General features: G+C 48.9%; 39 protein-coding genes and 1 pseudogene (2 of these 40 running past the window's edge). 26 read left to right on the forward strand and 14 right to left on the reverse strand.

Annotation, left to right across the window (positions count from 1 at the left end):
• Window positions 1–106 carry the 5' portion of a M20 peptidase aminoacylase family protein gene (locus tag ACWJJX_RS15280; RefSeq protein WP_146283839.1) on the reverse strand. The gene continues 1,016 nt to the left of window position 1, outside the view, so the window shows 106 of its 1,122 coding nt (coding positions 1–106); its start codon is at window positions 104–106; its stop codon lies off the left edge, out of view.
• Window positions 107–240: 134 nt separating this feature from the next.
• Between ACWJJX_RS15280 and ACWJJX_RS15285 the strand changes: the two genes are divergently transcribed.
• The 4 genes from ACWJJX_RS15285 (at window position 241) to ACWJJX_RS15300 (ending at window position 5,687) form a co-directional block, all read left to right on the forward strand.
• On the forward strand, window positions 241–1,674 hold the full coding sequence (locus ACWJJX_RS15285) for a YfcC family protein (protein WP_003156632.1): 1,434 nt from the start codon (window positions 241–243) through the stop codon (window positions 1,672–1,674).
• Between the two features lie 91 nt (window positions 1,675–1,765).
• A complete protein-coding gene (locus ACWJJX_RS15290; RefSeq protein ID WP_454023097.1) occupies window positions 1,766–2,254 on the forward strand; it encodes a DUF6773 family protein in 489 nt (162 codons plus the stop codon).
• 229 nt (window positions 2,255–2,483) lie between these two features.
• On the forward strand, window positions 2,484–4,463 hold the full coding sequence (gene amyE, locus ACWJJX_RS15295; RefSeq protein ID WP_146283838.1) for an alpha-amylase: 1,980 nt from the start codon (window positions 2,484–2,486) through the stop codon (window positions 4,461–4,463).
• Between the two features lie 270 nt (window positions 4,464–4,733).
• Entirely contained in the window at window positions 4,734–5,687 is a 954-nt protein-coding gene (locus ACWJJX_RS15300; protein ID WP_014416851.1) for an L-lactate dehydrogenase, read from the forward strand.
• 41 nt (window positions 5,688–5,728) lie between these two features.
• On the opposite strand, the gene ACWJJX_RS15305 is transcribed toward ACWJJX_RS15300, so the two are convergent.
• A complete protein-coding gene (locus ACWJJX_RS15305; protein WP_101562682.1) occupies window positions 5,729–7,261 on the reverse strand; it encodes an MDR family MFS transporter in 1,533 nt (510 codons plus the stop codon).
• 114 nt (window positions 7,262–7,375) lie between these two features.
• Between ACWJJX_RS15305 and ACWJJX_RS15310 the strand changes: the two genes are divergently transcribed.
• The 3 genes from ACWJJX_RS15310 (at window position 7,376) to ACWJJX_RS15320 (ending at window position 9,359) form a co-directional block, all read left to right on the forward strand.
• The gene (locus ACWJJX_RS15310) at window positions 7,376–7,837 is read left to right on the forward strand and encodes a MarR family transcriptional regulator (protein WP_017419364.1); all 462 of its coding nucleotides are present in this window, start codon (window positions 7,376–7,378) and stop codon (window positions 7,835–7,837) included.
• 63 nt (window positions 7,838–7,900) lie between these two features.
• Window positions 7,901–8,530, forward strand: coding sequence for a LysE family translocator (locus ACWJJX_RS15315; RefSeq protein ID WP_007409057.1), 630 nt, complete (start codon window positions 7,901–7,903; stop codon window positions 8,528–8,530).
• Window positions 8,531–8,597: 67 nt separating this feature from the next.
• Window positions 8,598–9,359, forward strand: coding sequence for a YqcI/YcgG family protein (locus tag ACWJJX_RS15320; RefSeq protein WP_003156624.1), 762 nt, complete (start codon window positions 8,598–8,600; stop codon window positions 9,357–9,359).
• Window position 9,360: 1 nt separating this feature from the next.
• Here ACWJJX_RS15320 and ACWJJX_RS15325 read toward each other — a convergent pair whose 3' ends face one another.
• A complete protein-coding gene (locus tag ACWJJX_RS15325; RefSeq protein WP_032857841.1) occupies window positions 9,361–10,689 on the reverse strand; it encodes an amino acid permease in 1,329 nt (442 codons plus the stop codon).
• Between the two features lie 124 nt (window positions 10,690–10,813).
• Here ACWJJX_RS15325 and ACWJJX_RS15330 point away from each other — a divergent pair, with 124 nt between their 5' ends.
• A complete protein-coding gene (locus tag ACWJJX_RS15330) occupies window positions 10,814–11,410 on the forward strand; it encodes a DUF1989 domain-containing protein (protein WP_003156621.1) in 597 nt (198 codons plus the stop codon).
• A gap of 134 nt (window positions 11,411–11,544) precedes the next feature.
• The gene (gene nadE, locus ACWJJX_RS15335; RefSeq protein ID WP_007409061.1) at window positions 11,545–12,363 is read left to right on the forward strand and encodes an ammonia-dependent NAD(+) synthetase; all 819 of its coding nucleotides are present in this window, start codon (window positions 11,545–11,547) and stop codon (window positions 12,361–12,363) included.
• 50 nt (window positions 12,364–12,413) lie between these two features.
• Here the strand turns inward: nadE and ACWJJX_RS15340 are convergent, their stop codons facing one another.
• The 3 genes from ACWJJX_RS15340 to ACWJJX_RS15350 all read right to left on the reverse strand — a co-directional run bounded on the left by ACWJJX_RS15340 (window position 12,414) and on the right by ACWJJX_RS15350 (window position 14,313).
• Window positions 12,414–12,698 carry an antimicrobial peptide LCI gene (locus tag ACWJJX_RS15340; RefSeq protein ID WP_057080011.1) on the reverse strand — a complete coding sequence of 95 codons (285 nt, stop codon included), beginning with the start codon at window positions 12,696–12,698 and terminating at the stop codon, window positions 12,414–12,416.
• Window positions 12,699–12,876: 178 nt separating this feature from the next.
• Window positions 12,877–13,470: a tunicamycin resistance ATP-binding TmrB gene (tmrB, locus tag ACWJJX_RS15345; protein ID WP_454023127.1), complete on the reverse strand. Its 594-nt coding sequence runs from the start codon at window positions 13,468–13,470 to the stop codon at window positions 12,877–12,879.
• Window positions 13,471–13,524: 54 nt separating this feature from the next.
• Window positions 13,525–14,313 (reverse strand): sugar phosphate isomerase/epimerase family protein, encoded by a 789-nt coding sequence (locus ACWJJX_RS15350; RefSeq protein WP_046559330.1) that lies wholly within the window; start codon window positions 14,311–14,313, stop codon window positions 13,525–13,527.
• Between the two features lie 203 nt (window positions 14,314–14,516).
• Here ACWJJX_RS15350 and ACWJJX_RS15355 point away from each other — a divergent pair, with 203 nt between their 5' ends.
• The 9 genes from ACWJJX_RS15355 (at window position 14,517) to ACWJJX_RS15395 (ending at window position 25,278) form a co-directional block, all read left to right on the forward strand.
• Window positions 14,517–15,827 (forward strand): MFS transporter, encoded by a 1,311-nt coding sequence (locus ACWJJX_RS15355; RefSeq protein WP_454023098.1) that lies wholly within the window; start codon window positions 14,517–14,519, stop codon window positions 15,825–15,827.
• 125 nt (window positions 15,828–15,952) lie between these two features.
• Window positions 15,953–16,513, forward strand: coding sequence for a shikimate kinase (locus ACWJJX_RS15360; RefSeq protein ID WP_003156609.1), 561 nt, complete (start codon window positions 15,953–15,955; stop codon window positions 16,511–16,513).
• A gap of 144 nt (window positions 16,514–16,657) precedes the next feature.
• Entirely contained in the window at window positions 16,658–17,614 is a 957-nt protein-coding gene (gene cah, locus ACWJJX_RS15365) for a cephalosporin C deacetylase (RefSeq protein ID WP_003156607.1), read from the forward strand.
• Window positions 17,615–17,680: 66 nt separating this feature from the next.
• The gene (locus tag ACWJJX_RS15370) at window positions 17,681–18,466 is read left to right on the forward strand and encodes a nucleotidyltransferase domain-containing protein (protein WP_003156605.1); all 786 of its coding nucleotides are present in this window, start codon (window positions 17,681–17,683) and stop codon (window positions 18,464–18,466) included.
• 187 nt (window positions 18,467–18,653) lie between these two features.
• Complete coding sequence (locus tag ACWJJX_RS15375; protein WP_088037528.1) at window positions 18,654–19,565, forward strand: proline dehydrogenase family protein; 912 nt, start codon at window positions 18,654–18,656, stop codon at window positions 19,563–19,565.
• Window positions 19,566–19,582: 17 nt separating this feature from the next.
• Window positions 19,583–21,130 carry an L-glutamate gamma-semialdehyde dehydrogenase gene (pruA, locus tag ACWJJX_RS15380; protein ID WP_003156602.1) on the forward strand — a complete coding sequence of 516 codons (1,548 nt, stop codon included), beginning with the start codon at window positions 19,583–19,585 and terminating at the stop codon, window positions 21,128–21,130.
• 91 nt (window positions 21,131–21,221) lie between these two features.
• Window positions 21,222–22,676, forward strand: coding sequence for a sodium/proline symporter PutP (gene putP, locus ACWJJX_RS15385; protein ID WP_003156601.1), 1,455 nt, complete (start codon window positions 21,222–21,224; stop codon window positions 22,674–22,676).
• A gap of 157 nt (window positions 22,677–22,833) precedes the next feature.
• A complete protein-coding gene (locus ACWJJX_RS15390; RefSeq protein ID WP_003156600.1) occupies window positions 22,834–24,069 on the forward strand; it encodes a PucR family transcriptional regulator in 1,236 nt (411 codons plus the stop codon).
• 198 nt (window positions 24,070–24,267) lie between these two features.
• Complete coding sequence (locus ACWJJX_RS15395) at window positions 24,268–25,278, forward strand: NAD(P)/FAD-dependent oxidoreductase (protein ID WP_121984612.1); 1,011 nt, start codon at window positions 24,268–24,270, stop codon at window positions 25,276–25,278.
• 54 nt (window positions 25,279–25,332) lie between these two features.
• On the opposite strand, the gene cobA is transcribed toward ACWJJX_RS15395, so the two are convergent.
• The 4 genes from cobA to ACWJJX_RS15415 all read right to left on the reverse strand — a co-directional run bounded on the left by cobA (window position 25,333) and on the right by ACWJJX_RS15415 (window position 29,880).
• Window positions 25,333–26,772, reverse strand: coding sequence for a uroporphyrinogen-III C-methyltransferase (gene cobA / locus ACWJJX_RS15400; protein ID WP_454023099.1), 1,440 nt, complete (start codon window positions 26,770–26,772; stop codon window positions 25,333–25,335).
• Between the two features lie 66 nt (window positions 26,773–26,838).
• Window positions 26,839–27,159, reverse strand: a complete 321-nt coding sequence (nirD, locus tag ACWJJX_RS15405; RefSeq protein WP_076851415.1) for a nitrite reductase small subunit NirD — start codon at window positions 27,157–27,159, stop codon at window positions 26,839–26,841.
• Window positions 27,160–27,179: 20 nt separating this feature from the next.
• Window positions 27,180–29,597, reverse strand: coding sequence for an NADPH-nitrite reductase (nasD, locus tag ACWJJX_RS15410; protein WP_454023100.1), 2,418 nt, complete (start codon window positions 29,595–29,597; stop codon window positions 27,180–27,182).
• Between the two features lie 118 nt (window positions 29,598–29,715).
• Window positions 29,716–29,880 (reverse strand): molybdopterin dinucleotide binding domain-containing protein, encoded by a 165-nt coding sequence (locus tag ACWJJX_RS15415; protein WP_411859373.1) that lies wholly within the window; start codon window positions 29,878–29,880, stop codon window positions 29,716–29,718.
• Between the two features lie 113 nt (window positions 29,881–29,993).
• Between ACWJJX_RS15415 and ACWJJX_RS15420 the strand changes: the two genes are divergently transcribed.
• From ACWJJX_RS15420 to ACWJJX_RS15440, 5 genes and pseudogenes are all read left to right on the forward strand, one after another.
• Complete coding sequence (locus ACWJJX_RS15420; RefSeq protein ID WP_070081342.1) at window positions 29,994–31,196, forward strand: GTP-binding protein; 1,203 nt, start codon at window positions 29,994–29,996, stop codon at window positions 31,194–31,196.
• Between the two features lie 64 nt (window positions 31,197–31,260).
• A complete protein-coding gene (locus tag ACWJJX_RS15425; RefSeq protein ID WP_454023101.1) occupies window positions 31,261–32,397 on the forward strand; it encodes a zinc-dependent alcohol dehydrogenase in 1,137 nt (378 codons plus the stop codon).
• Window positions 32,398–32,411: 14 nt separating this feature from the next.
• The gene (locus ACWJJX_RS15430) at window positions 32,412–32,846 is read left to right on the forward strand and encodes an RDD family protein (protein WP_021494203.1); all 435 of its coding nucleotides are present in this window, start codon (window positions 32,412–32,414) and stop codon (window positions 32,844–32,846) included.
• 117 nt (window positions 32,847–32,963) lie between these two features.
• On the forward strand, window positions 32,964–33,239 hold the full coding sequence (locus ACWJJX_RS15435; RefSeq protein ID WP_369719109.1) for a YckD family protein: 276 nt from the start codon (window positions 32,964–32,966) through the stop codon (window positions 33,237–33,239).
• Between the two features lie 213 nt (window positions 33,240–33,452).
• A pseudogene (locus ACWJJX_RS15440) lies at window positions 33,453–33,683 on the forward strand (family 1 glycosylhydrolase); the annotation flags it as partial.
• Window positions 33,684–33,701: 18 nt separating this feature from the next.
• On the opposite strand, the gene comJ reads toward ACWJJX_RS15440, so the two are convergent.
• The 4 genes from comJ to hxlA form a co-directional block, all read right to left on the reverse strand.
• Window positions 33,702–34,100, reverse strand: a complete 399-nt coding sequence (gene comJ / locus ACWJJX_RS15445; RefSeq protein ID WP_077721770.1) for a competence protein ComJ — start codon at window positions 34,098–34,100, stop codon at window positions 33,702–33,704.
• A 21-nt stretch (window positions 34,101–34,121) separates the two neighbouring features.
• Window positions 34,122–34,559, reverse strand: a complete 438-nt coding sequence (locus ACWJJX_RS15450) for a NucA/NucB deoxyribonuclease domain-containing protein (protein WP_003156588.1) — start codon at window positions 34,557–34,559, stop codon at window positions 34,122–34,124.
• Between the two features lie 360 nt (window positions 34,560–34,919).
• On the reverse strand, window positions 34,920–35,477 hold the full coding sequence (hxlB, locus tag ACWJJX_RS15455; protein ID WP_077721772.1) for a 6-phospho-3-hexuloisomerase: 558 nt from the start codon (window positions 35,475–35,477) through the stop codon (window positions 34,920–34,922).
• Window positions 35,474–36,109: a 3-hexulose-6-phosphate synthase gene (gene hxlA / locus ACWJJX_RS15460; RefSeq protein WP_369614626.1), complete on the reverse strand. Its 636-nt coding sequence runs from the start codon at window positions 36,107–36,109 to the stop codon at window positions 35,474–35,476. Before hxlA ends, hxlB begins: the two co-directional genes overlap by 4 nt.
• Before the next feature lie 231 nt (window positions 36,110–36,340).
• Here hxlA and ACWJJX_RS15465 point away from each other — a divergent pair, with 231 nt between their 5' ends.
• The 3 genes from ACWJJX_RS15465 to srfAB all read left to right on the forward strand — a co-directional run.
• Window positions 36,341–36,703, forward strand: a complete 363-nt coding sequence (locus ACWJJX_RS15465; RefSeq protein WP_016936795.1) for a winged helix-turn-helix transcriptional regulator — start codon at window positions 36,341–36,343, stop codon at window positions 36,701–36,703.
• A gap of 588 nt (window positions 36,704–37,291) precedes the next feature.
• Window positions 37,292–48,046, forward strand: coding sequence for a surfactin non-ribosomal peptide synthetase SrfAA (srfAA, locus tag ACWJJX_RS15470; RefSeq protein ID WP_454023102.1), 10,755 nt, complete (start codon window positions 37,292–37,294; stop codon window positions 48,044–48,046).
• A 21-nt stretch (window positions 48,047–48,067) separates the two neighbouring features.
• A protein-coding gene (gene srfAB, locus ACWJJX_RS15475) for a surfactin non-ribosomal peptide synthetase SrfAB (protein WP_454023103.1) crosses the window boundary here: on the forward strand, window positions 48,068–57,671 show its 5' portion. The gene runs 1,160 nt beyond the window's last position; only the first 9,604 of its 10,764 coding nucleotides appear in the window; its start codon is at window positions 48,068–48,070; the stop codon falls past the right edge of the window.

The raw sequence follows: 57,671 nt of genomic DNA on the forward strand, positions 1-57,671 counted from the left end.
GATATTCAGTTGTTTGATATTCTTTCCAGCTTACTTCGGGATTGGCGTGCAGGTGGTCAAAAATGTCCATAATGACTTGCTTTTCATGCTCTGTGAGTCTGTTCATGCCGTAAGTCCTCCTTCAAAAGCTGTCTGTTTTTTATTTTTTGATATTGAAAACAGGCAATCGGTCTGTATATAATATAGCACATATCTGTATTTTCTGAATAGTTTATAAATTTAAAGCGGGATGGTGATGTTATGGCTGTGCCGAAGGCCGAACCTGTATTGAAAAAGAAGAAATTGTTTGTGATGCCTGATGCTTATGTGCTGCTGTTCATTGTCGCTTTACTATGCGCGATAGCATCGTACATCGTTCCCGCGGGGGAATTTGACAGGGTGACAAAGGGCAGTGTGACGTCCGCCGTCCCGGGAAGTTATCATTCTTTAGACCAGTCTCCTGTCAGCCCGATCGCTTTTTTTACCGCGATTCAGGAAGGGATGACAAGTTCCGCGCCGATTATTTTTTTAATCCTGTTTACGGGCGGAACCATTGCGATTTTGGAGAAAACGGGTGCCATCAATGGATTGATCAGTAATGTCATCAGTACGTTCCGCACCAAACAGCTGCTGTTTATTGCGATTGTCGGATCTCTATTTTCGATCCTCGGCACAACCGGCATCGTCGTTAATTCCGTGATCGGTTTTATTCCGATCGGCCTGATCGTCGCCCGTTCGCTGAAATGGGACGCCGTGGCCGGAGCGGCCGTCATTTATATCGGCTGTTATGCCGGGTTTAACGCGACGATTTTATCACCTTCACCGCTCGGGTTATCACAAAGCATTGCGGAGCTGCCGCTGTTTTCCGGCATCGGCCTGCGGATTGCCGTCTACATTTGTTTTCTGCTATCATCTATTTTATATATTTATCGGTATACGAGAAGGCTCAGAAAAGCAAAGGACGCCAGTCTGCTGGGGAACGATTGGTTTCCGGCGGCAGGTTCAATCCCGCAGGCTTCCGATCCGGAGGACAAGCCAGTCCCGTTTACCGTCCGCCACAAATTGATTCTGGCTGTCGCGGCTTTGTCGCTTGCCGGCTTTTTATACGGCGCGCTTACTCTTGGCTGGTCTGATTCAGAGATGGCCGCCGTGTTCATTTTTATCTCAATCGTGTCAGGCCTGATTGCGGGAATGGCGGCAAATGATATCGCAAAAACGTTTATTACAGGCTGTCAGGGCCTCGTTTACGGCGCGCTGATCGTCGGAATGGCGAGAAGCATTTCCGTTATTCTGGAACACGGAAAGCTGCTTGATACGGTAGTCAATGGACTTGCGTCACTGCTGCACGGTTTCAGCCCGATGGCAGGCGCAATCGGAATGTATATTTCCAGCGCCCTGCTTCATTTTCTGATATCATCGGGCTCAGGGGAGGCGGTCGTATTTATTCCGATCTTGGCGCCGCTTGCCGATCTGATGGGCATCACGAGACAGGTCGCGGTTGAAGCGGTCATGCTTGGAGAAGGCGTCGTAAACTGTGTCAATCCGACTTCCGGCGTGCTGATGGCCGTACTGGCTGCCAGCGGCATTCCGTACGTAAAGTGGCTTCGCTTCATGATTCCGCTGGCGCTGATTTGGTTTGTCATCGGCCTCGTGTTTATCTGCATAGGCGTCCTGATCAATTGGGGTCCTTATTAAACATTTTGTCAATGATATTTCGGTTTATCATTATGAATCAGCAAGATATAATGGGAGTTGTAAGCCATTCTTAATAGTACGGGAGGAAGTCATGAATCAGCGTCGGAACGGACTTTCAAACGTGAATGGAAAGAGTGAGAGTGTGAAAGAGAAAGAACGAATGATTTGGTCAGAAGTCGGAATGCTTGTGGGCACACTGTCTTTGCTTGACATCATCGTACGCGGACTTGTTCTGAACTGTCCATTTAGGGAATGGGCCGGAAGCTTGGCGGTTTTCTTCATTATAATTGTTTATTATTGCATCAGGGCGGGAGCGTCGGGAATGCTCATGCCGAGAATAGACACCAAAGAAGAACTGAAAAAGCGGGTGAAGCAGCAGCGGATAGATTCAATTGCGGTCACTTTTGCGGTGGCGGCACTTACGATGTACGGCAGGGGGTTTCCCCATACATTCTTTGCTTGGCTGAAAATGATCTTTCTTTTTATCGTCTGCGGAGGCGTTCTGTTTTTGCTTCGGTATGTCATTGTGAAGCTGTCTTACAGAAGAGCGATAAAAGAAATAAAAAAGAAATCATCCTGACAGGTGGTTTCTTTTTTTGTTTGAAAGCGGGAAGTCTTTTTAATTGATAGGAATATAGATTTGAATTCACTCTGTCACGTTGCTTTGATAGAGAGAGTGTGATAAGTTGAAATGTAAGCGTTAACAGAATTCTCCAGTCTTCACAACAGTTGAAAGGAGCTGAAGAAAGAGTAAGAGGAATTTTTGACTCCGCAGTCAGTCTTCAAAAATGAAATAAGGAGTGTCAAAAATGTTTGAAAAACGATTCAAAACCTCTTTACTGCCGTTATTCGCCGGATTTTTATTGCTGTTTCATTTGGTTTTGTCAGGCCCGGCGGCTGCAAACGCTGAAACTGCAAACAAATCGAATGAGGCGGCCGCGTCATCGGTCAAAAACGGGACCATCCTTCATGCCTGGAATTGGTCGTTCAATACGTTAACACAAAATATGAAAGATATTCGTGATGCGGGCTATGCAGCTATTCAGACGTCTCCGATTAACCAAGTAAAGGAAGGGAACCAAGGAGATAAAAGCATGAGGAACTGGTACTGGCTGTATCAGCCGACATCGTACCAAATCGGCAACCGTTACTTAGGCACTGAACAAGAATTTAAGGACATGTGTGCAGCCGCGGAAAAGTATGGCGTAAAAGTCATTGTCGATGCGGTTATCAATCATACCACCAGCGATTACGCCGCGATTTCTGACGAGATTAAGCGTATTCCAAACTGGACCCATGGAAACACACAAATTAAAAATTGGTCGGACAGGTGGGACGTCACTCAAAATTCATTGCTTGGGCTGTATGATTGGAATACACAGAATACTGAGGTGCAGGCCTATCTGAAACGTTTCTTGGAAAGAGCATTGAATGACGGAGCAGACGGGTTCCGCTATGATGCCGCCAAGCATATAGAGCTTCCGGATGATGGGAATTACGGCAGCCGATTTTGGCCGAATATCACAAATACATCGGCGGAGTTCCAATACGGAGAAATCCTGCAAGACAGCGCTTCCAGAGATACTGCTTATGCGAATTATATGAATGTGACGGCTTCTAACTATGGGCATTCCATCAGATCCGCTTTAAAGAACCGTAATCTGAGTGTGTCGAATATCTCCCATTATGCATCTGACGTGTCTGCGGACAAGTTAGTCACATGGGTGGAATCACATGATACGTATGCCAATGATGAGGAAGAGTCCACATGGATGAGTGATGACGATATCCGTTTAGGCTGGGCAGTGATTGGTTCCCGCTCAGGAAGCACGCCTCTTTTCTTTTCCAGACCTGAGGGCGGAGGAAATGGTGTAAGATTTCCCGGAAAAAGTCAAATAGGAGATCGCGGGAGCGCCTTATTTAAAGATCAGGCGATCACCGCGGTCAATCAATTTCACAATGTAATGGCCGGGCAGCCTGAGGAACTCTCGAATCCGAATGGGAACAATCAAATATTTATGAATCAGCGCGGCTCAAAAGGCGTTGTGCTGGCTAATGCAGGATCGTCTTCTGTCACCGTCAATACTTCAACGAAATTGCCTGACGGCAGGTATGATAATAGGGCCGGCGCCGGTTCATTTCAAGTAGCGAACGGCAAACTGACAGGTACGATCAATGCCAGATCCGCGGCTGTTCTTTATCCCGATGATATTGGAAATGCGCCTCAGGTCTTTCTTGAGAATTACCAAACGGGGGCAGTCCATTCTTTCAATGATCAGCTGACGGTCACCCTGCGTGCAAATGCGAAAACAGCAAAAGCCGTTTACCAAATCAATAATGGGCAGCAGACAGCATTTAAGGATGGAGACCGATTAACGATCGGGAAAGGAGATCCAATCGGCACGACATACAACATCAAGTTAACCGGAACGAACGGCAAGGGTGCAGAGAGAACCCAAGAATACACGTTTGTCAAAAAAGACCCGGCCCAAACCAACATCATTGGCTATCAAAATCCGGATCATTGGGGCCAGGTAAATGCTTATATTTACAAACATGATGGAGGCAGGGCCATAGAATTAACCGGATCGTGGCCGGGGAAAGCAATGACTAAGAATGCAAATGGAATTTACACGCTGACGCTGCCTGCGAATGCGGATACGGCTAATGCCAAAGTGATTTTTAACAATGGCAGCGCCCAAGTGCCCGGACAGAACCAGCCCGGATTTGATTATGTGCAGAATGGTTTGTATAACAACTCCGGTTTAAACGGTTATCTTCCGCATTAATGGATAGGGCTATCATTACATCAGCGTGCCGGCAAACCCTTGCTTCTGGGAAAAGGACAGCGCATCTTCAATCACGCTGAAAAGATGACAACATCCTAAAACGGTTCCGTTTTAGGATGTTGTCAACAATCTGGAAACCATCACCGATATTTTTTTGTCCAAAAATCAAACTTTTCTCTTGCAAAAGTTTGTGAAGTATTGCACAATATAAATGTGAAATACTTCACAAGTTAAAAACAGACACCACGAAACACTGGAGGATGAGCATACATGATGAACGAACGAGTGAACAAAGTAGCATTAATCGGAGCAGGTTTTGTTGGAAGCAGTTATGCATTTGCGTTAATTAACCAAGGGATCACAGATGAGCTTGTGATCATTGATGTAAATAGAGAAAAAGCCATGGGCGATGTCATGGATTTAAATCACGGAAAGGCATTTGCGCCTCATCCGGTCAAAACGTCTTACGGCACATATGAGGATTGCAAGGATGCCGATATCGTGTGCATCTGTGCCGGGGCCAATCAAAAACCGGGCGAAACGAGACTTGAGCTGGTCGAAAAAAATCTCGCCATTTTTAAAAGCATTGTCGGTGAAGTAATGGCAAGCGGATTTGACGGCATCTTCCTCGTTGCCACAAACCCGGTCGACATTCTCACTTATGCGACATGGACATTCAGCGGCCTGCCGAAAGAACGCGTCATCGGCAGCGGCACGACACTGGATTCTGCGCGATTCCGTTATATGCTGAGTGAATACTTCGGCGCCGCTCCGCAAAACGTACACGCCCACATTATCGGTGAGCACGGCGATACCGAGCTTCCTGTATGGAGTCACGCCAATATCGGCGGAGTGCCGGTACAGCAATTGCTGGAGAAAAATGCAGCTTACAAACAGGACGAGCTGGATCAGATCGTTGACGATGTGAAAAACGCGGCCTACCATATTATCGAGAAAAAAGGCGCGACATATTACGGAGTGGCGATGAGCCTCGCCCGCATCACAAAAGCGATTTTGCGTAATGAAAACAGCATTTTAACCGTCAGCACATATCTGGACGGCCAATACGGTGTAAACGACGTCTTTATCGGCGTTCCGGCCGTCGTCAATCGGAACGGCATCGCAGGTGTGACGGAACTTGAGCTGAATGAAACAGAACAGGCTCAATTCAGCCGCAGCGCAAACGTGCTGAAAGATATTCTCGCTCCGCATTTCGCAGAGTAAACAAAAAAGCAGTACATGACAAACGCCATGTACTGCTTTTTTTAATTCGCTTTTTTCGCCATTTCCTGAGAGGTTTTTACTCTCGCTTTTCCCATAAACAAAATGGTAACGGCCGCAATGACGATCGGCGCCAGCGCAAGCGTAAATACATATGTGATGCTTTGCGACATGGCGTCAATAATGCGATCCAGAATGTGCGGCGGAATATGAGCGCGCGTGCCGGCCTGGAAAATGTCCTGCGGATTTCCGATGTTCTGCATCGCGCCGCCCGCTCCTTTCATGCCGCTGAATGAATCTGTGAGCTTGTTGGTAAACACATTCGTCTGGATGGTTCCGAAAATCGTCACACCGAGCGTCATACCGAATGATCTCAAAAACGAGTTTGTTGAGTTGGCGCTTCCGCGGTAACGCGGCTCCAGATCGTTCATGGACGCAGCCGGCAGCAGTGAGAAGTTGAAGCCGACGCCGAATCCTGAGATCAGCATGAATACCGTCAGCATCGTACGCGCCGTATCCGGTGTCATATTGGAAAGCAGCAGCATTCCGATAAAGAAAGCGACCACGGAAATCAGCATTAAATTGCGGAACCGCACTTTCGTCTGGAAAATTCCGCCGATCATACTTCCGATAACAGAACCGATCATCATCGGCGTCAAAATAAAGCCCGCGCTTGTCGCGGTGCTTCCGTACACAGCCTGAACGAAGATCGGGATAAACACCGCTAAAATGACGAACGTGGCTCCGTAAAGGAACGCCAGAATCTGTGCCGTAGCAAATAAACGGTTTTTAAACATCCAAAATGAGATAATCGGTTCTTCCGCTTTTCTTTCCACGATAAAAAAGGCGATAAAGAACACGGCGAACACAGCGAACAGACCGATGATCTGCACGGAGTTCCAATCATACGTTTTTCCGCCGAGCTCAAGAGCGAACATCAGACCGACAATGGAAACCACCAGCGTAATCGCGCCGGCCCAGTCGATTTTCTGCTTCTTATGTTCAAGGGATTCTTTATAGTAACGAAGAATGAAAAACAATGATAAAATACCGATCGGCACGTTGATGTAAAACACCCAGTGCCAGCTGATGGAGTCGGTAATGAGCGCGCCTAAAAGCGGCCCGAGAACGCTGGAAAGGCCGAAAACGGCACCGAACATGCCCGACATTTTTCCGCGTTTTTCCGGCGGAAATAAATCAAAAATGATCGTGAAGGCGATCGGCATCAGCGCGCCTCCGCCGATTCCCTGAATGACGCGGTAAATAATGAGCTGATCCATTGTTTGGGCGATCCCGCATAATGCAGATCCGATTAAGAAAAGAATAAGACCGAATAAAAAGAAACGCTTACGTCCGTACATATCGGACAGTTTTCCGTAAATCGGCATACCGGCCATAACGGCTACCATGTATGATGCCGTCACCCACGCGAACTTATCGAAACTTCCGAGGTCCGCCACGATATTTCCCATCGCAGTGGCAACGATTGTATTATCCATAGCCGACATTAAAATGCCCAGCAAAAGACCGATGACGACAAACTTTGTCGTGGCGTCCTTCGCGGCTGTTTGTTCCATGCTTTTTTCCTCCCATACTTACTTTTGATCATTAAATTTGCTATGATCATATTAGATTTGCCGAAAATTATCTTGATCGTCAAGATAAATTGATTTTATAGGGAGGCCTGTCAGTTGTCAACAAGAAATACAAGAAGCGAGACGGAGGAAACCGCCATACAGTTATTCCGGAAGATGGCCACAAGGACGATCCTTTTTCATCAGGCGGCCGCTCAATCTCTCGGTCTGTTTCCGACCGATTTGAAATCAGCTGATATCTTAAATGAAGCAGGCCCGATGACCGCAGGCGAGCTTGGGAAAAAAACCGGCCTCAGCACAGGTTCGGTAACGGCGCTCATTGACCGGCTCGAAAAAGCGGGATATGTCATGAGGAAAAAAGACCCCGAAGACAAACGGCGGGTGATCATCGTGCCGCTGACAGCCGGAAAAGCGAATGTGAAGCAATTGTTCAGCTCCTTATCCCAGTCCACGATCAGCCTTTGCCGGCAATATAAAGAAGAAGAACTGCGGCTGATATTCGATTTTTTAGGAAAAGTGACGGACATAATGGAAGACGAGCTTGAGAAATTAAAATAAAATATCATAGCACGGCCCATTCATGAATAACTTGTACAAGTTGCATGAATGAGGGGGAAGCCAATGAACATCTTTTTAAGCTACATCGTTCTCGGGCTGTCATTGTCAGCACCTGTCGGACCGGTCAATGCGGCGCAAATTGACAAAGGCATCAAAAATGGCTTTTGGCATGCATGGATTTTCGGTCTCGGCGCTATGGCCGCGGACGGGCTGTATATGATTCTGATCTATTTCGGGCTGTCTCAATTTTTGACCGCTCCTTTTGTAAAAACGTTTTTGTGGCTCTTCGGTTTTTTCGTGCTGACCTACACGGGAGTCGAAACGTTAAAAAATATCAGGGAAGCCATGAATGTCAGAAGCGGAAAAGGAAAACCGGCTTTTTACAAAACTTTCGGCGCGGGGTTTTTTATTTCTCTTTCCAATCCGCTGAGCATTTTATTCTGGCTCGGCATATACGGGAGCATTCTCGCCAAAACCGCTGAATCCTTCGATGCAAATCAGCTTTTGATTTACAGCTCCGGCATTCTTCTCGGCATTTTGATCTGGGATTTCTGCATGGCGGTCGCCGCGAGCACTTTCAGAAATCTCCTTCATGAAAAAGCGCTCCGCTGGCTGACGGGAGCGGCGGGTGTGTCTTTGATCGTTTTCGGGTTTTATTTCGGATGGCAGGGGATTCAAATGCTCATCTCATAAATAGAAGGACTGTCACCCATCGCCTGTCTCCGTCATAACGTATCATGACGATACTGGAGGTGGGCCGATGGCAAGCGGGCTGTACACAAAAAGTTGCCTTGAGGAAAAGTTATTGGATCTGCCAAATTGGCAGAGAATCGCTTTTGAGCTTCTATCAGAAAAAGTAGGCGATAAAGCGGATACGTTTCCGTGCATTCCCGGACGTCAGGGATTTTTGACAGATCAGCTCCGGATATCCTTTGCGGGTGATCCCCGCGAAGAGGGAACCCCGGAGGAAGTGGGGATGCTGCTGTCCGAGTACGGAAAGATCTCAAGGAATACCGGAAAATACGCGTCGCTGCTTGTGATTTTTGATACGCCTGAGGATTTAGCTGAGCATTATTCCGTTGAGGCGTATGAAGAGCTGTTCTGGTCTTTTTTAAACCGGCTGAGCGGCTGCGACCCGAAAGACTGGCCGGAAGACATACCGGAAGACCCTGAACATTATAAATGGGAGTTCTGCTTTGACGGCGAGCCGTATTTTATTCTGTGCGCGACGCCTGCGCATGAAGCGAGACAAAGCAGAAGCTTCCCGTTTTTTATGCTCGCGTTTCAGCCGAGATGGGTTTTCGAAGGATTAAATGATTCAACCGCGTTCGGACGAAACATGAGCCGGCTGATCAGAAAACGCTTAGAGGCTTATGATGAAGCCCCTCTTCATCCCCGATTGGGGTGGTACGGAGGAAAAGACAATTTAGAATGGAAGCAATATTTCCTCCGTGATGATGAGACCCAAGTGTCAAAGTGTCCCTTTTCTTATTTGAAGAGACTGTTTAAACCGACGAAATAAGCTATGATCCGGCAGGGCTGTGTCCCTGCTTTTTTTGTACGATCCATGTCACGATCGCAATGACGGCGAGAAAACAAAGGCTGACCAGAAAACCGGGCCGGCTCGATTTCTCAAACAGCGTCCCGGAGACGGCCGCGACAATCAGCACAAGGGCGATAACAATCTGTACGGTTCCCATCTTTGTCGTTTCGAGCAGTTTCTTGCCCGAGAACAAAATGAACAGCCACGTATAAAGAAGCATCAGTCCCGCCGCGGTTGTCATGTGTTCATATATGTTTTTCGGCAGCACCAATGACAGGATGATGGAGACGATGAGTCCGGCAAACGTCAATCCGAGCGCAGGCCAGCAGATTTTTTTGTTTTCCTTTAATCTGAAGCATTTCGGCGCATCTCCGTCATCTGCCATCGTACAAAGCAATGTCGTCACGGCAAACAGCGAGGCGACGAGCGTGGAAAATCCCGCAATAATAAAAATCCCGTTAAAAATATCAAGAATGATATCTAAATGAAAACCCTTCAGCGATGTAATAAACGGGCTGTCCTGTTCGGTGAATTTGCCCAGCGGCACTAACAGCAGCGCCAGGCCGAGAGAAATGACGTAAATCACCGCAAGAACGGCAAGCATCAGCCGGCCTGATTTTGAGGCTTCCTCCGGCTTTTTCAAATGCACGGTCATCAGCCCCAAGACTTCAATTCCTCCGAAGGCGTAAAACGCATAAATCAGTCCCGTCCATAGCCCCATCGCTCCGTGCGGGAACAAATCCTTTGATTCGTTCGGCACCTGCACATCCGGTTTATGAGAAAATATACCGCACAGCGCCAATATGGCGATCACGATAAACATAAAAATCGCCGCCGTCTTGACAACAGCGAGCACATTTTCCGTTTTTTGAAAAACGGACAGCCCCGTAAATATAATCAAAAGACCGAGCACCGCATAGATGGAGGCGAAAATCCACAGCGGCACATTCGGAAACCAATGCTTCGTAAACAGCGAGATCGCTGTCAGCTGGCTTCCCGTGATCAGCATCTCGGACGACCAGTACACCCATCCGTTGCTGAAACCGGCCCAAGTGCCGAAAGCCTTTCTCGCATAAGCGCAAAAAGACCCCTTTTCGGGCTGTTTGGCGGAGAGCTTCGCGAGCTGCTCAAAGACAAAATAGGTGCCAAGCCCGGCAATAAGAAATGAGATCAGCGCGGAATATCCGCTTTTGACAATAGCGATGCTGGACCCGAGAAAAAAGCCCGTCCCGATTGTGCAGCCGACGCCGATTAAGGAGAGCTGCCACCAAGCGAGATTCCCTTTAGGCTGGTCCTGTGATTTACTCATGAAGTTCAACCCCTTTATCAAAGCTTAGATTGCGGCCGTCAGAAGGGGAATATACATCCAATAAATTGCTTTACATGAAACAAACGGCCGGAGTTCATAATAGAAGAAAAAAAGGAGCAGTCTGATGACACAGCAATTTATCGTACCGCCGAAAAAAGGGCTAGGCCTGAGGGTTCACAAAGGGCAGATTATAAAAGTTGTCGATGTGGAAGGACAGCAGGTGGCTGATTTTACGGCGTATCATGCCAAGGACTTTTATGAACATCTTGATCAGGGCGCGACGATCGATGCCAACCAGTCCATTCATGTAAAAACGGGTGATCATATTTATTCGAATTTATACAAGCCGATGCTGACGCTGATTGAGGATACAGTCGGCAAGCACGACTTGCTGCTTCCCGCCTGCCGTCCGGATATGAACAGGCTTTTATACGGAAAGCATAAAGACGAGCTCCAGGATACGTGCTATGACAATATGAGCGGGGCGCTTGAACCGTTCGGGGTGCCGCGGCCGCATATGCATTATCCATTTGCCATCTTTATGAACACGGTGCTCGATGAGAAGGGGAACTTATCAGTCGAAACCCCTCTTTCTGACGCAGGTGATTATGTACGGCTCCGTGCGGAAATGGATCTCGTCGTCGCGTTTTCATCTTGTCCGATCGAAAAAGGAAAATGCAACGGAGACAGCATCACGGCGCTGCGGGTGGAAATCAGCTGATCCCGGTGTATTTGATTCACTTAAAAACTGCACCTGTGCTATATTTAACAAAGAGTCGTACATAGTGGCATGATTCATTTTCAGCATGAACGGGAAATGAATCATAAAGAAACAATGCAGGAGGAGTGATTGGGATGAGCATCCAGAAACAAATTATGAATGATCTCCATGTAAAACCCTCAATTGATCCGAAACAAGAAATTGAGGACAGAGTGAACTTTCTGAAACAATATTTGAAAAAAACAGGTGCCAAAGGCTTTGTGCTCGGCATCAGCGGGGGGCAGGATTCCACGCTTGCGGGACGCCTCGCCCAATTGGCGGCTGAAAGCATCAGAGAAGAAGGCGGAAACGCGGAATTTATCGCCGTCCGTCTTCCGCACGGCACACAGCAGGATGAGGATGACGCCCAATTGGCGCTCAAATTCATTAAACCTGATAAATCGTGGACGTTTGATATTAAGTCCGCTGTCAGCGCGTTCGCTGATCAGTACAAAAAAGACACGGGCGATCAGCTGTCTGACTTTAACAAAGGAAATGTAAAAGCCAGAATGAGAATGATCGCTCAATATGCCATCGGCGGACAAGAGGGGCTGCTTGTCATCGGAACCGACCATGCGGCCGAGGCTGTGACCGGTTTCTTCACGAAATACGGTGACGGCGGAGCTGATCTGCTGCCGCTGACCGGATTAACGAAACGCCAGGGCAGACGTTTATTAGAAGAACTCGGCGCGCCGGAACGCCTGTATTTGAAATTACCGACGGCCGATCTGCTCGATGAAAAACCGCAGCAGACGGATGAGACCGAGCTCGGCATCACATACAATGACATTGATGATTATTTAGAAGGCAAGGATGTTTCTTCCGAAGTGATTGAAGCGCTGGAAAAACGCTACCTCAGTACGGAGCACAAGCGCCAGGTGCCGGCATCGATGTTTGATGATTGGTGGAAATAGAATGAAAAAAACCTCCCTTTTGAAAGGGAGGTTTTTTGTTTATTTCATTTTTATTTATCTACACTTTCATAAATCCCTACCCAATACCCTTTGCTGCTGTCATAGTATTTGTATTTAAAAATCCATGTTGTACCATTCAGTTCGAAAGAAGCAGCGAAAATACCGTTAGGGCTTGGAACGGGCTTGATGGCATTAATGCCGGCATCTGCTTTCGTTGAGATTGGGCTATTTTCCACGGATGGGGATGCTGTTGGTGATGCGGCAAAGGCAGGAGCGGCAGACATCAGTAAGGCAAGAGACAGCGCAGAACCGGTTAACACTTTTTTGAATTTCATTTCGAACACTCCCTTTTCAAATGAAATGTATTACAGTGTTAATAATTAGACGGTTATCCATATAATTCCTTCTATGTTTCTAAATTTTTTTCTTAATTTGAAAAAACATCCCTTCGGAGGGACTTTTTATTTATTGATCCATTTGCATGGATCAGGGACATGTTTTCAAAACGCTTTTTTATTTGATACGGATATGATTCAGCTTCACCATTAATTTGTCGGTAAATCTTCGAAGGCTGCCTCTCGAATCAGGCTTAAGAGGCAGATTTGCATGGGCAGCGATCGTTTCTGCGGCCTGCTGAATAGACATTTGGTCTGTATGGAGATGTTCTGTGAAGAGGCTATCAGACAGGCTGTTGATGCAGCGGTCGATTTGTTTTGCGGCCCAGGAGCTTTTTCCTTCCGCTCTGGTGCGCAGGCGTTTCAGCAATGTTTCCTTTGAAGCCAGCAGGGTAAAGTGGTGAATGGTCCGGCCATCCTGTCTCAGCCTGCTGATAATGTCATGGAAGTATTGATCGTTCGTAATGGTCATGGGCACAATGATGATGTCCTGATATGTATCTGACAAATAGGAAAGCATGCTGTAATTGAATTCCCGCCACAGAGGGTAGCTTTGAAAGTCATCTTCAGCGATATCCGGCGGTATCATCGAACGCATCGCAAACCCCATCTTTTCAGGATCATATACGTAAGACGGTTTCAGTCTTCTGTGCAGTTCAAACGCTGTTTGTGTTTTTCCGGAACCGAAAGCCCCATTTATCCAAATGATCATCATGATATCCCCCTTTTTCTATATGATACAAAAAAAGACCCTTCGATCGAAGAGTCAGCGGGAAAAAACAGACGTATATTCCCGGAGCGATTCCTTTATATGCGTAAAGGCATGTTCTCCAAAATACTCAAGAGAAACAAAACCGTCATATTGTCTGTTCATCAGCTCTTTTAAAAATGCTTTTTGATCGAGATCTCCTTGAAAAATCGGAGTTGGCTTGCTGAGATACCAGTTGTCAAAATTCCAGTGATAGTTTTTCAGATGAATATGGCTGACGGTATGATACAGCTTTTCTAAAGCGGACATTTGGTCAACGTGATTGACGTGTAGGTTGGAGCCGTCAAAAATGGTGCGGACCCGCGGATGTCCGACATCCTCCAAAAATGCCAGTACCGCCTCCGGTGTATCCGCGTACGTATCGTAATGAATCTCAAGCCCGATATCGACTTCATAGTCATCTGCGAGCCGTGCCGCCTGCTGAAATTGATCAACCGCACGTTGCCACTTTTCCGGTGACGTCCGATGCGAAGGAAGATTGCCGGCAAAGACTCTGATCAAGGGGCTGTGCAGCTGTCGTGCCGCGCTTAATGCCCCTTGAACATCCTTTAATGCCTGCCTTTCATCCTGAGCGGCGAAGTCAGTGTACAAACTGACGGCAGGCACCCCGAGGCCTTCCTCCTGAAGCTGCTGATCAAGCCTGTCGAGCGGGCCGATTTCCTCTATATATTGTTTAGCGTGTCCGTACCACAGTTCGATTCCGTCAAAGGAGTGCTCCTTCGCGAAAGAAATGATGTCGAAAATATGCTTTTTTTTAAATCCTGTCGTGCAAAAACTCAGTTTCATCGGTAATCCTCCCGTAACTGTCTATCATATGTGTACTTTTCCCCGGGTGAGATACGGATAAACAGGTGAAAAGGGCAGACACTTTTATAAGCGGAGTGTCAGTGCGGCGCACAAATTGTTTAGCGCTTTTTTGCGTCAAAGTATTAAATAATTGACCGAAGTGTTGTACAATTAATTTCATTCGAGTAAGGGGGGAGAAGCCATTGAAAAATGAAACGGAGCTGACGGACTTCAGTCCCGTCCGCAATAAACCGACTCGCGCTCGTTATGTGATACTGTTTCTTTTGTTTTTTATCACTGCGATTAATTATATAGACCGTGCCAGTGTATCCATCGCCGCCCCGTCCATTCAGACATCGCTGAACATAAGCCCCGCGCTTTTGGGCGTCGTCTTTTCCGCATTCAGCTGGACCTATACGGGTATGCAGATTCCCGGCGGGCTCATTTTGGACAAATTCGGGTCAAAACGGACGTACGGCGTTTCTTTAATGATCTGGTCTGTTTTCACCGGAGTGCAGGCTTTTGCAGCCAGTTTCGGATTTTTATTCGGCTGCCGCCTGATTATCGGGCTGGCTGAATCGCCTGCGTTTCCGGCAAACAATCGGATTGTCACGACATGGTTTCCAAGGCGGGAACGCGCCTTTGCCACGGGTGTTTATACGGCGGGGGAATATGTGGGACTGGCGTTCGCCACACCGGTTTTATTCTGGGTGTTAACGGCATTTGACTGGCGCGCCGTCTTTATTTCCTCAGGGGTGCTCGGGCTTGTTTTCTCCGTTTTCTGGTTCAAAATGTATCACGAGCCGAATCGGTACCGGAAAGTGAACCGGGAAGAGCTTGATTATATTAGAGAAGGCGGCGGACTGACAGAGGTGTCTGAATCAGCCGGCAGGATCACGTGGCGGGATTTCGTCCAGCTTCTTAAATACCGCAAGCTTGTCGGCTTGTATATCGGCCAATTCGCCGTAGCCTCCACGCTGTTCTTCTTTTTGACATGGTTTCCGACTTATCTGGCGGAGGCAAAGCACATGGCATTCTTAAAAGTCGGCTTCGCCGCATCAATCCCGTATATCGCCGCCTTTTTCGGCGTATTGTTCGGCGGATATTGGTCTGACGGAATGGTGAAACGGGGCGTGTCGGTGAACGTTGCCCGGAAAACCCCCGTCATCCTCGGTCTTCTGCTGACAGGCTCCATCGTGCTCGCGAATGTTACGGATTCTGCTCCTGCGGTTTTGACGATCTTATCCATTGCTTCTTTTGCGCAGGGCATGTCCAATATATCCTGGACGATGCTGAGTGAGGTGGCGCCAAGCGAAACAATCGGATTGGCAGGAGGCGTGTTTAACTTTTTCGCCAATATGGCCGGCATTATCACCCCGCTTATCATCGGGTTTATCGTTTCTGCGACCGGTTCATATAACGGAGCGATTCTGTTTGTCGGCGCTGTCGCATTTATCGGGGCATTTTCTTATATTTTCATTGTCGGAAAGGTGGAACGCATTACGCTCCGATAGAAAGAAAAACTCATCTCTTCTTATAAAGGATGGGTTTTCTTTCATTGCATTATCTCTATATTTCAATATTGGGTTATCATATAATAAACATAACTTTTTCATTTCTTAGGAGGATTTCGCCGAAGATGAACGCAAAACGTGCCATTCCCGTAAGAGAAAGAAACATCGTACTGATCGGATTCATGGGTGTCGGAAAGACAACAATCGGCCAGCTGGTCGCTAAGAAATTATACAGAGACTTCATTGATATTGATTTGCAGATTGAGAAAGATTTCAATATGTCCATCCCTGAAATGTTTGAGAAAAAAGGTGAAGCCTTTTTCCGTCAGACTGAAAAGGACTATATATTAGATATCTGCCGCAATACGAAATTCAAGATCGTGTCACTTGGGGGCGGTTCGTTTAAACAAGAGGAAATCAGACAGTGCTGCCTTGAAAACTGTCTCGTGCTCCATCTTGATTTATCATGGGAGAATTGGAAGCAGCGGGCTGACCTGCTGATTGAAAGCCGTCCCGTTCTGCATAACCGTTCCATGGATGAAATGCAGCAGCTCTTTAACGAGCGCCAAAGCATCTATGATAAACATAATTCAAAAGTGGCGACGGATAATCTGGAACCAGAAGAAATCGCCGATTATATCGTAGAAACGTTAAAAATCGGCTGGGATCTGTATCAGCCGATGTAAAAAGAGCCGTGACGCTGTGAGCGTACGGCTTTTTTGTTTTCTTTTAAACAAACGTTTATTAAAATGTTTAGAAAATGAGTGTAAAATCGTGTTAAGATAGAGTCAGAAAATTAAATCTTATAAAACAAAGGAGAATAATCGGATATGCAATTATACGACTTGCCGCTCGACCAACTGCAAACCTATAAACCAAATAAAACCGCTCCTCATGACTTTTCGGATTTTTGGGCATCATCATTACATGAGCTTGCAAAGGTAGAGGCAAAGCCTGAATTGACGGCTGAAAGCTACCCGGCTGACGGCGTGAAAGTATTCCGGCTGACATACCGAAGCTTCGGCAAGGCGGAAATTGAGGGATGGTACGCCGTTCCCGACCGGCAAGGACCGCATCCGGCCATCGTGAAATATCACGGCTATAACGCGAGCTATGACGGGGATATACATGACATCGTAAATTGGGCGCTTCACGGATATGCCGCGTTCGGCATGCTTGTCCGCGGTCAGCACAGCAGCACAGATACAAGCGTCTCACCGCACGGACACGTTCCCGGCTGGATGACGAAAGGGATTTTAGATAAAGATACATATTATTACCGCGGCGTGTACTTAGACGCCGTCCGGGCTTTGGAAGTCATCAGCGGCTTTGATGAAGTGGATGAGACGAGAATCGCCGTCATCGGGGGGAGCCAGGGAGGCGGACTTTCAATCGCCGCGGCGGCACTATCTGACATTCCGAGAGCGGTTGCGGCCGATTATCCTTATTTAAGCAATTTTGAGCGGGCCATTGATGTCGCTCTTGATGAGCCGTATCTTGAAATTAACTCCTTTTTCAGAAAGAACGGCAGCCCTGAAACGGAGAAGGCCGCGATGAATACACTGGCCTATTTTGATATCATGAATCTGGCGGACCGCGTAAAAGTTCCGGTGCTCATGTCCATCGGGCTGATTGACCGCGTGACTCCGCCGTCGACGGTGTTTGCCGCTTACAATCATCTGGAAACGGAAAAAGAATTGAAGGTGTACCGATATTTCGGACATGAATACATACCTTCTTTCCATACGGAAAAGCTGGCCTTTCTGAAAGCGCATCTGAAAGGCTGACCGACAGCGAAAAGCCCAAGTACTTGGGCTTTTTTCAGGAATGATCACGGAAAAGGACGGATACAGATGAAACAAAGGATCATCGAAGAATTAAAACGAATTGAAGCACAGCACGGCGTCAAGGTGCTTTACGCCGTAGAATCAGGGAGCCGCGCATGGGGATTTCCGTCAAGCGACAGCGACTACGATGTGCGGTTTCTCTATGTGCCGAAAAAAGAATGGTACTTTTCGATCGAACCGCATAGGGATGTCATAGAAGAGCCGATTCATGACATGCTTGACATCAGCGGCTGGGAACTGAGAAAAGCGCTGCGGCTTTTTAAAAAATCAAATCCGCCTCTTTTGGAATGGCTCTCTTCTGAGATGATCTATTATGAAGCTTTCTCAGCGGCTGAAAAGCTTCGAAAACTGAAAATCCGCGCCTTTTCGCCTGAAGCCGGCATTTATCATTATCTCAATATGGCAAAACGGAATGAAAAAACGGAATTGCAGGGCAGTGAAGTGAAGATTAAAAAGTATTTTTATGTTTTGCGTCCTCTCCTTGCCTGCAGATGGATTGAAACGTTCGGCTCCGTACCGCCGATGTCATTTCCCGTACTGGCCGATGCCTTATTGACGGATGAAGCGCTCATTTCTGAAATCAATACACTGCTTACAAGGAAAAAAAGCGGTCAGGAGCTGGCTCCGGAACCGAGAAATACGATCATTCACGGTTTTATAGAAGAAGAAATAGAACGCATCGGGCACTATGTCAAAACGATCAAAACACCGAAACCTGACATAACGGAGGAACTGAATCAGCTATTGATTCAGACCGTCGAAGAGGCGTGGGGGGAAAAAGGCGGAAATTGACGATTGCCGTCATTTCCGTCCGCCTTTTTTCGGCATAATCCGCCTGCTATCTAAGAAGCTGATTGTGGTAAAACCACAAAAATTTATCAGAATCTTTGTATTTTTAGAATATTGTGAGAGGATGTTTTGTCCATTTACAATAGACTCATACAAATACTTCTTAGATTGCGGGGTGTTAAGGTTGGAAGTGATTACAAGAGATTTTTTCTTATTTTTATCCAAGAGCAGCTTTCTCAATAAGATGGCGCGAAGCTGGGGAAGCCGTGTGGCAGCCGGCAAAATCATCGGAGGAATGGATTTCCGCAGTTCTATCCCGACAATCCGACATTTGAACAGCCAGGGGCTGTCAGTTACTGTCGATCATTTGGGGGAATTTGTCAACAGCGGTGACGTTGCGAAAGAACGCACCGAGGAGTGCATGCAGACCATCGCCTTAATTGCTGATGAACAGCTGAATTCCCAAGTGTCATTAAAAATGACGTCTTTAGGTCTTGATATAGATCTCGATCTCGTCTATGAAAATATGACGAAAATCCTCCAGACGGCTGAAAAACATAAAGTCATGGTGACGATTGACATGGAAGATGAAACGAGATGCCAGAAAACGCTGGATATCTTTAAAGACTTCCGGAGCCGGTATGAATATGTAAGCACCGTGGTGCAGGCTTATCTGTACAGAACGGAGAAGGATCTTGATGACCTCAGCCCGCTGAATCCGTTTCTGCGGCTTGTCAAAGGAGCCTATAAAGAATCGGAAAAGGTGGCCTATCCTGAAAAAAGCGACGTCGATGAAAATTATAAAAGACTCATCCGCAAACAGCTTTTAAAAGGACATTATACGGCAGTCGCCACGCATGATGACAAAATGATCGAGTTTACAAAACAGCTTGCCGAAGAGCACGGCATTCCAAACGACCGTTTTGAGTTTCAGATGCTGTACGGCATGCGCTCGCAAACCCAGCTCAGCCTGGTGGAAGAAGGATACCGCATGAGAGTCTACCTGCCTTACGGGGATGACTGGTACGGCTATTTCATGAGACGGCTCGCCGAACGCCCCTCAAACATCGCATTCGCCTTTAAAGGAATGACTAAGAAGTAAAAAAGGGAGAGATGACAATGACTACACCTTATAAACACGAACCATTCACGAATTTCCAAGATCAATCGAACGTTGAAGAATTTAAGAAAGCGCTTGCGACGGTAAATGAGTATCTGGGAAAAGATTATCCGCTCGTCATCAACGGTGAAAAGGTAGAGACGGAAGCGAAAATCGTATCCATTAACCCTGCAGACAAAGAAGAAGTCGTCGGAAAAGTGTCAAAGGCGTCCCAGGAGCACGCTGAGCAGGCGATTGAAGCGGCTGCGAAAGCGTTCGAAGAGTGGAGATACACATCCCCTGAAGAAAGAGCGGCCGTTTTGTTCCGCGCGGCTGCCAAAGTCCGCCGCAGAAAGCACGAATTCTCCGCCCTGCTCGTCAAGGAAGCCGGAAAACCTTGGAATGAAGCTGATGCGGATACGGCGGAAGCCATCGACTTTATGGAATACTACGCGCGCCAGATGGTTGAATTGGCAAAAGGCAAGCCGGTCAACAGCCGCGAAGGCGAGAAGAACCAATATGTCTACACACCGACCGGCGTAACGGTCGTCATTCCGCCATGGAACTTCCTCTTTGCGATTATGGCGGGAACGACGGTGGCACCGATCGTAACGGGCAACACGGTCGTTCTTAAACCGGCAAGCGCGACACCGGTCATCGCGGCGAAATTCGTAGAAGTGCTTGAGGAATCAGGTCTTCCGAAGGGCGTTGTCAACTTTGTGCCGGGAAGCGGAGCGGAAGTGGGAGACTATCTCGTCGATCACCCGAAAACAAGCATCATTACGTTTACGGGATCACGTGAAGTCGGTACGAGAATTTTCGAACGCGCGGCGAAAGTGCAGCCGGGCCAGCAGCACTTAAAGCGTGTTATCGCTGAAATGGGCGGTAAAGATACGGTTGTTGTCGATGAGGACGCGGACATTGAATTGGCGGCTCAATCCATCTTTACATCAGCATTCGGCTTCGCTGGACAAAAATGTTCTGCAGGTTCACGTGCAGTTGTCCATGAAAAAGTGTATGATCAAGTATTAGAGCGCGTCATCGAAATCACTGAATCAAAAGTGACGGCAAGCCCTGACAGCGCTGACGTGTATATGGGACCTGTCATCGACCAAGGTTCTTACGACAAGATCATGAGCTACATTGAAATCGGAAAAGAAGAAGGCCGTTTAGTAAGCGGCGGCACCGGAGATGATTCAAAAGGCTACTTTATCAAGCCGACGATCTTCGCTGACCTTGATCCGAAAGCCAGACTCATGCAGGAAGAAATTTTCGGGCCGGTCGTGGCGTTTTCTAAAGTATCAAACTTTGATGAAGCGCTGGAAGTGGCCAACAATACTGAATACGGTTTGACAGGCGCGGTCATTACAAATAACCGCAAACATATTGAACGGGCGAAACAGGAATTCCATGTCGGCAACCTGTACTTCAACCGCAATTGTACGGGAGCGATTGTCGGCTACCATCCGTTCGGAGGCTTCAAAATGTCCGGCACTGATTCAAAAGCGGGCGGCCCGGATTATTTGGCCCTCCACATGCAGGCGAAAACAATCAGTGAAATGTTTTAAGAGGGACTGAATGGGCATCCTCCTCGCGGGGGGTGTCCATTTCACCATAAACATATAAAGCGGAGGAGGAAATGCCATAGCAAACATTCAGTTGATTATTTCCATTTGTATTTATATGGCGGGCATGCTGTTTATCGGTTATTTCGCCTACAGACGGACGTCAAATCTGACGGATTACATGCTCGGGGGGCGTTCTTTAGGCCCTGCCGTCACAGCGCTCAGCGCGGGGGCGGCGGATATGAGCGGATGGCTCTTGATGGGGCTTCCGGGCGCCATGTTCTCAACGGGATTAAGCGGCGCTTGGATTGTGATCGGGCTTGTGCTCGGGGCGTGGGCGAACTGGCTTTTCGTCGCGCCGAGACTGAGAACGTATACCGAAAAAGCGGGGAATTCCATCACCATTCCGGGTTTCCTTGAAAACCGTTTCGGTGATCATACGAAGCTTCTCAGACTGTTTTCGGGTCTCGTCATTCTCGTCTTTTTCACTTTTTACGTATCATCCGGCATGGTGTCCGGAGGTGTTTTATTCAACAGCATTTTAGGGTTGAATTACCACACGGGACTGTGGGTCGTGACAGGCGTCGTTGTCGCCTACACCTTGTTCGGGGGCTTTTTGGCGGTAAGCTGGACGGACTTTGTTCAAGGGATCATTATGTTTGCGGCGCTTATTCTTGTGCCGATTGTGACGATTTTCCATACGGGCGGCCCGGGGGAAACCGTTGCCGATATCCGTTCCGTCAACCCGGAACTGTTTAATATGTTCAAAGGGACGACCGTCCTCGGCATTATTTCTTTATTTGCGTGGGGGCTCGGCTATTTCGGGCAGCCGCATATTATTGTGCGTTTTATGGCGATCACATCTGTGAAAGAGATCAAACGCGCCAGACGGATCGGAATGGGATGGATGATTTTGTCTGCACTCGGCGCGCTGTTTACGGGTCTTGCGGGAATCGCGTATTACCACCAGCGCGGGTTGAAGCTGGCTGATCCGGAAACCATTTTTATTCAGCTCGGCAACATTCTGTTCCACCCGATTATTACGGGATTTCTCATTTCTGCGATTTTAGCGGCCATTATGAGTACGATTTCGTCTCAGCTGCTCGTTACGTCCAGTTCTTTAGTAGAGGATTTGTATAAGTCCATGTTCAGGCGTTCAGCTTCTGATAAGGAACTCGTATTTCTGGGGAGAATGGCAGTGCTTGCGGTGTCAATCATCGCTTTAGTGCTCGCCTGGGAGAAAAACAACACGATACTTGGTCTTGTCAGCTATGCATGGGCGGGATTCGGCGCTTCATTCGGGCCGGTCGTACTGCTCAGTTTATTTTGGAAACGGATGACGAAATGGGGGGCACTCGCCGGCATGATTGCGGGAGCGATTACCGTAATCATTTGGGCGAATGCCGGTCTTTCAGACTTTTTGTACGAAATCATTCCGGGCTTTGCTGTAAGCCTTGCCGCTGTATTTGTTGTCAGCTTATTGACACAGGCTCCGTCAAAAGATGTCACAGATCAGTTTCATGACTACCGTGATACACTTTCTCAATAAAAGCAAGGAACGAGAGGAAGAAGGGACCGCCCTTTTTCCTCTTTTCACGATACAGGCTTTCGGATCATTCCGTTTTGGGAGTATATGAATTTTTTTCTATACAAAAAGTCACCCCTCAGAGTATGATAAAGATAAAAAGAGCATAGGAGAAATAGGTATGGAAGAGCTTTTAGAGAGAGTTTTTTCATTTACGGACATTGATAAATTAATTGATTTCATCAGTTATGAATTGCAGAAGCCCGTTATTCTGGAAAGCGCGGATTTCTTTTTGCTTGCCTATAATTCTTATTACATTAATCACTTCGACTCCGCCAACCAGCAGACGATATTCTCAAAAAAATGCCCCGTGCAGATTTTTGAAAGGTTTCTGAAGGACGGGGTGATCGAAAAGCTGAAAACCGTTCCTGAACCGTTCCGTGTCGAAAAAATAGACAGTATCGGATTGAATCAGAGAGTGGTTGTAAGCGCAAAACATAAAGGGGAAGTGATGGGCTACATCTGGATTCAGGAGCTCGACCGAAACTTGACGGACGAGGAGCTCGATTTTTTATATGAAACTTCATTCCATGTCGGAAAAATCATCTACAAAACGAACCGGCTGAAACAGGAAAAAGAAGAGAGAGCGGAAGACCTGGTGAAACGGGCGATCTTTCAGCAATTCTCCTCTGAAAAGGAGTTCAGGCGGGAAGCGGAAAAGATGAACGCCGTGCTGCCGTCGGTTTTTTCGGTAGTCGTCCTGCACGCCGCGAATGGGGATGGGGAGGCAGTCGAAGATGTAAAGGAAAATATCAAATCGTACTTGAATTTGCGGGATAAAGTCAGCCACGTCTTAACCATTGATTCCAATATTGTCATCGTCGTCGCAAGCTTCTCGCAAAAAAGCTCCGGCACTTCGGCAGCATCTGAATTCATCCACAAACTGCTGACTCATTTTCACTTTCAGAAGATCCCCACTCCCATCTATATCGGAATCGGCAATGAATACAGCAGCATCCTGAAGCTCGGGAAAAGTTATATAGAAGCCCTTGAAGTCATAAAGGCCGCCGAAATTACCGGAAATCAGGAAAATATCCCGTACGAATACAGTAAGCTCGGGATTTACCGCTATCTTGAAAGCATCGAAGAAAAAAACGCCTCACTGGAATATGTAAACGATGATTTAGCGTTATTAAAAGCCAAAGACAGAGAAAGCAGCACCGAACTGCTGAAAACGTTAGAAATCTATCTCCTCAATAACTGCAAAACAAAACCAGCCGCAGAACAGCTTTTTATTCATCAAAACACATTGAACTACCGCATCAAACAGATTCTTGACATGACATCAATTAATTTAAACGACTTCAGGACAAGGTGCCAGCTGTATCTCGATATCATGCTGATGAAAAAGAGATAAAAAAGAAACCAGTCGCCGTACTGGTTTCAGTTTTAATACCTTCCCGCTTATCAATCTCAGAACCTCACTTCTGAATCACTCCTTTCCCGCAAGATGAGAAATGAATAAACACTGCTCCTCAATATGTGTTATACTTTCATTGATATTGATTCTCAATTAAAAATGTATGAAGTATAGATATAAACGGGAGGCAGAACGATGGCGGAAAATCATGAGGTGTATGACGTCACGATTATAGGCGGAGGTCCGATCGGCCTGTTTGCGGCTTTTTATTGCGGGATGCGGGAGCTGAAAACGAAGGTGATCGAGTTTTTACCGCGGCTCGGAGGGAAGGTGTCTATGTTTTTCCCTGAAAAAATCATCCGTGATATCGGCGGAATACCCGGGATTGCCGGGGAACAGCTGATTAAGCAGCTGAAGGAGCAGGCGGCGACATTTGAGCCGGATATCGTGTTGAATCAGCGGGTGACCGGATTTGAACGGCTGGAAGACGGAACCATTGTGCTCGAAAGTTCCAAAGGGGAAAAGCACTATACGCGCACGGTGATTTTGGCCGTCGGCATGGGGACGCTTGAGGTCAATGAACTTGACAGCGCGGATGCGAGCCGGTATTCAGGAAAGAACCTTCATTATAAGGTGGAGAAGCTTGATGCGTTTCGAGATAAGCATGTCGTGATTTCCGGAGGGGGAGATACCGCGGTTGACTGGGCGAATGAGCTGGAACCGATTGCGGCGTCTGTTACCATCTTGCACCGCCGTAAGGAGTTCGGCGGTTTGGAAAGCAGCGTGGCGAAAATGAAGCGGTCTTCCGTGCGGGTGCTTGCGCCGTATCGTCTGAAGCATCTCAATGGCACCGGGGAACGGATCGAGAGCGTCACCGTTTGTCAAACTGAGTCCGGACTTTCTGAAGTCATCAAGCTTGATGAGCTCATTATCAACCACGGGTTTAAAATTGATCTCGGTCCGATGAAGGACTGGGGGCTTGAGATAGAAGAAGGCAGGATTAAAGCTGACAGACATATGCGGACGAATCTTCCGGGCGTGTTTGTCGCCGGTGACGCCGCCCATTATGAAAGCAAGCTCAGATTGATTGCCGGCGGTTTCACGGAGGGGCCGACCGCCGTGAACAGCGCCAAAGCCTATTTGGACCCGCAGGCGGATCAGATGGCGATGTATTCGACTCATCATAAAAAATTGGTGACACAATAAAAAAGGGCTGACCCCCGATGCTGGGCCCGGGGGTCAGAAAAGCATTCCGGCGTATCAGCTGTGAACGAGCATGTCTTTCATTTCATTTCGTATAAACGCAAATAACTGTTCCTGATTTTTCACGGCGGTAAACCCGCAGCCGGCGGGGACGTCTTCGCCCATGCAGATGACGGGAGGGCGGTTTCCTGACGGATTCGGTGATATGCCGATTTGTTTTCCGGCGCTGATCAAATGCTGAGCGGATTCTTTGCCCGTACAGATAATCATTTGCAGAGGAGACTCACTGATCGTGCGTTCGATCATGGAAGTGAACCGCTCATCCGCGATATGTTCATGGGTGATATAAAACGGGCATGATTTTGAGTCTGACAAGTTTTCTGCTGCTTGACGGCTTCCTACAATGAGCGAATGCGGAGAATCATTTTGCCATTCGGATAGGAGAAAGCCCCGTTTTGTCAGTTCCGTCTTTGCGGCTTCGGTCGCTGCATTCAGGCTTGCGGTCACCCGGCGGATGTCGATCTGCTTGAAAGCCAGTGTGTCAAAGAATTCGCATACCGCAAGGCGTGATGTGAAAAATAGTTGTTCAAAGGTGCTGATCTGTTTCAGGATGTTTTCGTTTGCGGGCATTTTTTTAACGATCCGCTTCGGCCATTCAATAACATCGGCGCCATACTCGCGCAGCTTGTCTGTCAGTGTATGTACATCATCGCCATGAGTGACAACCATGATATGCCGCCCGATGAAGGGTTTGCTTTCAAACCAGCTGTGTGTTTGAAAATTGACAATATCACCAATGACGATAATGGCAGGGTTGGTGATGTTTTGGCTTTGAACTTTGTCATGGATATCCTGAAGCGTTCCTTTAACACTCCGCTGCCGCCCCCACGTTCCCCATTGAATGACGAGTACGGGAACGGAAGGGGATTTTCCGTACTCCATAAGCTTCCGGCATATAAATGACAGATTTTTAACGCCCATGTAAAACACAAGCGTTTGAACGCTTCGGGCAAGCCCTTCCCAGTCGAGATTCGGCCTGCCTTGCAATGATGTATCATGAGCGGTGATCATCGCGAAGGACGAAGCGAAATCACGATGGGTAACGGGGACTCCCGCATATAGCGGCGCTGCAATTCCCGAGGTGATGCCGGGCACCATTTCGTAGCGGATGCCATGCTGATGAAGCGCCTCTGCTTCTTCGCCGACCCTGCCGAACACACTTGGGTCTCCGCCTTTCAAGCGGACGACGGTGTAGCCCTCCGCCGCTTTTTCTATCAGCAGGGCATTTATCTCAGACTGTTTCATAAAATGGCGGTCGGGCAGCTTTCCGCAATAAATGAACCGGCAGTCCGGTGAGGCGTATTCTAGAAACTTTGGGTTTGCGAGCCGGTCATACAAAATGATATCCGCTTTCTCCAGAGCCTGTTTTCCTTTTACGGTGATCAGCCCCGGGTCTCCTGGTCCGGCACCGACAAAATATACGATTCCGTTTTTCATGATGGCGTCATCCCTTCAGCAATTTAAAAAATGAAGGACCACTTGAAAAAGTGATCCGGTCTTTGATCAATACAGGAGGTATACATTCTCTCCTTCGATCAGTGTTTCGTATGTTTTGACACAGCCATGGTCCGGCTCTTGGACTTTTCCGTCTCCTAAGGAAATTTTCCAGTCATGCATCGGGCAGAAGACGTATTCTCCGCTGACGATGCCTTCAGCCAGGACGCCTCCTTTATGGGGACAGCGGTTTTCGACGGCGCGGACGTTCCCGTCAGAAAGCTTAAATACGGCAAGCTCTTTATCTTCTATATATACGGTTTTTCCTAACTCCTCGGGTAATTCGTTTACTCTGCCTATGCAAACCTTTGTCATATCTTTATTAACCATGTCCGTTCCCCCTTACTGTTTTATGAAGTCGTGACGACATTTTCGAATAGATCTTTAGATGCTTTTTTATCTTTAAGAAAGTATTGCCACGGATCTTTGTGGACAGAGAGTGTCTCATTCATTCTGTCGTTGAGCTCCTGCCGTTTTTCCGGATCGTTTAATACGGATTGGACATGAGATAAACCGACGCGCTCAAGCCATGCGGATGTCCGCTCCAGATAGTTTGCCGTTTCTCTGTAGTACTGAAGGTAAGCACCCGCGTATTCTAAGACTTCTTCATTCGTTTTTACTTTCATCAGCAAATCACCGGCGCGCAAATGGGTTCCGCCGTTTCCGCCGACATAAAGCTCCCAGCCTCCGTCGATGCCGACAACGCCAAGGTCCTTAATGCCTGATTCCGCACAGTTCCGCGGGCAGGCGGACACGGCCATTTTAACCTTATGAGGCGTATTGAGCCCTTCGAATTTTTTCTCAAGCGCAATACCCAGTGCCATGGAATCTTGCGTCCCGAAGCGGCAGAATTGTTCGCCTACGCACGTTTTTACCGTGCGGAGTGTTTTTCCGTACGCGTAGCCTGACGGCATATCAAGCTCGGCCCATACTTTCGGCAGATCTTCTTTTTTAACGCCGATGAGATCAATTCGCTGGCCGCCGGTCATTTTAACGAGCGGGATCTCATATTTGTCGACGACATCGGCGATCTTGCGGAGATCTTGAGAGTTGGTTACGCCCCCGTACATCCGGGGAACGACTGAGTATGTTCCGTCTTTTTGAATATTGGCGTGCATCCGTTCGTTCACAAAACGGGATGTTCTGTCATCCTCGTATGTAGCCGGATTAATCATGCCTAAGTAGTAGTTGAGGGCAGGCCGGCATTTGGAGCAGCCTTCCGGCGTTTTCCAGCCGAGCACGTTCATGATTTCTCTCGTATGTGAGAGCCCTTTGGCTTTGATTTCTTCTACGACTTCATCTCTCGACAGTGAGGTACAGCCGCAAATCGCTTCTTTTTGCGCGGATGAGTCAAATTCTGATCCCAGTGTATATTGAAGAATGTCTTCTACGAGCGGTTTACAGCCTCCGCAGGAACGGGATGCCCCGGTGCATGCTTTGATTTCGTCCGTTGATGTGCAGCCTTTTTCCTGAATGGCTTGAATAATGGCACCTTTTGAAACGCCGTTGCAGCCGCAGATGATTTCATCGTCGCTCATCGCCGCGGTCATGCTTGCGCCTGCTTCCTGATCAAGAGGCTGTAAGATTGATATTTTGGAGGTTTCAGAGATATCTGCTTCTTTTTGAATCATAGAAAACAGGCGGTTGCCTTCGCTGCTGTCTCCGAACAAAACAGCGCCGACAATTTGATTGCCCCTCAGGACGATTTTTTTATAAATGCCGTCCTGTTCATCGAACACTTTTATTGCCTTTTTGTCCTCTGATTCATCAAAGTCGCCGGCAGAGAAGACCTCGACGCCTGATACCTTTAATTGAGTGGAGAGAACGGAGCCTTCGTACGGTTTTGTTTCAATGCCGCAAATATGTTTGGCCAGCACTTTTGCCTGTTCATAGAGCGGCGCCACAAGACCGTACGCGATTCCGCGGTGCTCGGCACATTCACCGACCGCGTAAATGTGCGGAATTTCAGTCTGCATATAATCGTTGACAATGATTCCGCGGTTTACCGGGATGCCGCTTTCTGTGCCAAGCTGTGTATTCGGGCGGATGCCGACCGCCATGACGACCAGATCAGCTTCGATGCTTGTGCCGTCTTTAAAGCGTACGCCTTTGACACGGTCAGTACCGAGAATTTCTTCGGTTTGTTTTTCAAGGAAAAATGTCATGCCTTGTTTTTCTAACTCGTTTTGCAGCAGGCGTCCCGCCGCTGCGTCAAGCTGGCGCTCCATCAGGAATGGGGCGAGGTGGATGACAGACACGTCCATGCCGAGATTCAGCAGTCCGCGCGCGGCTTCCAAACCCAGCAGTCCTCCGCCGATGACGGCTGCTTTTTTATATTGTTTTGACGCGGCGAGCATCGTGTCGGTATCTTTTATGTCCCGGAATGCCGTGACGCCTTGTTTGTCTGCGCCCGGAATCGGAAGGATAAAAGGGACAGAGCCTGTCGCCAGGATGAGTTCATCGTAAGGCTGGATTCTGTCTGCATCGGTGATGACGGTTTGGTTTTCCGTGTCGACTTTGATGACTGTTTCACCGGTATACAGCTGAATGTTGTTTTCTTTGTACCAGTTCCAATCGTTTAACGTAATGTCTTGAATGTCGGTATCGCCTTGCAGCACTTTTGACAGAAGGATTCGGTTATAGTTGGGATGAGGTTCGGCCCCGAATATTGTAATCTCAAATTCGTCTTTTGAAACACGCAGTATTTCTTCAATCGCTCTTACCCCGGCCATTCCATTTCCAACAAGGACTAGCTGTTTTTTTCCCATCAGATGATCCGCTCCTTATCTTTGTTTTTTTCAGCGTAGCACAGCAAAAACAAATATTTAAGATGCATGTTATGAAATGTAACAAAAAATACGAAAAAATCTAAAAATTTTATGAAAATTAGATAGGGATGATTCGTACCGCACACATCTTAAAACCGGGCATTTTACAGTCCGGATCCAAGGCTTCACCAATTAAATCGTTGACGTTTTGCTTGTCAGACCAATGGATGGGGACAAACAACGTGTGATGTGTCTGACTTTTACTTGATTTTAAACGGAGAATACATCAAAATAAATAGTAACGATTACGATTTAAAACTATGTACATCATGATGAAAATAAGGCAGTTGCGAGATATAAATCGTAATTATTCTATTTTGTCAGGGGGCTATTGATATGAAAAAAATTCCGGTTACAGTATTGAGCGGCTATCTTGGTGCCGGAAAGACGACCGTTTTGAATCATATTTTACAAAACCGCAACGGTTTAAAAATTGCCGTCATCGTCAATGACATGAGCGAAGTAAATATAGACGCGGGCTTGGTGAAGCAGGGAGGCGGTTTGTCAAGGACGGATGAGAAACTTGTAGAATTATCCAACGGCTGTATCTGCTGCACGCTGCGTGAAGATTTATTAGTCGAAGTTGAGAAACTCGCGAAAGACGGCAGGTTTGATTATATTGTCATTGAATCAACAGGGATCAGCGAACCGATTCCCGTTGCCCAGACATTTTCTTATATAGATGAAGAAATGGGCATTGATCTGACAACATTCTGCAGGCTGGACACAATGGTGACCGTGGTGGATGCAAACCGCTTCTGGCATGATTTCCAGTCCGGTGACACCCTTCTTGACCGGAAGGAAGCGGCGGGAGAAGAGGATGAACGGGTGATTGCCGACTTATTAATTGACCAAATCGAGTTTTGTGATGTGCTCATTTTAAATAAATGCGACATGGTGGGCGAAAAAGAGCTTGAACAGCTGGAAACGGTTCTTTGCGCATTACAGCCCCGTGCCAGACTGATCCGGTCCGTCCGCGGAGAAGTGCCCGCCGAATGCATATTGAATACCGGTTTATTTGAGTTTGAGGAAGCGAGTTCATCAGCAGGGTGGATAAAGGAACTGACGGCAGGTCATGAAGCGCACACTCCGGAAACGGAAGAGTACGGCATCACTTCGTTTGTGTACTCGCGGCGTCTGCCGTTTCATACCGTTCGTTTTGACAGCTGGCTGCATCAATCAATGCCTGACAACATTGTGCGCGCAAAAGGAATTGTTTGGTGCGCAACCCGCAACAGCCTTGCGCTGCTGATGTCTCAGGCGGGTCCGGCGGTTTCGATTGAGCCTGTTTCTTATTGGGTGGCGGCAATGCCGAAACTTGAGCAGGAGCAGATCAAACAGCAGGAACCGGAGATTCTGGAAGATTGGGACGACCAATTCGGAGATCGTCATACGAACCTGGTGTTTATCGGAACAGATTTAGATGAAGCCGCCATTACAAAGGAATTGGATCAGTGCCTGCTCACGCCGTCTGAGTTCGATTCCGACTGGTCGCAGCTTGAGGATCCTTTTCAATGGGATATTCAGCGGGCTGAATAGCATACCGGCCAAGTTTAGAAGCAGGTGAAAAGGGAAGGAGTGATGAAAAAGGAGCTGACCAAGTGTGAAAGCATTGACATATCAAGGAAAAGAACATATGGAAGTGAAAGAAGTCCCGGCACCCGCCATTCAAGATGAGAGAGATGTCATCGTTCGAATTACCGCAACCGGGATATGCGGTTCAGACCTTCATTTATATAAAAACGGAATACCCGCCGATCCGGGTTATATTGTCGGGCATGAGCCGATGGGAATCGTTGAAGAAACGGGCAGTCAAGTCAAAAAACTGAAAAAAGGCGACCGGGTCGTGATTCCTTTTAACATCGGCTGCGGAGAATGTCATTATTGCAAGCATCAGATGGAAAGCCAGTGTGATGAATCAAATCCAAATCCTCATACAGATGCCGGCGGTTTATTCGGTTTTTCGGAGTTTAACGGAAATTATCCCGGCGGACAGGCTGAATATTTACGTGTTCCTTACGCTGATTTCTCTTCTTTTCTGGTTCCGGCAGACAGTGAGCTTGAAGATGAGCAGGTGCTGCTTCTGTCAGATGTCATGCCGACCGCCTTTTGGAGCGTTCAGCACAGCGGAGTGAAGAAAGGAGATACAGTCGTTATTCTAGGATCAGGTCCGATCGGCTTAATGGCGCAAAAATTCGCGTGGAAAAAAGGAGCTAAACGGGTTATCGCAGTTGATCAAGTCCCGCACCGCCTTGAACATGCGAGACGCATAAACGGAGCAGAGACCTTCAATTTTTCAGAACATGATGAGATCGGGAAACTGCTGCACGAACAAACGTCAGGGGGTGCGGATGTAGTGATTGATTGTGTCGGAATGGACGGCACGCCGCTTTCAAAAGAAAAAGCAGAGCAAAAACCGAATCAGTTCGGAACGATCAGCCCGATTCTTACAGCATCAGAAGCCGTTAAGAAGTTCGGAACCGTGCAGCTCACGGGCGCATACATTTCTGAAGCGGACGGCTTTCCGCTCGGCGATTTTTTCACACGCAACGTTTCTTTAAAAATGGGCCAGGCACCCGGTATTCATCTGATGCCGATGCTGTATCAATTGATCGAACAAAATGAAATTGATCCGACGGATATCATTACACACAAAATGAGTCTTGCGGAAGCTCCTGCTGCATATGATATATTTGACAAAAAAGAAGATGGCAACATTAAAGTGATTTTGAAGCCATAGCGAGGGGAAACATGATGAATATTTACAGACCGGCGGGATTTTGGATCAGATTGGGAGCCGTTGTACTCGACTATTTAATTACTTCAGTGCCTTTGGCGATTATTTTTATGCTGGCAACAGGAAAAGATCCGAATGAGAGCGCAATGATCAGCATCATTTTGACTCTTTATGGTATTTTGCTCCCTGTATACTGGAACGGTTATGTTATCGGCAAAAAGATCTGTGGTATCCGCATCGTCAAAAAAGACGGAACTCAGGTAGGCTTTCTCACTATGATTTTGAGAGTGCTTGTGGGCGGCCTGATATATGGCGTGACGTTTGGAATCGGTGTGATCGTGAGCGCATTCATGGTCGGAATGAGAGAAGACAAACGGTCAATCCACGATTTTGTAGCGGGAACGTATGTCACATACGCGCTGCCGGACGAATCGATTGAAAAGAGCGAATAATTTCGCTCTTTTTTTTGCATAAAAAATGGATGAGGGAGCAACATATAACAAACGTTAAAGGAGGAAAGAGTCATGAAAAAAGCTGCATTGTCTTTAGCTGCGTTTTTCATTACAGCAATGGTTTTCACAATGCCGGCACACGCCGAAACAAAAATGCCTTCAACAATGTCACTCACGGAACAGCAGAAAAAAGAAATTGAATCACTTGAAAAAGAAGTGCTCGAAAAACGCAAACATGTCATATCCAAATATGTTGAGTACGGGGTCCTGCCGAAAGAAAAAGCAGAACATATTAAACAGCATATGGACAGGCGCTTTAATATGATGAAACAAAATGGCTTTGTCCCGAAGCCTCCGCCTCATAAATTGGAAAAGCGGCATCATCATTCTTAAGCATCCGGCAAGCCGGATGCTTTTTTATCGGGATTGCTCTGAAATGAGTTTCATAACGTGTGATATCAATATCATACGCATCAGGAGGATGAAACACATGGTACATAAAAAACAGGGTCTGTTCCCTGATACATTTCTATGGGGGGGCAGCTTCGTCTGCCTATCAGGTTGAAGGAGCTTGGAATAAGACGGTAAAGGACCTTCAGTATGGGTGAACAGTGCAGAGTGGCTATTAGTGACGGAGTTCATCTCATCGGCTGCTGCAGCTGGTCATTCACGGATCTGTTAAGCTGGCTGAACGGCTATCAAAAACGCTACGGTTTTGTGTATAATCAATCGAGATAAAGAAGATGAAAAGGATTTGAAACGGATCAGGAAAAAAGTTTTTATTGGTACCAGAATGTAATTGAAACAAACGGTAAAAGTCCCCTGAGAGAAATATGATTCTCTCAGGGATTTCTTTTACATTGCGTCTGCATCAATAATATACGTATCCGCATGAAGATCGGATATTTCGGCAGGCACTGAATAACAGGTAAGGCTGTATCGGCCTTTCGGAATATTAAAGAAAAGCCGCTTTGACATCACGCTTTCAATCTCAATTCCATCTTTTACAGCCTCAAAGGGAACAGTCGCTTTTTTCTCATAGGATAGTACCGGTTCACTTGTGTTAAGCCTGAGGACGATAAATGCCCTCGTATTTCTCCTTGCTTCAAATGAAACAGCTCCGTCAGTTTCCGCATATCCTTTTTCAATGGCTTCATCGGTCCAATCGATAACAGGCGGTTCTGAATCTTTTTGGAAGATTGTAAATTGATGATAAGAAATGGCCAGTTCTTGCGGTTTCCATGATTTATTCAATGCGCTGTTCCTCCTGTTTTTTTACTTGATTTTAAATAATACTCTCGTTCCGTCGGGATCATTGGTAAGCTGGTGTCCGACCCAAGAGCCGGCTCCGCGGTTGTCTGCCGGAGAAATATATTCTACGGAGGCATTGTTTCCGCCCTGTTTACAAACCGCCATCGGCCATTCATCCCTATCGTATCCCGTTTTGACAGGCACATGTTTAAGAGATTGCTCACGCCGCTTATGTACTCCGTCTCTGTCAATGGTGCATATGCTGGAATGCCCTTCTTTTATCGCGTCCTTAATATGCTTTGCTGTTTCCGGATATCGATCGGACGGAAATAGGATTACTTTGTCGTAATCACTCTTCTGAACGGTCTGCTCGTTATCTGAGAAAAGATCACCCTTGATCAGGGCCGCGACTGCTCCGGCAATGATGATAAGAACAAGCAGCAGTGCTTTTAATGTTTTCAAGAGTATCAATCACCTCCAGTTTTAAATTGCTTTAAAGCTGGTCCAAGAATAAAGCAGAATCAGCCGGCTGTAAAGCTGTTAAAATATATTTCTCAGCCGCAATTCAGCTGAATATCTGTAAAACCATCCGCACAAATCAATTTTATTCATTAAATATCCGATCAGAAAGTGTTTTTTGCCGTTTCTCTATTCAGAAATGAACGGTTGCGGCCGTATCGTCAATTGACTTATTATAGCGATAAGCTCACCGGCAGGATATCTTCGTCTGCGAGTGTCCGACCCGAAAACCTTGGCCGTCTTGTCATTGTGCGCAACAGGACGATAAAAAGACGGCCATCTGATAAGAAGGCCGTCAGCAAATCATTCCAGATTCGCATGCTTTGTAAACATGTCTGCTGAATTCAATTCTTTTTTCTCCATGATTTTTAGAATAACCGCATCGTAAAACAGCAGAAGAGTTTGTTCGAATAAAGAACCCATCGGCTGAATCGTCTTTCTGTCTCCGCCGGTCTCTTCCTTAGGAGAGCCGGGAATCGTTATCGTAAGATCAGCAAGTTTGCCGAGACTTGAATCGGGGTTAATCGTTAATGCAGTGATGATGCCGTTAAGGCTTTTGGCTTTTTCAGCCGTATGAAGCAGACTTTTTGTTTCGCCTGAGCCTGAGCCGATGATGACGAGACCGCCTTCTTGGAGGGGAGGGGTAAGCGTCTCACCGACGATGTAAGCGTTCAGGCCGATGTGCATCATCCTCATGGCGAACGCTTTAGCCATAAAGCCGGAACGCCCCGCTCCGGACGTGAAGATTTGATCTGCCGATAAAATCTGATCTGCAAGCTTGTCAGCTTCACTGTCGGCTATTAATGCTGCGGTGCGGGATATTTCATTTAGTATTTCATGTAAGTATTCAGTCGTTTTCATGATCCTTGTGAGATCAGCTGTTTCATTTTAGCAGCAGCATCCGCTTTATTGTCAGCTCCCGTAATGCCTCCGCCGACAATGATTAAATCTGGGTTTTGTTTGATGGCTTCAGGAAGCGTATCAAGTTTAATGCCCCCGGCAATTGCGGTTTTAGCGCTCTTGACCGCTTTTTTAATCGCCGTCAGTTCCTCGAATGAATTCTTTCCTTCTGCTTGAAGATCATAACCTGTGTGAACACAAATATAATCAACACCGAGTTGGTCAATTTCTTTTGCCCGTGTTTCAAGGTTTTTTACGTTAATCATGTCGACGAGAATTTTTTTCTGCTGTTTTTTTGCTTCGGCAACCGCCCCTTTGATCGTTGAGTCGTCTGTCGCTCCTAAAACGGTGATGATGTCGGCGCCCGCTTCTGCCGCTTTCATGATCTCGTAGCCGCCTGCATCCATGATTTTAAGATCGGCAAGCACTTTCAGGTGAGGAAAGGCTGATTTCATTTTCTGTACGGCTTTCAGGCCTTCATTAATGACAACGGGAGTGCCGATTTCTACAACATCTATATATTGTTCGACTTCTTTCACAAGTTCAATTGCTTCCGGGATATTCACTAAGTCTAATGCCAGCTGTAATTCCACTTTATATCCACTCCTCTTTTTCGTGTATTTACATTCTATAGAGTGCCCCGCATGTTGAGAAGTACGCACTTTGAAGTCTAATAGTTACTTTGAGGATACTGTCCCCGCAGGCAATGCGCTTTGTTTCAGCAAAACTGCGTGGTAGTATAAACTGATGAAAGTTGTGTAAAAAAGTAAGCGTGTATGAATAGATGATGAACGTACAAAAAGTAAGAGGAAGGAGAATGGCCCGTGAGCCGAATGGATAAGAAAACGTTTAATTGCGAAAAGGAATTGACGCTTGCCGTGATAGGCGGGAAGTGGAAAATGCTGATTATGTGGCACCTGGGAAAAGAAGGGACAAAGCGTTTTAATGAGCTGAAAGCTTTAATTCCGGATATTACGCACAAAATTCTTGTGAATCAGCTCAGGGAGCTGGAGCAGGATCTGATCGTTCACAGGGAAGTTTACCCTGTCGTCCCTCCGAAAGTGGAGTACTCATTAACGGAGCAAGGAGAGACCCTTATGCCGATTTTGGACGCCATGTATAAGTGGGGAAAAGAATATATGGAATTAATCAACATTGATAAAACTGCAATAAAGGAATCTTTTTGAAGCGCTCTATGTAAAATAGAGTGCTTTTTTTGCGGTTTAATGAAATCATATTGCGAACGATTAAATCTCCTGTTTCGGTTCTTGCGCTGTTTTTTCCCCATCAGCTAATATATGAAAACTATTTTCATTCTGCCATAACTGGATATTCGAAAGATTTATACTATAGTTTAAAGATTTTTAATTTTACATAAATAATATTTTTAAAAATAAATTGCGGGATGCCGCAAAATACCCTCTGGAATTGTCGGAATTTTTTTCGGTGTGCCGAATGAAACTTTTCACCCATTTTTCGGTGATAAAAACAATAATTTCATATAAAGTGAACGTAAGTAGATATATAGTAATTCATGAAGAAATAGGTAAACCCTGTTGCTTACAAACATTGGATTCTTGTCTTGATTTCTCATAAATTTGAGCCGCATTTCGGACTGTGCGGGTGAGTGGATTGCGGATTTCGGCGGTGATTGAATCGGGATCGTTTTGGAGGTAAGTGGTTCTTTTGGCTTGATAATGAGTTAGGGACATTGAGGGAGGCTGTTTCTAAGGGAGAATTGACAATTTTATCTTAAAAAGGGGAGGCGCACACATATGGAAATAACTTTTTATCCTTTAACAAATGCTCAAAAACGTATCTGGTATACAGAAAAATTCTATCCGAACACAAGTATTTCAAATCTTGCCGGGTTCGGGAAACTCATTTCTGATGACGGCGTACAGGCTCATTACGTTGAGAAAGCGATACAGGAATTCGTCCGGCGGTATGAGTCGATGAGAATCCGTCTGCGGCTTGATGATGAGGGGGAGCCCGTTCAATATGTGAGCGAATACCGTCCGCTGACTATCGAACATACAGACATCAGGCAAGCCGGCTGCTCTGCGGAAGAGCTGTCAAAATGGGGACGTGACGAGGCAAGCAAGCCTCTGGCATTATATGATCAGGATTTATTCCGTTTTTCCGTGTATACCATCAGCGAAAATGAGGTCTGGTTCTACGTTAATGTGCATCACGTTATTTCAGACGGGATTTCCATGACGATTCTGGGCAATGCGATTACTGATATTTATTTGGAGCTTTCGGGCGGATCAAGTGAGGAACAGACGGAGATTCCTTCCTTTATCGAGCATGTGCTGACTGAGCAGGAATATGTGCAGTCGAAGCGGTTTAAAAAGGATCGGGATTTTTGGAACGGGCAGTTTGAGACCGTGCCGGAGCTTGTGTCCCTGAAACGGAGCCAGGCAGATGCGGGTCTTGATGCGAAACGGTTTTCTCAAGAAATTCCTCACGACTTATATGGCCGCATTCATTCATTCTGCGAGGAGCATAAAGTCAGCGTACTATCTCTGTTCCAGTCAGCTCTGATCACTTATCTCTACAAAGTGACCGGCCGGGATGACGTTGTCACAGGTACGTTTATGGGAAACCGGACGAATGCGAAAGAAAAGCAGATGCTCGGGATGTTCGTATCTACGGTGCCTGTGCGGACAAGCGTTGACGGAGGACAGTCTTTCTTGGAATTCGTTAAAGGCCGGATGAAGGATCTGATGAAAATTCTCCGCCACCAAAAGTATCCGTATAACCTGCTTGTCAATGATTTGCGCGCTTCGAAAAGTTCGCTGAGCAGATTGTTTACGGTAGCTCTGGAGTACCAGGTGATGCAGTGGCAGAAAAAAGAGAATCTGTCCTTCCTGACAGACCCTATTTTCAGCGGAAGCGGTACAAATGATATTTCGATTCATGTGAAGGAACGATGGGACACTGGGAAATTGACGATTGATTTTGACTATCGCAGCGACATATTCAAGGGAGAGGAGATTGTATCTGTTTCTGAACGTTTGATCACGCTGATTGAAGATGCGATTTCATCTCCTGATCGCATAATTGATGAGCTTACTCTTCTTTCTGAATCCGAGAAAGAGCGGCTGCTGACACGGGCCTCCGGCAATCCGGTGAATTACCGCGGGGAGATGACGATACCGGGGCTGTTTGAAGAGAAAGTGAAGTCACTGTCTGACAAACCGGCGGTGGTGTATGAAGGCCGAACATTGTCCTATCGCACATTGCATGAACAGTCAGGCCGAATTGCCGGACGCCTTCTTAAAGCCGGGATATCAGCCGATACTCCTGTCGCGGTGCTGCTTGGCCGTTCTGAGCGTGTCATTGCGGCAATATTGGGAATTTTGAAAGCGGGCGGCGCTTATGTGCCGATAGATCCTGATTTTCCGGCGGATCGGATTCAGTACATTTTGGAGGACAGCGGAGCGAAGGCTGTTCTGACGGAGGCCGGAATACAGGCGCCTGTATCGGATGCCGAACGGATTGATTTTGACGAGGCTGTTCAGTTTGAAACGGCTGCGGACGGTGTCAGCACACAATCAGACCGGCTGGCTTACATCATCTACACGTCAGGTACAACCGGGCGGCCGAAAGGCGTGATGATTGAGCACCGGCAAGTTCATCATCTGGTGCAATCACTGCAGCAGGAGATTTATCAATGCGGTGAGCAGACATTAAGAATGGCGCTTTTGGCTCCGTTTCATTTTGATGCGTCCGTCAAACAGATTTTTGCCTCGCTTCTTTTGGGACAGACGCTTTATATCGTGCCGAAAACGACTGTAACGAATGGCTCGGCACTGCTCGACTATTATCGTCAAAACCGGATTGAAGCCACTGACGGAACCCCTGCGCATCTGCAGATGATGGTTGCGGCGGGAGATGTCAGCGGAATTGAATTGCGCCACATGCTCATTGGGGGAGAGGGCCTGTCCGCCGCTGTTGCTGAACAGCTGATGACGCTCTTTCATCAATCGGGCAGGGCGCCGCGTCTGACGAATGTGTACGGGCCGACAGAAACGTGCGTAGATGCATCCGTGCATCAGGTGTCAGCCGATAACGGAATGAATCAACAGGCGGCGTATGTTCCGATCGGAAAACCGCTCGGCAACGCCCGTTTGTATATATTGGATAAGCACCAGCGGCTTCAGCCCGACGGCACGGCCGGTGAGCTGTATATCGCGGGTGACGGTGTAGGCCGCGGCTATTTAAATCTTCCGGATTTGACCGCAGAGAAGTTTTTGCAAGATCCGTTTAACGGAAGCGGCCGCATGTACCGCACGGGTGATATGGCGCGCTGGCTGCCGGACGGGACGATCGAATATATTGGCCGTGAAGATGATCAGGTGAAAGTCCGCGGCTACCGTATTGAGCTGGGAGAAATTGAAACGGTGCTCAGAAAAGCTCCGGGCGCGGCCCAGGCCGTCGTGCTGGCGCGGCCGGATCAGCAGGGCAGCTTAGATGTTTGCGCATATATCGTTCAGGAAAAAGGAACCGAGTTTCACCCTGCCGAGTACAGGGAGTATGTGTCCAAGCACCTTCCAGATTACATGGTGCCCGCTTACTTTACAAAAACGCACGAAATTCCGCTCACGCCGAGCGGTAAGGCAGACCGCAAAAAGCTGTTTGCGCTCGATGTGCAGGCTGTCAGCTCATCCGAATATGCCGCGCCGAGAAATGAAACGGAGGAAACGCTCACCGTCATCTGGCAGGAAGTCCTCGGAATGGATAAGGCGGGCATTTATGATCATTTCTTCGAGTCAGGCGGTCATTCATTAAAGGCGATGACGCTTCTGACGAAAATTCATAAGCAAATGGGCGTTGAAATTCCGCTGCAATACTTGTTTGAGCATCCGACGATTGCGGCGCTTGCCGATTATGCGGAAAACCGAAACGAAGGACAGGCATTCAGTGCGATTGAGCCGGCTGAGAAGCAGGCGAGCTATCCGCTTTCGCTCGCTCAGCAGCGGACTTATATCGCGAGCCAATTTGAAGACGCGGGAGTCGGATATAACATGCCGGCTGCGGCCATGATTGAGGGCGCTTTAGACCGTGAAAAGCTTGAGCGTGCATTTTCTGCCTTAATCAGCAGGCATGAAGCGCTCAGAACATCGTTTCAATCAGAGGACGGCACGCCGAGACAGGTGATTCACGAACATGTTCCGTTTCATATTGAAATGATCGAAGCGCGCGGAAGAACGAATGAACAGGTCATGAAGGACTTTGTGCGCCGTTTTGATTTATCTGAGGCGCCGCTGTTCAGAATCGGCCTGCAAACGCTCGGTCACAATCGCCATATGCTGCTGTTTGATATGCATCACCTGATTTCTGACGGGGTGTCTATTTCCATCATGCTGAAGGAACTGGCTGACATCTACGGCGGAGATCAGCTGCCTGATTTGCGCATTCAATATAAAGATTATGCCGTATGGCAGGCGGAACGGGCGAAAGAAGGCTACAAGAAGGAGCGGGCGTACTGGAAAGAAGTCTTCAGCGGCGAACTGCCGGTGCTTCAGCTGCTCCCTGATTATCCGCGGCCGCAGGTGCAAAGCTTTGAAGGTGACCGCGTGTCCGTCAAGCTGCCGAAAATGCTGCGGGAACGGCTGCAGAAGCTTGCCGAGAAAAACGGAGCCACTCTTTACATGGTGCTGTTATCGGCATACTATACGCTGCTTTCTAAGTATTCGGGACAGGAAGACATCATCGTGGGAACACCGTCAGCGGGAAGAAATCACTCTGATACCGAGGGGCTTATCGGGATGTTTGTCAACACGCTTGCGCTGCGAAGCTCCGTGAAGCAGGATCAGACATTTGCCGGCTTGTTAGGTCATGTGCGGAAACAGGTGCTGGACGCGTTTTCCCATCAGGATTATCCGTTTGAGTGGCTGACCGAGGAGCTGAACGTGCCCCGGGACATGAGCAGGCATCCGATATTTGACACGATGTTCAGTCTGCAAAATGCTTCGGACGGAATTCCGGAGATCGGCAACCTGACGCTGTCTCTTCATGAAACCAACTTCAATATCGCTAAATTCGATCTGACAATGCAGGCCCGGGAAACAGCGGAAGGCATTGCGCTCGATTTGGATTATTGCACGAAGCTGTTTAAGCGCTCAACTGCGGATCGCATGCTTGCGCACTATGTCCGTCTGCTGGAGCGCGCGGCAGCTCAGCCGGATGCGAAAATCAGCGAATATGATCTGCTTTCTGAATGGGAGGCTTTGAACCAATTACAGCGGTTCAATCCGGAGCGCACAGCATACCCGAAAGAGCAAACGATCGTGCAGATCTTTGAAGAACAGGCCCGAAAGAACCCTGACCGGACAGCTCTTCAGTTCGAAGGGGAAACTCTGTCGTATCAGCAGCTGAATGAACGCGCCAACAGGCTTGCGCGGCATATTCTTTCGGTCGGAGGCGGCGGGAAAACCGCGGCTGTTTTATGTGAACGGTCAATGGACATGATTGTTTCCATTATGGCTGTGTTAAAAGCGGGGTCCGCCTATGTGCCGATTGATCCTGAGCATCCGGTTCAGCGGATTCAGCATTTCTTCCGCGACAGCGGGGCGAATGTGCTCCTGACTCAGCAAAGCCTCAAGCCGCTTGCGGAAAAGGCCGGTTTTCAAGGCGTCATTGTGCTTGCTGATGATGAGGCGAGCTATGAAAAGGACTCTCGCAATCCAGCATTGCCGTTTGATTCCAAAACGATTGCCAATCTCACTTATACATCAGGCACGACGGGAACGCCGAAAGGAAACATCGTCACACATGCCAACATTTTGCGGACGGTAAAAAACACGAACTATTTGACCGTTTCTGAAGAGGATACAGTGCTCGGTCTGTCAAACTACGTCTTTGACGCTTTTATGTTTGATATGTTCGGTTCGCTGTTAAACGGTGCAAAGCTTGTGATCGTCCCGAAAGATACGGTGCTGGACATGTCGCGCCTGTCCCGTGTGATCAAACGGGAGAACGTCAGCATTCTGATGATTACGACGGCCCTGTTCCACCTGCTTGTTGATATGGAGCCGTCCTGTCTGACGACGCTTCGGAAAATCATGTTCGGGGGCGAAAGAGCGTCTGTAGAACATGTCAAAAAGGCGCTGGCGGCAGTCGGAAAAGGAAGACTGCTTCATATGTACGGTCCGTCGGAAAGCACGGTGTTTGCGACATACCATCCGGTGGATGTCATTGAAGAGGATACGCTCTCCGTTCCGATCGGTAAACCGGTCAGCAATACGGAAGTCTTTATTATGAACTCAGCCGGACGCATTCAGCCGGCGGGTATTGCGGGAGAGCTGTGCGTCAGCGGGGAAGGTCTCGTAGAAGGCTACTACAACCGTCCTGAACTGACGGAAGAAAAATTTGTAAAGCATCCGTTTAAGGAAGGTGAACGGATGTATAAAACGGGCGACTTGGCCAGATGGCTTCCGAATGGCGATATCGAGTTTATCGGACGTATCGACCATCAGGTGAAAATCCGCGGTCAGCGGATTGAGCTTGGCGAAATTGAGCATCAGCTTCAAAGCCATGACCAGATTCAGGAATGCATTGTGCTCGCTGTGGATCAAGGCGCGGGTGACAAACTTCTTTGCGCGTATTTTGTCGGCCTCAGGGAAATCTCTTCCCGGGAGCTGAGAGAGCATACGGCGAAGGATCTTCCGGCTTATATGATTCCGTCCGTCTTTATTCAATTGGATGAACTGCCTCTTACAGGGAACGGAAAAATCGACAGGCGGGCGCTGCCGATGCCGGATGTGACCGCAGCGAATGCCGTGTCATATACGGCGCCGCGCAATGAAACAGAACAAAAACTGGCGGATATTTGGGCTGAGGTGCTGCAAATGGAACGGGTCGGCGTCCATGATCAGTTCTTTGAGATCGGGGGCCACTCGTTAGCGGGGATGAAACTGCTGGCCCTTATTCAGAAGACATTCGGCGTGCAGCTTACCTTAAAGGATCTGTTCACTTCTCCGACGGCTGCGGGGCTGGCGCAGCTGATTGAAGGGGCTGAACGGAAGGCGGCTGAGAGCATCGCACCGGCGGCCGAGCGGGAAACGTATCCGGTTTCTTCACCGCAGAAGCGGATGTTCGTGCTTCAGCAGCTGGAAGGCGCTGAAACAAGCTATAACATGCCGTCTGTGCTCCGCTTAAAAGGAAAGCTTGATGCAGAAAAGCTGAAATCCGTTATGAAACAGCTGACAGAACGCCATGAAGCCTTCAGAACGACATTTGACATAAAGGATGGAGAAACGGTTCAGCGTATATGGGCGGAAGCTGATATCGACATGGAATATTATGAAGCCTCTGAAGAAGATGCTGAACAGATTATTCAGAGCTTTATCCGGCCGTTCCGTCTGGATCAGCTTCCTCTCGTCAGAACGGGACTGGTCAAGCTGGCTGAACATGACCACCTGCTGCTGTTTGATATGCACCATATCATTTCGGACGGCGCTTCAGTCGGCGTGCTGATAGATGAACTGTCCCGCTTGTATGGCGGCGAAACGCTTGAGCCGCTGCGGATTCATTATAAAGACTATGCGGTATGGCAGCAGAAATTTATTCAATCAGAGCAGTACCGCAAGCAGGAGGAGCATTGGCTTCGGGAGCTTGACGGCGAGCTTCCGGTATTGACGCTGCCGGCTGATTACAGCCGTCCGGCCGTGCAAACCTTTGAAGGAGACAAGCTGGTCTTTTCTCTGACTGAGGAACAGACGTCGGCTCTTCGCAGTCTTGCGAAACAAACGGATTCTACCATGTACATGGTGCTGCTGGCGTCATACAGCGCCTTTCTCTCAAAACTGAGCGGACAGCATGACATCATTGTCGGCTCGCCGGTTGCGGGACGATCACATGCGGATCTCGCAAACGTCATCGGTGTTTTTGTGAATACACTCGCGCTTCGTACGTATCCGGAAGCGGACAAAACGTTCACGGACTATCTTAAAGAAGTAAAACAAACCGCTTTACATGCATTTGACGCGCAGGATTATCCGCTTGAAGACCTTCTGCAAAAGGTTGAGGTGCAGCGTGATACGAGCCGAAATCCGCTGTTTGATGCGGTATTCTCAATGCAAAATGCAAATGCTGAAGATCTGGTCATGGAAGGAATCGAGCTGAAGCACCATCCGTTTGACAGAAAAACAGCCAAGTTTGACCTGACAATGACGGCTGAGGACACAGGCGAAGGCTTAACGTTTGTGCTTGAATATAACACCGCGCTGTTTAAACCGGAAACGGCAGAGACGTGGAAGCATTATTGGCTTCATCTGTTAAAAGCCGCAACGGAAAATCCGGCTGCGAAGCTTTCTGAGCTTTCATTGGTGAATGAAACAGAAAAACAAGCCCTCCTTGACGCATGGAAAGGAAAAACAATTTCTGTGCCGCGGGCCAAAACGGTTCATCGTCTCTTTGAAGAAACGGCCGCCCGCCATGCGAACCGGCCGGCCGCGGCATACAACGGCGCGAAATGGACGTACGGCGAGCTGAACGCAAGGGCGAACCGGATCGCGCGCATTCTTATGGACTGCGGCGTCACGGCTGACGAACGTGTCGGCATTTTGACGAAACCGTCCTTGGAAATGGCCGCGGGCGTACTCGGCGTCTTAAAAGCGGGCGCGGCATTTGTGCCGATTGACCCCGACTACCCGGAAGAGCGCATCAGCTACATTCTGCAGGACAGCGGCGCCAAGCTTCTTCTCACACAGGAAGCGCTCGACGTGCCGGATGGCTACAAAGGTGAAACGATCCTGCTTGACGGCAGCCGCTCCATTCTGAGCCTGCCGCTTGATGAAAACGATGAAGCGAACCCGCAGACGGAAACAACGGCGGATCATCTCGCTTATATGATTTACACGTCAGGAACGACCGGACAGCCGAAGGGTGTCATGGTCGAACACCATGCGCTTGTGAACCTGTGCTTCTGGCACCACGACGCATTCGCCATGACGGCGGATGATAAAAGCGCCAAATACGCGGGCTTCGGTTTTGACGCCTCCATCTGGGAGATGTTCCCGACATGGACCATCGGCGCGGAGCTTCATGTCATTGACGAAGCGATCCGGCTGGATATCACCCGCTTAAATCACTATTTCGAGGAGCACGGCGTGACCATCACCTTCCTGCCGACGCAGCTGGCCGAACAATTTATGGAGCTGGAAAATACCTCTCTCCGCATGCTTCTCGTCGGCGGCGACAAGCTGAAGCGGGCGGTGAAAAAGCCGTACACGATCGTCAACAACTACGGTCCGACGGAAAACACCGTCGTCGCGACAAGCGGCGTCATCAATCCTGAGAAAGGATCGCTTTCGATCGGACGGGCGATTGCCAATACGAGAGCTTATATTCTCGGCGACGGAGATCAGGTGCAGCCGGAAGGCATTGCCGGTGAATTGTGCGTGGCCGGCCGCGGCCTTGCGCGCGGATACCTGAACCGTGAAGAAGAAACGGCGAAGCGGTTTACCGCAGATCCGTTCGTGCCCGGCGAGCGCATGTACCGGACCGGCGACCTCGTCAAATGGAACGCGCAGAGCGGCATCGAATACATCGGCCGTATCGACCAGCAGGTCAAAGTGCGGGGCTACCGGATCGAGCTTTCAGAAATCGAAGTCCGTCTCGCCCAGCTTGCGGATGTTCATGACGCAGCGGTGACGGCTGTGGAAGACAAAGCGGGCAATACCGCGCTTTGCGCCTATGTCGCGCCTCAGCAGAACGATATTGAAGCGCTCAAAGCCGCGCTGAAAGACACGCTGCCTGACTACATGGTGCCGGCGTTCTGGGTGGAGATGGACGAGCTTCCGGTCACCGCAAACGGAAAGATTGACAAAAAAGCCCTGCCGGAACCGGACATTGAAGCGGGAAGCGCCGCTTACAAAGCGCCGGAAACGGAGATGGAGACGCTGCTTTCTGACATTTGGCAGGAAGTGCTCGGTCTTGATCAGATCGGCGTAAGCGATAATTTCTTCACGCTCGGCGGCGACTCGATCAAAGGCATCCAAATGGCGAGCCGTCTGAACCAGCACGGGTATAAATTGGAGATGAAAGATCTCTTCCAGCATCCGACCATCGAAGAGCTCGTCTCTTACGTGGAGCGGACGGAAGGCAAGCAGGCCGATCAGGGACCTGTCGAAGGCGAAGCGGACTTAACGCCGATCCAGCGCTGGTTCTTTGAGAAAAACTTTACGGACAAACACCACTGGAACCAATCCGTCATGCTTCATGCGAAAGGCGGCTTTGATCCGGAGATAACAGAAAAAACATTACATGTCCTGACGGTGCACCATGATGCGCTCCGGATGATTTATCGTGAACAAAAACCGTATTACAGAGGGCTTGAGGATGCGTCTGTTGAACTGAACGTCTTTGAGCTGAACGGACCTGCTGAAGACCATGAGGACCGTATCGAACGGGAAGCAGACCGTCTTCAAAGCAGTATTTCACTGGAAACAGGACATCTGCTGAAGGCCGGGCTCTTCCGGGCTGAAGATGGAGACCACCTTCTTCTCGCAATCCATCACTTAGTCGTGGATGGTGTATCTTGGCGGATTTTACTGGAGGACTTCACGTCCGTTTATACGCAGCTGAAGCAAGGCAATGAACCGGCGCTGCCTCCGAAAACACATTCATTCGCCGAATTTGCTGAAAGAATCAAAGAATACGCAAATACGAAGGCGTTTCTGAAAGAAGCGGATTACTGGAGAGAGCTTGAGGAAAAAGAGGTATGCACTCAGCTTCCGAAAGACAGGCAGTCTGGTGATCAGCGCATGAGACATACGAGAACGGTCAGCTTCTCTCTGACGCCTGAACAAACTGAACAGCTGACGACAAACGTACATGAAGCCTACCATACGGAAATGAACGACATCCTGCTCACGGCGCTCGGACTGGCGCTGAAAGAGTGGACGGGTGAAGACACGATCGGCGTTCATTTGGAAGGCCACGGGCGCGAAGACATTCTTGACGGCCTGAATATCACCCGGACGGTCGGATGGTTTACGAGCATGTATCCGATGATCCTTGAGATGAAGCACGCCGACGATCTTTCATATCAGCTGAAACAAATGAAAGAAGACATCAGACACATCCCTAACAAAGGAGTCGGCTACGGCATTCTGCGTTATGTAACGGCGCCTGAGCATAAAGAGAGTCTTTCATTTGAGATTGATCCGGATATCAGCTTTAACTACTTAGGCCAGTTTAATGAGATGTCGGATTCCGGCTTATTTACAAGATCCGGGATGCCGTCAGGACAATCGCTGAGCCCTGACACAGAGAAGCCGAATGCGCTGGATATTGTCGGATTTATAGAAAATGGGCAGATGACGATGACGTTTGCCTATCATTCTCTCGAATTTCATGAAAAAACCATTCAATCGTTCAGTGACAGCTTTAAAGGGCACCTCTTGAAAATCATAGATCACTGCCTGGCCCAAGACGGACCTGAGCTTACGCCTAGCGATCTTGGCGATGATGATCTGACGCTTGATGAACTTGATAAATTAATGGAAATTCTCTAACAGAAAAGACAGAGGTGACATATGAGCAAAAAATCGATTCAAAAGGTGTATGCACTCACACCGATGCAGGAGGGAATGCTGTATCATGCGCTGCTTGATCCGCATTCTTCCTCCTACTTCACACAATTAGAGCTTAGGATTCACGGAAGCTTTCAGCTTGAGCTTTTTGAAAAAAGCGTCAATGAGCTGATCCGGACATATGACATCCTGCGTACGGTATTCGTGCACCAGCAGCTTCAAAAACCGCGCCAAGTCGTATTAGCAGAGCGGAAGACGAAGGTGCACTATGAAGATATCAGTCAATTAGATGAAGCGCGCCAAACCGAATATATTGAACGCTATAAACGCGATGTGCAGCAGCAGGGCTTTCATCTGGCGAAGGATATTCTCTTTAAAGCGGCGGTGTTCAGGCTCAGTGAGAAGGAGCTGTATCTCGTCTGGAGCAATCATCATATTGTCATGGACGGCTGGAGTATGGGCGTTTTGATGAAAAGCCTGTTTCAAAACTATGAAGCGCTTCGTGCCGGCCGGCCCGCCGGGGGAAACCAGGGCAAACCTTACTCTGACTATATCAAATGGCTCGGAGGCCGGGATTATGAGGAGGCGGAACAATATTGGAGCAGCCGCCTGGCGGATTTCGAACAGCCGAGCCTGCTCCCGGGCCGTCTGGCATCAGAAAAGAAAGACTACTACCAAAATGAAGAATATTCTTTTGTCTGGGATGAAGAGCTGGTCGCGCAGATTCAGCAGACCGCCAACCGGCATCAAGTCACGGGGCCTAACCTGTTTCAGGCCGTTTGGGGTGCGGTGCTCAGCAAATACAACTATACAGACGATGTGGTGTTCGGCACCGTCGTATCAGGCCGTCCTTCAGAAATCAACGGCATTGAAACGATGGCGGGGCTGTTCATCAATACGATTCCCGTCAGAATCAAGATTGACAAAGATGCAGCCTTTTCTGACGTGATGGCGGCAGTTCAGAAAAACGCCGTGGAAGCCGAGCGCTATGATTATGTGCCGCTCTATGACATTCAAAAGCGCTCCGCTCTGGACGGCAGCCTCTTGAATCATTTGGTCGCGTTTGAAAACTATCCGCTGGACAAAGAGCTGGAAAACGGGGGCATGGAGGAAAGACTCGGCTTTTCCATTAAAGTTGAACATGCTTTTGAGCAGACGAGCTTTGATTTCAATCTCATCGTGTATCCGGGGAAAACGTGGACTGTCAAAATCAAATACAACGGAGCGGCTTTCGCTCATGATGCCATCGAACGAACGGCGCACCATCTGACCCGCATGATGAAAGCGGCGGTCGGAACGCCTGACGCGCCCGTGCGGGAACTCGGCCTTGTTTCAGGCGAAGAAGAGCGGCAGATTGTTGAGATATTCAATGATACGAAAACGGCGCTTCCGGAAGAGGAGGCCGTTCACCGCTTGTTTGAAGCACAGGCAAACCGGACGCCTGCAAGCATCGCGATAAAAGAAGAGGGACGCGAATGGACCTACCGTGAAGTGAACGAAGCGGCCAACCGCCTGGCGAGACACCTTGTGAAGAGCGGGCTGGAAAAAGGCCGGACCGCCGCTATTATGAACGACCGGTCTGCGGAAACCGTTATCGGCATGCTTGCCGTCCTAAAAGCAGGCGGCGCCTATGTGCCGATTGATCCGGCTTTTCCTGAGGATCGTCTCCGCTTTATGGCGGAAGACAGCTCGATTCGGCTTGTGCTGACAGTTCAGGACTATCAAGAACAAGCGGGCACATTGCAAGTCCCGATTGTCATGCTGGATGAAAGCGAGGATGAAACGGTAAGCGGAACAGACTTGAATCTTCCGGCCGGCGGCAACGACTTGGCGTATATCATGTATACATCCGGGTCGACCGGAAAACCGAAAGGCGTCATGATTGAACACAGAAATATCATCAGGCTCGTCAAACATTCGAATTACGTGCCGGTTCATGAAGAAGACCGGATGGCGCAAACGGGAGCCGTCAGCTTTGATGCCGGAACCTTCGAAGTCTTCGGCGCATTGCTGAACGGAGCGGCATTGCACCCGGTGAAAAAAGAGACGCTGCTTGACGCCGGACGATTCGCCCAATTTCTGAAAGAGCAGCGGATCACGACCATGTGGCTGACGTCTCCGCTGTTTAATCAGCTTGCCCAAAAGGATGCGGGCATGTTTAACACGCTCCGGCACCTTATCATCGGCGGTGATGCGCTTGTGCCGCATATCGTCAGCAAAGTGAGGAAGGCATCACCGGAGCTGTCGCTTTGGAACGGCTACGGGCCGACGGAGAATACGACGTTTTCGACGAGTTTTCTCATTGATCAGGACTACGACGGCTCGATCCCGATCGGGAAGCCGATCGGAAATTCCACTGCGTACATTATGGACGAAAACCGCAACCTCCAGCCGATCGGCGCGCCCGGTGAGCTGTGCGTCGGCGGAAGCGGAGTGGCAAGAGGCTATGTGAATCTGCCTGAATTAACGGAGAAGCAGTTTGTCCGCGATCCGTTCAGACCGGATGAAATGATATACCGGACGGGGGACTTGGCGAAGTGGCTTCCGGACGGCACGATCGAGTTTCTCGGCAGAATTGACAATCAAGTAAAGGTCCGCGGTTTCAGAATCGAGCTCGGCGAAATCGAGGCGAAAATCAGCCAGGCGGAGAATGTGACGGAATCTGCGGCTGTGATCCGGAAAAATAAAGCGGATGAAAATGAAATCTGCGCTTACTTTACCGCAGACCGGGACCTTTCACCGGAAGACCTGCGCAAAACGCTTTCGGAATCACTTCCGGAATACATGATTCCCGCGCACTTCATCCAGATGAATCAGTTTCCGCTGACGGCGAACGGAAAGATTGATAAAAAAGCGCTGCCTGAGCCTCAGGCTGAAGCCGTTCAAAAAGAATACGAAGCGCCGAAAACGGAAGCGGAGCAGAAACTCGCGGACATTTGGGAAGGCATTCTCGGTGTAAAAGCGGGTGTGACTGACAATTTCTTCACGATTGGCGGACATTCTTTAAAAGCTATGATGATGACCGCTAAAATCCAGGAGCACTTTCAAAAAGAAGTGCCGATTAAAGTGTTATTTGAAAAGCCGACCATTCAGGAGCTTGCGCATTATTTGGAGCATGAGAGCGAGGAGGAACAGCAGTTTGAACCGATCCGACAAGCGCCTTATCAGAAGCATTATCCTGTTTCCTCAGCACAGCGCAGGATGTATATCCTTAATCAGCTCGGACAGGCCAGCACGAGCTACAACGTCCCTGCTGTACTTCTGCTGGAAGGATCAGTAGACAAAAACCGTCTTGAAGAGGCCATGCAGGCATTAATCAACCGTCATGAGACACTGCGTACGTCGTTTGACATGGCAGATGGAGAAGTCGTGCAGACCATTCATAAAAATGTGTCGTTTGAGCTTGAAACCGCCGAGGGCCGGGAAGAAGATGCAGAAGAGCTGACAAAAGCCTTTATCAGGCCGTTTGCGCTCAATCATGCGCCGCTGGTCCGTTCGAAGCTGATCCGGCTTGAAGAAGATCGGCATCTTCTGCTGATTGACATGCACCACATTATTACGGACGGAAGCTCAATGGGCATTTTCATCGGTGATCTTGCGAAGCTTTATCAAGGCACGGAGCTTGAGCTGCCAAAGATTCATTATAAGGATTTTTCAGTCTGGCAGCGTGAAAAAGCAAATCTCGATCAGCACGAAGCCTACTGGCTTGATACGTTCAAAGGCGATCTGCCGGTGCTGGATCTGCCGCTTGATTTCCCGCGTCCTGCCGAGCGCAGTTTTGAAGGGGAACGCGTCATCTTCGGGCTTGATAAACAGGTGACGGCGCAGATTAAGAAGCTGCTGGCTGATACGGATACGACGATGTACATGTTCTTGTTAGCCGCTTTTCAAGTGCTGCTGTCCAAATATTCGGGGCAGGAAGACATCATAGTCGGGTCTCCGGCGGCCGGAAGACAGCATCCTGATCTCCAAGACGTGCCGGGCATGTTTGTCAACACCGTGGCGCTTCGGTCGCATCCTGCCGGCAAAAAAACGTTCAAGCAATTTCTGGATGAAGTGAAAACGGCGAGCCTTCAAGCTTTTGAGCATCAAAGCTATCCGCTTGAAGAATTAATTGAAAAACTGCCGTTAACGAGGGACACAAGCCGGAGTCCGCTGTTCAGCGTGTTATTTAATATGCAGAACATGGAGATCCCGGCCCTGCGGCTCGGAGATTTGGAGATTTCTTCTTACTCCATGCATCATCATGTCGCTAAATTTGATCTTTCCTTAGAAGCGGCTGAGCGCGGAGAAGAGGTCGGATTGAGCTTTGATTACGCGAAAGCCTTATTTGCGGACGAAACCATCCGCCGCTGGAGCGCTCATTTTGTCAATCTGATTAAAGCCTGCGCCGAAAATCCGGATATTCAGCTGGCCGACGCAAGCCTGCTGTCCGCTCCTGAGCGGGAAGCGCTCCTTTCTGATGAAAAACGGACGGAAGCGGATCTGCCTGAGGGCACTTTTGTTTCGCTGTTTGAACGGCAAGCGCAAAAAACGCCTGATCTCACGGCGGTTGCGGGCGGAACAAGTCTGACATATCGTGAGCTTGATGAACGCTCGAACCGGTTTGCCCGCCACCTTCAGGCTTGCGGAACGGGCAGTGAGGACATCGTGGCCATTATGATGGATCGTTCGGCCGACTTGATTACCGCGATTCTCGGCGTCATGAAAGCCGGAGCGGCATTTCTCCCGATTGATCCGGAGACTCCTGAAGAGAGAATCCGCTACTCTCTCGAAGACAGCGGAACGAAGCTTCTGGTCGTCAATGAGAGAAACATGACCGCGGCCGCCGTTTATAAAGGAAAAACGGTCGTAATGGAAGACGGAGAATGGCAGAACGAAAGCGCCGACCGGCTTGAAACGGAGCCCGGCGCCGACCAGCTTGCCTATATCATTTATACCTCGGGAACAACGGGCAAACCGAAAGGCGTCCAGCTGGAGCACCGCAATCTAATCAATTATGTTACATGGTTCAGCCGTGAAGCCGGTTTGACCGAAGCTGACAAATCCGTGCTGCTGTCTTCTTACGCATTTGATCTCGGCTATACGGCCATATTCCCGATTCTTCAGGCGGGCGGCGAGCTGCACATTGTGCCGAAAGAGACGTACACCGCACCTGATCAGCTTGGTGAGTATATACAGAAAAACGGCATTACGTATATGAAACTGACGCCGTCATTGTTCCATATGATCGTCAACACAGCCCGTTTTACGTCAGAACGCCGTTTCAGCCCGCTTCGTTTAGTGGTGCTCGGCGGAGAAAAGATCATCACGTCCGATGTCCGCAAGTTTCATGACGTATACGCCCATACCGACTTCATCAATCACTACGGGCCGACGGAAACGACGATCGGCGCCATTGCGGAACGGATCAATATGGAGCGTCTTGATCAATATGAGCAGCATCCCGTCATTGGCCGCCCGATCGCAAATACCGGCGCGCTTGTATTGGACGGAGCAATGCAGCTCGTTCCTCCGGGCGCAAGCGGCGAGCTTTATATTACCGGGAAGGGGCTTGCCAGAGGATATCTTCACCGTCCGCAGCTGACGGCGGAGAAATTTCTCTCAAATCCTTTTTCACCGGACAGCCTGATGTACAAAACGGGAGATGTCGTCCGCAGGCTTTCTGACGGGACGATTGAATTTATCGGCCGTGCGGATGATCAAGTGAAAATCCGGGGCTACCGCATTGAATTAAAAGAGGTTGAAACTGTGCTGTTAAGCGTAAACGGCATTCAGGAGGCGGTCGTTCTCGCAGTCAGCGAAGGCGGGCTGCCGGAACTGTGCGCGTACTATAAAGCCGACAGCGGGCTGAAAGGCTCTGAGCTTCGCAAACGGCTTTCCGAAACACTGCCGTCTCATATGCTTCCGGCTTACTTCGTGCAGGTAGACCGCATTCCGCTCACAGCCAACGGAAAAACCGATAAAAACGCCCTCCCGAAACCGGGCGTCAGCCAAACGGCGCAAACAGCTTCAGCCTTGCCGGAAACGGAATTGGAGGAAAAGCTGTGCCGCATTTGGAAACAGACACTCGGTACGGATACGCTCGGCATCGACGATAATTTCTTCGATTACGGCGGGCACTCTTTAAAAGGCATGATGCTCCTCGCCAATATTCAGGCTGAACTGGACAAAACGGTTCCGTTAAAAGCGCTGTTCGAACAGCCGACTGTCCGCCTGCTTGCCGCATATATCGAAAAATCGGCGGTATCTGAGGGATATCGGATGATCACACCGGCAGACAGTGCAGACGCGTACCCGTTATCATCCGCCCAAAAACGGATGTACGTCCTGAACCAGCTTGACCGGGAGACAATCAGCTATAATATGCCGTCCGTTCTTCTGATGGAAGGAGAAGTCAATATTTCAAGGCTTCAGGAAGCGCTCAATCAGATGATCAATCGCCACGAATCTTTGCGGACGTCCTTTATCGATCAAAAAGGCCAGCCGATGCAGAAGATCGCAGAACAGGCTGACATTGACCTGCACATTTTTGAAGCAGCGGACGAGGAGAAAGCGGATCTTATCATTCAGGCATTCATTAAGCCGTTTGATCTGAGCGCGGCTCCGCTCATTCGGGCCGCTCTTGTCAGACTGAATGAAAAGAAACACCTGCTGCTGCTGGATATGCATCATATTATTGCCGACGGCGTGTCCAGAAGCATGCTGGTCAAAGAGCTCGCTCACCTTTACAAAGGCGGAAGTCTGCCGTCGCCGAACCTGCACTATAAAGACTTCGCCGTCTGGCAGAATGAACCCGGGCAGGCCGAACGGATGAAAGACCATGAGCGTTATTGGCTCTCCGCATTTTCCGGCGAGCTTCCTGAATTGAATCTGCCGACCGATTTTCCCCGTCCGCCGGTTCAAAGTTTTAAAGGACAATCCGTCCGTTTCAGAGCGGGGCGTGAAACGGAAAAAGCGGTGCGTGAATTAATGGAATCATCGGGAGCGACTCTTCATATGGTGCTTCACGCCGCGTTCCATGTCTTTTTGAGCAAAATCACGGGACAGCGCGATATCATTATCGGTTCGGTGACTGCCGGAAGAACGAGCGCCGAAGTTCAGGAAATGCCGGGGATGTTTGTCAATACGCTTGCGCTTCGCAATGAAACGCGAAAAGAGCAGACCTTCGCCGGGCTGCTCGAACGGGTGAAACAAACCAATCTCGACGCGCTGGCGCATCAGGATTATCCGTTTGAGGATCTGATCGGAAAGCTTGACCTGCCGAGAGATATGAGCCGCAACCCGTTGTTCCAGGTGATGGTGACGACAGAAGATCCGGATAAAGAAACACTGGAACTGGAGAACCTGCGCATCACTCCGTATGAGTCAAACCAAGGCACGGCGAAATTCGATCTGACACTCGGCGGTTTTACGGATCAAGAAGGTCTCGGCCTTCAGTTTGAATATGCGACTGATCTGTTTAAAAAAGAAACCATTGAAAAGTGGAGCGCCGGGTTCCTGCGGATTCTGAAGCAAGCGGCGGAAAGCACGGACAGAAAGCTGCCTGAGATTTCACTGATCAGCGATGCTGAAAAACAAGCCCTCCTTGACGCATGGAAAGGAAAAACAATTTCTGTGCCGCGGGACAAAACGGTTCACCGTCTCTTTGAAGAAACGGCCGCCCGCCACGCGAACCGGCCGGCCGCGGCATATAACGGCGCGAAATGGACGTACGGTGAGCTGAACGCAAGGGCGAACCGGATCGCGCGCATTCTCATGGACTGCGGCGTCACGGCTGACGAACGTGTCGGCATTTTAACGAAACCGTCCTTGGAAATGGCCGCGGGCGTACTCGGCGTCTTAAAAGCGGGCGCGGCATTTGTGCCGATTGACCCCGACTACCCACAAGAGCGCATCAGCTACATTCTGCAGGACAGCGGCGCCAAGCTGCTTCTCACACAGGAAGCGCTCGACGTGCCGGATGGCTACAAAGGTGAAACGATTCTGCTTGACGGCGGACGCTCCATTCTGAGCCTGCCGCTTGATGAAAACGATGAAGCGAACCCGCAGACGGAAACAACGGCGGATCATCTCGCTTATATGATTTACACGTCAGGAACGACCGGACAGCCGAAGGGTGTCATGGTCGAACACCATGCGCTGGTGAACCTGTGCTTCTGGCACCACGACGCATTCGCCATGACGGCGGATGATAAAAGCGCCAAATACGCGGGCTTCGGTTTTGACGCCTCCATCTGGGAGATGTTCCCGACATGGACCATCGGCGCGGAGCTTCACGTCATTGACGAGGCGATCCGGCTGGATATCACCCGCTTAAATCACTATTTCGAGGAGAACGGCGTGACCATCACCTTCCTGCCGACGCAGCTGGCCGAACAATTTATGGAGCTGGAAAATACCTCTCTCCGCATGCTTCTCGTCGGCGGCGACAAGCTGAAGCGGGCGGTGAAACAGCCGTACACGATCGTCAACAATTACGGCCCGACGGAAAACACCGTCGTCGCGACAAGCGGCGTCATCAATCCTGAGGAAGGATCGCTTTCGATCGGACGGGCGATTGCCAATACGAGAGCTTATATTCTCGGCGACGGCGATCAGGTGCAGCCGGAAGGCATTGCCGGTGAATTGTGCGTGGCCGGCCGCGGTCTGGCACGCGGATACCTGAACCGTGAAGAAGAAACGGCGAAGCGGTTTACCGCAGATCCGTTCGTGCCCGGCGAGCGCATGTACCGGACCGGCGACCTCGTCAAATGGAACGCGCAGAGCGGCATCGAATACATCGGCCGTATCGACCAGCAGGTCAAAGTGCGGGGCTACCGGATCGAGCTTTCAGAAATCGAAGTCCGTCTCGCCCAGCTTGCGGACGTTCATGACGCAGCGGTGACGGCTGTGGAAGACAAAGCGGGCAATACCGCGCTTTGCGCCTATGTCGCGCCTCAGCAGAACGATATTGAAGCGCTCAAAGCCGCGCTGAAAGACACGCTGCCTGACTACATGGTGCCGGCGTTCTGGGTGGAGATGGACGAGCTTCCGGTCACCGCAAACGGAAAGATTGACAAAAAAGCCCTGCCGGAACCGGACATTGAAGCGGGAAGCGCCGCGTATAAAGCGCCGGAAACGGAAATGGAGACGCTGCTTTCCGACATTTGGCAGGAAGTGCTCGGTCTTGATCAGATCGGCGTAAGCGATAATTTCTTCACGCTCGGCGGCGACTCGATCAAAGGCATCCAAATGGCGAGCCGCCTGAACCAGCACGGCTACAAGCTGGAGATGAAAGATCTCTTCCAGCATCCGACCATCGAAGAGCTCGTCTCTTACGTGGAGCGGACGGAAGGCAAGCAGGCCGACCAGGGACCTGTCGAAGGCGAAGCGGACTTAACGCCGATCCAGCGCTGGTTCTTTGAGAAAAACTTCACGGACAAACACCACTGGAACCAATCCGTCATGCTTCACGCGAAAGACGGCTTTGATCCGGACCTGGTGGAAAAAACCCTGCAAGCATTGATTGAACACCATGATGCGCTCCGCATGGTTTACCGTGAAGCAAGGGAAGGCATCATTCAGACATACCTCCCTGTCACAGAATGCAAGGCAAGCTTTGAAA

The organism is Bacillus sp. YH3-2-B2, assembly GCF_053663335.1.

Bases quoted from the DNA above. Each gene is read 5' to 3' on its own strand.
- ACWJJX_RS15305 (WP_101562682.1), bottom strand. From the start codon at position 7,261: ATGGAACAAACAGCCGCGAAGGACGCCACGACAAAGTTTGTCGTCATC.
- ACWJJX_RS15285 (WP_003156632.1), top strand. From the start codon at position 241: ATGGCTGTGCCGAAGGCCGAACCTGTATTGAAAAAGAAGAAATTGTTT.
- hxlB (WP_077721772.1), bottom strand. From the start codon at position 35,477: ATGAAAACGACTGAATACTTACATGAAATACTAAATGAAATATCCCGC.
- pruA (WP_003156602.1), top strand. From the start codon at position 19,583: ATGACTACACCTTATAAACACGAACCATTCACGAATTTCCAAGATCAA.
- ACWJJX_RS15330 (WP_003156621.1), top strand. From the start codon at position 10,814: ATGACACAGCAATTTATCGTACCGCCGAAAAAAGGGCTAGGCCTGAGG.
- ACWJJX_RS15420 (WP_070081342.1), top strand. From the start codon at position 29,994: ATGAAAAAAATTCCGGTTACAGTATTGAGCGGCTATCTTGGTGCCGGA.
- srfAA (WP_454023102.1), top strand. From the start codon at position 37,292: ATGGAAATAACTTTTTATCCTTTAACAAATGCTCAAAAACGTATCTGG.
- nirD (WP_076851415.1), bottom strand. From the start codon at position 27,159: ATGGTTAATAAAGATATGACAAAGGTTTGCATAGGCAGAGTAAACGAA.
- ACWJJX_RS15360 (WP_003156609.1), top strand. From the start codon at position 15,953: ATGAACGCAAAACGTGCCATTCCCGTAAGAGAAAGAAACATCGTACTG.
- ACWJJX_RS15435 (WP_369719109.1), top strand. From the start codon at position 32,964: ATGGTTTTCACAATGCCGGCACACGCCGAAACAAAAATGCCTTCAACA.
- ACWJJX_RS15430 (WP_021494203.1), top strand. From the start codon at position 32,412: ATGAATATTTACAGACCGGCGGGATTTTGGATCAGATTGGGAGCCGTT.
- ACWJJX_RS15350 (WP_046559330.1), bottom strand. From the start codon at position 14,313: ATGAAACTGAGTTTTTGCACGACAGGATTTAAAAAAAAGCATATTTTC.
- cobA (WP_454023099.1), bottom strand. From the start codon at position 26,772: ATGAAAAACGGAATCGTATATTTTGTCGGTGCCGGACCAGGAGACCCG.
- amyE (WP_146283838.1), top strand. From the start codon at position 2,484: ATGTTTGAAAAACGATTCAAAACCTCTTTACTGCCGTTATTCGCCGGA.
- nadE (WP_007409061.1), top strand. From the start codon at position 11,545: ATGAGCATCCAGAAACAAATTATGAATGATCTCCATGTAAAACCCTCA.
- nasD (WP_454023100.1), bottom strand. From the start codon at position 29,597: ATGGGAAAAAAACAGCTAGTCCTTGTTGGAAATGGAATGGCCGGGGTA.
- ACWJJX_RS15315 (WP_007409057.1), top strand. From the start codon at position 7,901: ATGAACATCTTTTTAAGCTACATCGTTCTCGGGCTGTCATTGTCAGCA.
- ACWJJX_RS15320 (WP_003156624.1), top strand. From the start codon at position 8,598: ATGGCAAGCGGGCTGTACACAAAAAGTTGCCTTGAGGAAAAGTTATTG.
- cah (WP_003156607.1), top strand. From the start codon at position 16,658: ATGCAATTATACGACTTGCCGCTCGACCAACTGCAAACCTATAAACCA.
- ACWJJX_RS15340 (WP_057080011.1), bottom strand. From the start codon at position 12,698: ATGAAATTCAAAAAAGTGTTAACCGGTTCTGCGCTGTCTCTTGCCTTA.
- ACWJJX_RS15395 (WP_121984612.1), top strand. From the start codon at position 24,268: ATGGCGGAAAATCATGAGGTGTATGACGTCACGATTATAGGCGGAGGT.
- ACWJJX_RS15300 (WP_014416851.1), top strand. From the start codon at position 4,734: ATGATGAACGAACGAGTGAACAAAGTAGCATTAATCGGAGCAGGTTTT.
- ACWJJX_RS15325 (WP_032857841.1), bottom strand. From the start codon at position 10,689: ATGAGTAAATCACAGGACCAGCCTAAAGGGAATCTCGCTTGGTGGCAG.
- tmrB (WP_454023127.1), bottom strand. From the start codon at position 13,470: ATGATCATTTGGATAAATGGGGCTTTCGGTTCCGGAAAAACACAAACA.
- ACWJJX_RS15290 (WP_454023097.1), top strand. From the start codon at position 1,766: ATGAATCAGCGTCGGAACGGACTTTCAAACGTGAATGGAAAGAGTGAG.
- ACWJJX_RS15370 (WP_003156605.1), top strand. From the start codon at position 17,681: ATGAAACAAAGGATCATCGAAGAATTAAAACGAATTGAAGCACAGCAC.
- ACWJJX_RS15390 (WP_003156600.1), top strand. From the start codon at position 22,834: ATGGAAGAGCTTTTAGAGAGAGTTTTTTCATTTACGGACATTGATAAA.